At 63.3% G+C, this 57,671-nt stretch carries 47 protein-coding genes (1 of these 47 running past the window's edge); 24 read left to right on the forward strand and 23 right to left on the reverse strand.

Annotated elements, in window-relative coordinates; genetic code table 11:
• From mutS to OX459_RS04725, 9 genes are all read right to left on the reverse strand, one after another.
• Window positions 1-526: the 5' end (the start) of a DNA mismatch repair protein MutS gene (mutS, locus tag OX459_RS04685; protein ID WP_289904013.1), read on the reverse strand. Its footprint begins 2,168 nt before the window's first position; only the first 526 of its 2,694 coding nucleotides appear in the window; it begins with the start codon at window positions 524-526; its stop codon lies off the left edge, out of view.
• A gap of 516 nt (window positions 527-1,042) precedes the next feature.
• Window positions 1,043-1,330: a hypothetical protein gene (locus OX459_RS04690; RefSeq protein ID WP_289904014.1), complete on the reverse strand. Its 288-nt coding sequence runs from the start codon at window positions 1,328-1,330 to the stop codon at window positions 1,043-1,045.
• Between the two features lie 12 nt (window positions 1,331-1,342).
• On the reverse strand, window positions 1,343-1,645 hold the full coding sequence (locus OX459_RS04695; protein ID WP_289904015.1) for a hypothetical protein: 303 nt from the start codon (window positions 1,643-1,645) through the stop codon (window positions 1,343-1,345).
• Between the two features lie 1,043 nt (window positions 1,646-2,688).
• Complete coding sequence (locus OX459_RS04700) at window positions 2,689-2,829, reverse strand: hypothetical protein (RefSeq protein ID WP_289904017.1); 141 nt, start codon at window positions 2,827-2,829, stop codon at window positions 2,689-2,691.
• Between the two features lie 873 nt (window positions 2,830-3,702).
• Window positions 3,703-3,870 (reverse strand): hypothetical protein, encoded by a 168-nt coding sequence (locus OX459_RS04705; protein ID WP_289904018.1) that lies wholly within the window; start codon window positions 3,868-3,870, stop codon window positions 3,703-3,705.
• Window positions 3,861-4,316, reverse strand: coding sequence for a biotin/lipoyl-binding protein (locus OX459_RS04710; RefSeq protein ID WP_289904019.1), 456 nt, complete (start codon window positions 4,314-4,316; stop codon window positions 3,861-3,863). Before OX459_RS04710 ends, OX459_RS04705 begins: the two co-directional genes overlap by 10 nt.
• 874 nt (window positions 4,317-5,190) lie before the next feature.
• Window positions 5,191-5,358, reverse strand: a complete 168-nt coding sequence (locus OX459_RS04715) for a hypothetical protein (protein ID WP_289904021.1) — start codon at window positions 5,356-5,358, stop codon at window positions 5,191-5,193.
• A 7-nt stretch (window positions 5,359-5,365) separates the two neighbouring features.
• Window positions 5,366-5,935, reverse strand: a complete 570-nt coding sequence (locus tag OX459_RS04720) for a hypothetical protein (protein WP_289904022.1) — start codon at window positions 5,933-5,935, stop codon at window positions 5,366-5,368.
• Window positions 5,932-8,172 carry a serine/threonine-protein kinase gene (locus OX459_RS04725; RefSeq protein WP_289904023.1) on the reverse strand — a complete coding sequence of 747 codons (2,241 nt, stop codon included), beginning with the start codon at window positions 8,170-8,172 and terminating at the stop codon, window positions 5,932-5,934. The genes OX459_RS04720 and OX459_RS04725 overlap by 4 nt, the downstream gene beginning before the upstream one ends.
• A 297-nt stretch (window positions 8,173-8,469) precedes the next feature.
• On the opposite strand from OX459_RS04725, the gene tssF reads away from it, so the two are divergent.
• The 7 genes from tssF to OX459_RS04760 all read left to right on the forward strand — a co-directional run bounded on the left by tssF (window position 8,470) and on the right by OX459_RS04760 (window position 19,353).
• A complete protein-coding gene (gene tssF, locus OX459_RS04730; RefSeq protein WP_289904024.1) occupies window positions 8,470-10,302 on the forward strand; it encodes a type VI secretion system baseplate subunit TssF in 1,833 nt (610 codons plus the stop codon).
• Window positions 10,263-11,291 carry a type VI secretion system baseplate subunit TssG gene (gene tssG, locus OX459_RS04735; protein ID WP_289904027.1) on the forward strand — a complete coding sequence of 343 codons (1,029 nt, stop codon included), beginning with the start codon at window positions 10,263-10,265 and terminating at the stop codon, window positions 11,289-11,291. The genes tssF and tssG overlap by 40 nt, the downstream gene beginning before the upstream one ends.
• A 48-nt stretch (window positions 11,292-11,339) precedes the next feature.
• The gene (locus OX459_RS04740) at window positions 11,340-14,084 is read left to right on the forward strand and encodes a type VI secretion system Vgr family protein (RefSeq protein ID WP_289904029.1); all 2,745 of its coding nucleotides are present in this window, start codon (window positions 11,340-11,342) and stop codon (window positions 14,082-14,084) included.
• 22 nt (window positions 14,085-14,106) lie between these two features.
• Window positions 14,107-16,353 carry a hypothetical protein gene (locus tag OX459_RS04745; protein ID WP_289904031.1) on the forward strand — a complete coding sequence of 749 codons (2,247 nt, stop codon included), beginning with the start codon at window positions 14,107-14,109 and terminating at the stop codon, window positions 16,351-16,353.
• Between the two features lie 69 nt (window positions 16,354-16,422).
• On the forward strand, window positions 16,423-17,766 hold the full coding sequence (locus OX459_RS04750) for a hypothetical protein (RefSeq protein ID WP_289904032.1): 1,344 nt from the start codon (window positions 16,423-16,425) through the stop codon (window positions 17,764-17,766).
• Complete coding sequence (locus OX459_RS04755) at window positions 17,763-19,061, forward strand: hypothetical protein (protein WP_289904033.1); 1,299 nt, start codon at window positions 17,763-17,765, stop codon at window positions 19,059-19,061. The genes OX459_RS04750 and OX459_RS04755 overlap by 4 nt, the downstream gene beginning before the upstream one ends.
• 28 nt (window positions 19,062-19,089) lie before the next feature.
• Entirely contained in the window at window positions 19,090-19,353 is a 264-nt protein-coding gene (locus tag OX459_RS04760; protein WP_289904035.1) for a PAAR domain-containing protein, read from the forward strand.
• Here the strand turns inward: OX459_RS04760 and OX459_RS04765 are convergent.
• The 5 genes from OX459_RS04765 to OX459_RS04785 form a co-directional block, all read right to left on the reverse strand.
• On the reverse strand, window positions 19,350-20,672 hold the full coding sequence (locus tag OX459_RS04765; RefSeq protein WP_289904037.1) for an aspartate aminotransferase family protein: 1,323 nt from the start codon (window positions 20,670-20,672) through the stop codon (window positions 19,350-19,352). The genes OX459_RS04760 and OX459_RS04765 overlap by 4 nt on opposite strands.
• Before the next feature lie 80 nt (window positions 20,673-20,752).
• On the reverse strand, window positions 20,753-21,649 hold the full coding sequence (locus OX459_RS04770) for a MurR/RpiR family transcriptional regulator (protein WP_289904039.1): 897 nt from the start codon (window positions 21,647-21,649) through the stop codon (window positions 20,753-20,755).
• Window positions 21,650-21,693: 44 nt separating this feature from the next.
• Complete coding sequence (locus tag OX459_RS04775) at window positions 21,694-21,978, reverse strand: hypothetical protein (RefSeq protein ID WP_077407612.1); 285 nt, start codon at window positions 21,976-21,978, stop codon at window positions 21,694-21,696.
• A gap of 335 nt (window positions 21,979-22,313) precedes the next feature.
• Window positions 22,314-24,983, reverse strand: coding sequence for a TonB-dependent receptor (locus OX459_RS04780; protein ID WP_289904040.1), 2,670 nt, complete (start codon window positions 24,981-24,983; stop codon window positions 22,314-22,316).
• Between the two features lie 227 nt (window positions 24,984-25,210).
• A complete protein-coding gene (locus OX459_RS04785; protein ID WP_289904041.1) occupies window positions 25,211-27,790 on the reverse strand; it encodes an EAL domain-containing protein in 2,580 nt (859 codons plus the stop codon).
• Between OX459_RS04785 and OX459_RS04790 the strand changes: the two genes are divergently transcribed.
• Window positions 27,789-28,442, forward strand: a complete 654-nt coding sequence (locus OX459_RS04790; protein ID WP_289904042.1) for a hypothetical protein — start codon at window positions 27,789-27,791, stop codon at window positions 28,440-28,442. The genes OX459_RS04785 and OX459_RS04790 overlap by 2 nt on opposite strands.
• Window positions 28,443-28,551: 109 nt before the next feature.
• On the opposite strand, the gene cphA (OX459_RS04795) is transcribed toward OX459_RS04790, so the two are convergent.
• Both cphA (OX459_RS04795) and cphA (OX459_RS04800) read right to left on the reverse strand, forming a co-directional pair.
• A complete protein-coding gene (gene cphA / locus OX459_RS04795) occupies window positions 28,552-31,122 on the reverse strand; it encodes a cyanophycin synthetase (RefSeq protein WP_289904043.1) in 2,571 nt (856 codons plus the stop codon).
• Window positions 31,123-31,199: 77 nt separating this feature from the next.
• The gene (cphA, locus tag OX459_RS04800) at window positions 31,200-33,377 is read right to left on the reverse strand and encodes a cyanophycin synthetase (protein ID WP_289904044.1); all 2,178 of its coding nucleotides are present in this window, start codon (window positions 33,375-33,377) and stop codon (window positions 31,200-31,202) included.
• A 467-nt stretch (window positions 33,378-33,844) separates the two neighbouring features.
• Here cphA (OX459_RS04800) and OX459_RS04805 point away from each other — a divergent pair, with 467 nt between their 5' ends.
• Together OX459_RS04805 and OX459_RS04810 are read left to right on the forward strand one after the other, a co-directional pair.
• On the forward strand, window positions 33,845-36,115 hold the full coding sequence (locus OX459_RS04805) for an ABC transporter ATP-binding protein (RefSeq protein ID WP_289904045.1): 2,271 nt from the start codon (window positions 33,845-33,847) through the stop codon (window positions 36,113-36,115).
• Window positions 36,116-36,117: 2 nt separating this feature from the next.
• The gene (locus tag OX459_RS04810) at window positions 36,118-36,588 is read left to right on the forward strand and encodes a DUF1854 domain-containing protein (protein ID WP_099666965.1); all 471 of its coding nucleotides are present in this window, start codon (window positions 36,118-36,120) and stop codon (window positions 36,586-36,588) included.
• A 43-nt stretch (window positions 36,589-36,631) separates the two neighbouring features.
• On the opposite strand, the gene OX459_RS04815 is transcribed toward OX459_RS04810, so the two are convergent.
• Together OX459_RS04815 and OX459_RS04820 are read right to left on the reverse strand one after the other, a co-directional pair.
• Complete coding sequence (locus tag OX459_RS04815; protein ID WP_289904046.1) at window positions 36,632-37,237, reverse strand: hypothetical protein; 606 nt, start codon at window positions 37,235-37,237, stop codon at window positions 36,632-36,634.
• A gap of 56 nt (window positions 37,238-37,293) precedes the next feature.
• A complete protein-coding gene (locus OX459_RS04820) occupies window positions 37,294-38,808 on the reverse strand; it encodes an AMP nucleosidase (protein ID WP_077407596.1) in 1,515 nt (504 codons plus the stop codon).
• Window positions 38,809-38,931: 123 nt separating this feature from the next.
• Here OX459_RS04820 and OX459_RS04825 point away from each other — a divergent pair, with 123 nt between their 5' ends.
• From OX459_RS04825 to OX459_RS04840, 4 genes are all read left to right on the forward strand, one after another.
• Window positions 38,932-39,528, forward strand: a complete 597-nt coding sequence (locus OX459_RS04825; protein WP_034783384.1) for a TetR/AcrR family transcriptional regulator — start codon at window positions 38,932-38,934, stop codon at window positions 39,526-39,528.
• 14 nt (window positions 39,529-39,542) lie between these two features.
• Entirely contained in the window at window positions 39,543-40,346 is an 804-nt protein-coding gene (gene map, locus OX459_RS04830; RefSeq protein WP_289904049.1) for a type I methionyl aminopeptidase, read from the forward strand.
• A 2-nt stretch (window positions 40,347-40,348) separates the two neighbouring features.
• On the forward strand, window positions 40,349-40,873 hold the full coding sequence (locus OX459_RS04835) for a hypothetical protein (protein ID WP_289904050.1): 525 nt from the start codon (window positions 40,349-40,351) through the stop codon (window positions 40,871-40,873).
• A gap of 78 nt (window positions 40,874-40,951) precedes the next feature.
• Window positions 40,952-41,602, forward strand: a complete 651-nt coding sequence (locus OX459_RS04840) for a heme-binding beta-barrel domain-containing protein (protein ID WP_289904051.1) — start codon at window positions 40,952-40,954, stop codon at window positions 41,600-41,602.
• Here OX459_RS04840 and OX459_RS04845 read toward each other — a convergent pair.
• A complete protein-coding gene (locus OX459_RS04845; RefSeq protein ID WP_289904052.1) occupies window positions 41,599-44,061 on the reverse strand; it encodes a hypothetical protein in 2,463 nt (820 codons plus the stop codon). The two genes, OX459_RS04840 and OX459_RS04845, sit on opposite strands and share 4 nt — an antisense overlap.
• 79 nt (window positions 44,062-44,140) lie before the next feature.
• Entirely contained in the window at window positions 44,141-44,920 is a 780-nt protein-coding gene (locus OX459_RS04850) for a helix-turn-helix transcriptional regulator (RefSeq protein ID WP_289898580.1), read from the reverse strand.
• 107 nt (window positions 44,921-45,027) lie between these two features.
• On the opposite strand from OX459_RS04850, the gene OX459_RS04855 reads away from it, so the two are divergent.
• Both OX459_RS04855 and OX459_RS04860 read left to right on the forward strand, forming a co-directional pair.
• Entirely contained in the window at window positions 45,028-45,918 is an 891-nt protein-coding gene (locus OX459_RS04855) for a DMT family transporter (RefSeq protein WP_289904053.1), read from the forward strand.
• Window positions 45,919-45,956: 38 nt separating this feature from the next.
• Complete coding sequence (locus OX459_RS04860; RefSeq protein ID WP_180278714.1) at window positions 45,957-46,553, forward strand: class I SAM-dependent methyltransferase; 597 nt, start codon at window positions 45,957-45,959, stop codon at window positions 46,551-46,553.
• An 8-nt stretch (window positions 46,554-46,561) separates the two neighbouring features.
• On the opposite strand, the gene OX459_RS04865 is transcribed toward OX459_RS04860, so the two are convergent.
• Both OX459_RS04865 and OX459_RS04870 read right to left on the reverse strand, forming a co-directional pair.
• On the reverse strand, window positions 46,562-47,011 hold the full coding sequence (locus OX459_RS04865; protein ID WP_289904818.1) for a GAF domain-containing protein: 450 nt from the start codon (window positions 47,009-47,011) through the stop codon (window positions 46,562-46,564).
• A gap of 128 nt (window positions 47,012-47,139) precedes the next feature.
• Window positions 47,140-48,030 carry a LysR family transcriptional regulator gene (locus OX459_RS04870; RefSeq protein ID WP_289904054.1) on the reverse strand — a complete coding sequence of 297 codons (891 nt, stop codon included), beginning with the start codon at window positions 48,028-48,030 and terminating at the stop codon, window positions 47,140-47,142.
• A gap of 89 nt (window positions 48,031-48,119) precedes the next feature.
• Between OX459_RS04870 and OX459_RS04875 the strand changes: the two genes are divergently transcribed.
• From OX459_RS04875 to OX459_RS04910, 8 genes are all read left to right on the forward strand, one after another.
• Complete coding sequence (locus tag OX459_RS04875) at window positions 48,120-49,106, forward strand: aldo/keto reductase (RefSeq protein WP_289904055.1); 987 nt, start codon at window positions 48,120-48,122, stop codon at window positions 49,104-49,106.
• Window positions 49,107-49,236: 130 nt separating this feature from the next.
• On the forward strand, window positions 49,237-50,070 hold the full coding sequence (locus tag OX459_RS04880; RefSeq protein WP_034783398.1) for a CheR family methyltransferase: 834 nt from the start codon (window positions 49,237-49,239) through the stop codon (window positions 50,068-50,070).
• Window position 50,071: 1 nt separating this feature from the next.
• Window positions 50,072-50,680 (forward strand): chemotaxis protein CheB, encoded by a 609-nt coding sequence (locus OX459_RS04885; protein WP_099666975.1) that lies wholly within the window; start codon window positions 50,072-50,074, stop codon window positions 50,678-50,680.
• A 106-nt stretch (window positions 50,681-50,786) separates the two neighbouring features.
• On the forward strand, window positions 50,787-51,911 hold the full coding sequence (locus OX459_RS04890; RefSeq protein WP_099668411.1) for a hybrid sensor histidine kinase/response regulator: 1,125 nt from the start codon (window positions 50,787-50,789) through the stop codon (window positions 51,909-51,911).
• On the forward strand, window positions 51,908-55,312 hold the full coding sequence (locus OX459_RS04895; RefSeq protein WP_289904056.1) for a PAS domain S-box protein: 3,405 nt from the start codon (window positions 51,908-51,910) through the stop codon (window positions 55,310-55,312). The genes OX459_RS04890 and OX459_RS04895 overlap by 4 nt, the downstream gene beginning before the upstream one ends.
• 49 nt (window positions 55,313-55,361) lie before the next feature.
• Entirely contained in the window at window positions 55,362-55,760 is a 399-nt protein-coding gene (locus tag OX459_RS04900) for an MAPEG family protein (RefSeq protein ID WP_099666977.1), read from the forward strand.
• Between the two features lie 353 nt (window positions 55,761-56,113).
• The gene (locus tag OX459_RS04905) at window positions 56,114-56,485 is read left to right on the forward strand and encodes a KGG domain-containing protein (RefSeq protein WP_289904057.1); all 372 of its coding nucleotides are present in this window, start codon (window positions 56,114-56,116) and stop codon (window positions 56,483-56,485) included.
• 200 nt (window positions 56,486-56,685) lie between these two features.
• Window positions 56,686-56,949 carry a hypothetical protein gene (locus tag OX459_RS04910; RefSeq protein WP_077407571.1) on the forward strand — a complete coding sequence of 88 codons (264 nt, stop codon included), beginning with the start codon at window positions 56,686-56,688 and terminating at the stop codon, window positions 56,947-56,949.
• Window positions 56,950-57,090: 141 nt separating this feature from the next.
• Here the strand turns inward: OX459_RS04910 and OX459_RS04915 are convergent, their stop codons facing one another.
• Window positions 57,091-57,588: a pyridoxamine 5'-phosphate oxidase family protein gene (locus OX459_RS04915; RefSeq protein ID WP_099666979.1), complete on the reverse strand. Its 498-nt coding sequence runs from the start codon at window positions 57,586-57,588 to the stop codon at window positions 57,091-57,093.
• Window positions 57,589-57,671: the final 83 nt, after the last annotated feature.

Genomic DNA, 57,671 nt, shown 5'->3' on the forward strand with positions numbered 1-57,671 from the left:
AAAACTCCATCAGCTTCAAAGCACCGCTGGCCAGCGACAGCCAGGCCAGGCCAGTGGTGACCGTCTTGCGCTGCGTGATGCTGCACATGGCCAGCAGCGGGCGCTCGGCCTTCTCGGGCAGCAAGTCCGCATCCGTCAGGGTGCCGGGCGTGACGACGCGCATGACTTTGCGCTCGACGGGGCCCTTGCTGGTGGCCGGATCGCCGATCTGTTCGCAAATGGCCACCGACTCGCCCAGCTTGACCAGCTTGGCCAGGTAACCATCGAGCGAATGAAACGGCACGCCACACATCTTGATAGGGTTGCCGCTGGCCACGCCGCGCGCCGTCAAGGTAATGCCCAGCAGGCGCGAGGCTTTTTCCGCATCCTCGAAAAACAGCTCGTAGAAATCGCCCATGCGGTAGAACACCAACATCGTCGGGTGGTTTTCTTTAATGCCAAGATATTGTTGCATCATTGGCGTAAGCTTTTCAGCGGAATTCTTCTTTGCCGCGGCGGCGTTGATTTCTTTTGGGACGGTGGTCATGTGTTCTTTGTCGTTGGTCCGGCGGCGGGAAACGCATGCCTGCCGGGCTGTGGGTGGTGCTGTGTGCGTGCCAGGCCGCGCCAGGGGGGCGGAGCTTGGGTTCAAGGCCGTCATTTTACCGCTTTCGGCGGGCGGGGCGGCGTATTGCGTGCGGATGTGAAAAAGCCGCGCCGGTGGGGTGGCGCGGCTTGGAGTGTTAGGGGGCGGCACTGTCCGCGCAGCGCTTGTGCCAGGCCCCAGCTGTTACATGTCGATCGAACCGCCCACCGAGCTTTCCGGCAGCAGTCCGCCCGATACTTCTTCGATTTCGTTGACGTTTAATTCTTGCATGGTATTTACCTCAGTTTTCAAGATTAAGATGAACAAGTCGCACCTATAGGATGCATGGCCGGGTCTTTCTGTGCCCGTATGGACTACAGCTCGACGCTGCCGCCCACCGACGCTTCTGGCAGCAAGCCGCCCGATACTTCTTCGATTTCGTTGATGTTTAATTCTTGCATCGCTAACACCTCACAATTAAGGCTTGCGAAATTGCAAACCTAATCCATCGTAAAACAATTCTTGCCGCATGCCAAGAGTTAAGCGGCTGCCTGGGTTTCCTGCATCACATCCTGCACGATTCCCCTCTGCTGCAATGCCACCACCCGCTGCGCCAGCGTCCACCGAGGTAGTGAAGGCCGTCGGCATGGTGGCGATTTCCGCATCATAGCTGTCGCGCCGGCTTCTCAGCAGGGTAGAAACAACTTGCTGGGCGGCGCTGCTGCGCTCGCCCGACAGCACGAACAGCACCTCGCCCGCGCGCACGGCCTGTCCCTCCTAGACGCGCACCCCGGCGATGACGCCCGCCTGGCCCGGCATGACGCGGATCACGCCGCTGATCGGCATCAGCACGCCCTGCGACTGCGCCTTGCGCGTGGTGCTGAAGAAGATGAAGAACGCGACGATGGCCAGCGCGATGGCGAGGAACAGCCAGGTCAGGAATACATGGCTGACGGGCCGCGCCAGCAAAACCATATCGTACTGCTTGTTGCTCAGATGCTCGATGGCTTGCTTGCGGAACAGGGGCTGGACGGGCGGGGCGGGGTTGGTGGTGGCGGGAGCGCTGGGTTGGTCACGCAAGATGATGGATTTTTCAGGGAATGAAGGGGGACGCTAAGGACGGAGGCGTATTCGCAGGCTGGCTGTTTGTCCGTGAACTGATCAGTGGAGCCGCATCAACGCATCCTGTTGCGGCTCCGGATTGTCAGCGCGGAACATTGTTGATGTTTTGTGTCTTACCAGTCAGTATTGCCGCCAACGGAGCTTTCAGGCAACAGTCCACCCGCAACTTCGTCGATTTCGTTCGTGTTTAATTCTTGCATGCTCTGCTCCTTGGTAATGTCATAAGATTTACGTTTTTTGAAACAAAGACATCGATTTATGAAAAAGATTTCCATTTATCAAAAAACACACCACAGCTTGCTCGACTCCTATCGTTCAGGCGTGATGTGCCTCGTTGTCTTAACCCCAGCCAGTGTCACCACCCATTGAGCCTTCAGGCATATTTCCACCGGATACTACTTCGATTTCATGGATTTCTAATTCTTGCATTTTGTTTCCTTGTTGATGAAGTTGCTTTTCATATGGAATGATGCGTATGGCAAGTCGCGCGCATGCTGGATAATATCAACCCCAGCCCGACGACCCGCCAACTGAAGATTCTGGCATGTTCCCGCCGGATACTACTTCGATTTCGTTGACGTTTAATTCTTGCATGGAATTTACCTCGGTTTTCAAGATTAAGATGAACAAGTCGCACCCACAGGATGCATGGCCGGGTCTTTCTGTGCCCGAATGGATTACGTCTCGACGTTGCCGCCCACCGACGCTTCCGGCAGCAAGCCGCCCGATACTTCCTCGATTTCGTTGATGTTTAATTCTTGCATCGCTGTCACCTCACAATTAAGACTTGCGAAATTGCAAACCTAATCCATCGTAAAACAATTCTTGCCGCATGCCAAGCCTTAAGCGGCAGCCTGGGTTTCCTGCATCACATCCTGCACGATTCCCCTCCGCTGCAATACCACCACCCGCTGCGCCAGCGTCTACCGAGGTAGTGAAGGCCATCGGCATGGTGGCGATTTCCGCATGCGCGGCGGCCAAGTGCGCGCAGACCTGGAAGGTTACTGGCGCGACTGCTGCAATTGCGCGTCATAGCTGTCGCGCCGGCTTTTCAGCAGGGTCGAAACAACCTGCTGGGGCGCCCCCGCATTGGCACTGCTGCGCTCCCCCGACAGCATGAACTGCACCTCGTCCGCGCGCACGCCCTGTCACTCCTAGACGCGCACCCCGGCGATAACGCCCGCCTGGCCCGCGATGACGCGGATCACGCCGCTGGTTGGCAGCAGCACGCCCTGCGACTACGTCTTGCGAGTGGTGCTGAAGAGGATCTGTAAAACGAGGACTCTGTGGGGTTGCAATCAATGGAGTTAAATTTAGCCGCCTGTATCGCCGCCGACGGAGCTTTCAGGCATGTTTCCACCGGATACTTCTTCGATTTCATGGATTTCTAATTCTTGCATTTTGTTTCCTTGTTGATGAAGTTGCTTTTCATATGGAATGATGCGTATGGCAAGTCGCGCGCATGCTGGATAATATCAACCCCAGCCCGACGACCCGCCAACTGAAGATTCTGGCATGTTCCCGCCGGATACTACTTCGATTTCGTTGACGTTTAATTCTTGCATGGCATTTACCTCAGTTTTCAAGATTAAGACTAACAAGCTGCACCGATGAATATCGGCGCAACGTGGATGTATGTCGGTGGAATGGCGTAGCAAACCACTACAAGGCGGCTACTTAGCCCACGTCTAATGTGCCGCCCACCGAGCTTTCCGGCAGCAAGCCGCCGGCGACTTCCTCGATTTCGTTGACGCTTAATTCTTGCATGGTATTTACCTCAGTTTTCAAGATTAAGATGAACAAGTCGCACCTACAGGATGCATGGCCAGGTCTTTCTGTGCCCGTACGGTTTACGTATCGGTGTGGCCACCTATCGACGCTTCCGGCAGCAAGCCACCAGAGACTTCCTCGATTTCGTTGATGTTTAATTCTTGCATCGCTATCACCTCACAATTAAGACTTGCGAAATTGCAAACCTAATCCATCCTAAGACAATTCTTGCCGTATGCCAAGCTTTAAGCGGCGGCCTGGGTTTCCTGCATCACATCCTGCACGATTCCCCTCTGCTGCAATACCACCACCCGCTGCGCCATCGTCCAGCAAGGTAGGAAGGCCGTCGGCATGGTGGCGATTTCCGCATGCACGGCGGCCAAGTGCGCGCAGACCTGGAAGGTTACTGGCACGACTGCTGCAATTGCGCGTCATAGCTGTCGCGCCGGATTTTCTGCAGGGTGGAAATAACCTGCTGGGGCGCTCCCGCATTGGCACTGCTGCGCTCGCCCGACAGCACGAACAGCACCTCGCCCGCGCGCACCGCCTGTCCCTCCTTGACGCGCACCCCGGCAATGACGCCGGCCTGGCCCGGCATGATGCGGATCACGCCGCTCGTCGGCAGCAGCACGCCCTGCGACTGTGCCTTGCGTGTGGTGCTGAAGAAGATGAAGAAGGCGACGATGGCCAGCGCGATGGCGAGGAACAGCCAGGTCAGGAATACATGGCTGACGGGCCGCGCCAGCAGCACCGTACCGTACTGCTTGTTGCCCAGATGTTCGATGGCTTGCTGGCGAAACAGGGGCTGGACGGGCGGGGCGGGGTTGGTGGTGGCGGGAACGCTGGGTTGGTCACGCAAGATGATGGACTTTTCAGGGAATGAAGGGGGACGCTAAGGACGGGGGCGTATTCGCAGGCTGGCTGTTTGTCTGTGAACTGATCAGTGGGGCCGCATCAACGCATCCTGTTGCGGCTCCGGATTGTCAGCGCGGAACACTGTTGATGTTTTGTGTCTTACCAGTCAGTATTGCCGCCAACAGAGCTTTCAGGCAACAGTCCACCTGCAACTTCGTCGATTTCGTTCGTGTTTAATTCTTGCATGGTCTACTCATTAACAAGATAGCAAAATTTACGTTTTTGAAGCAAAAACATCGTAAAGCAATTGTTAAAAAAAGCATAGATTTATTGTGGCAGGCACAGGTGCAAGAGAGGCCTTCCAAGCGCCGGTGCCGTAGATCGCCGTGACTGCCAGATAAAAAACAAGAGCCACACCGGTACATGCCGGGGCGGCTCTGGGTGGGGCGTAGCTTGCAACAGCAAGGTGCTGCCTTGCTGGTGTTAATTTACCAGCTGGTGTTTCCGCCGACCGAGCTTTCAGGCATGTTTCCACCGGATACTACTTCGATTTCATGGATTTCTAATTCTTGCATATTGCTTCCTTGTTGATGAAGTTGCTTTTCATATGGAATGATGCGTATGGCAAGTCACGCGCATGCTGGATAATATCAGTCCCAGCCCGACGACCCGCCAACTGAAGATTCTGGCATGTTCCCGCCGGATACTACTTCGATTTCTTCAAAGTTTAATTCTTGCATGTCGGTTACTCCATTTTTATAGGTAGATTTGCGAAATTAAATTTATCGCAAGATGGTTTTCTTGCGATGCCAAGATGAGGCAGAAAGATCTCAGTCTTTCTTTGTCCCTACCTTTAAGATGTAATCTGGCTCGCTCGCTTAGCTCCAGTCGGAGCCGCCACCCACCGAGGCTTCAGGCATATTGCCACCGGATACTATCTCGATTTCTTCAAAGTTCAATTCTTGCATGTTATTCACCTTAATGTTGAAAGTTAATTCCTGAAGCTCAGGAGCATGGTGTACGCCGCTGGCGAGGTCGCCATACATGGCAGGATTAGTTCCAGTCATAGGTTCCGCCAACCGAACTTTCCGGGTCGAAGGAAAAGACGCGCAATTCAGGCTGCACGCCTTCGCCGCGCATAATTCGCACTGTCATGACGAAAGATAATTCCCATCGTCCCGTTGCATAGCCTACGTCGAGGTTATGTTTCCACTCCTGGAGGATGCGGCGCAGTGGCGGTCGGGCAGGGTCTCCCTGTTCTCCCAGCAATACCTTGGCCTCGAAGTCCAGTGGCAAGCTGTAGGTGGCCCCCACGGCTTGCAGGAATGGTGAGGGAGGGGAGTATACGGTCGGTACTTTCGGGCCGATTTGCGTCAGTTGCGGCACGCTGATGATGCAGCAATCGACGATCTGGAACGAGGTGAAGCCGCTTTTCTCGGAGCCGCAGCAAGTGACGTCCAGGTACACATGTTGACCTTGCTGGAAGTGCACGCCACCCATGTACGGGCCATGGCGCGGATCCGCCGTGCCGTCGCATGAGGTAAAGTTATAGTCGAGCTGGTTTGTGATCTGATCTACATCAAAGTGTACGGATAATTTCATCCAGGGGCTGACAGGCGTCATGTTTTACGATCTCTTTTTAAGTTGATAATAAACTGCTGGTAGCGAGCATCTCGCCTTAGGTTCAACAGATCGGGTGCTGTTTCGATCAGATTGATTGGGTAGCCGAGCTTGGCGGCCTCAAGTAGCGCCATCATGGCTGCATCACGGTTGCCGATCAGCTCATGGGTCAAGGCTGCCCGGAATTGAATGTCGGGCTGGCTTGCTGAGTTGGCGAGGGCTTTGCCGACCTTCTCCACGGCTTCTTTCTTTGCGCCTATATAGGCTGAATACAAGGCCATACGAGAGTTGACCGTGGCATCGTCGGGAATGCGCGCCAGGATTGGGGCAAGCAATTCGGTAGCGCGTTGGTAAGAGCGTTGCGAGGCTTCGGCCTGTGCGGGTATCCAACGTTGAGCATCGGCAAGATTCGCCCATAAGAGATAGGCGCCAGGATTACCTTTGCTGGAGGACACGGCCTTTTCAAAGGCCTGCACGGCGCCCAGATAGTCGGCCTTGGCGAACAGCGATGCGCCCAGATTGTTATACAGTTCCCAGTGCGGCTGGAATTGCAAGCCTTGCTGTAAGACGCGCAAGGCTTCGTCATTCCGGTCTTGGCGCAAGAGGACTGCACTCAGATAGGCGTAGCCATTGGTTGAGCGCGGATCAAGCGCTATGCTTTTGCGAAACGCCTGTTCCGCCCCCGCGTATTTTGCTTGCCTAAATAACATTGTTCCCTGCAGCGACGGGAACAACCGCTCTTTGGGGTACAGAGCGGCCGCATCGTCGAGTACTGTTTTGGCCGGGTCAAATTTTTTAAGATGAATCAACTGGCGTGCCTTGCCGACGAGTCCCAATAAGTTCTGCGGATCCAGGTTCAGGGCCTTGGCAGATGCTTCCAGCGCATCGTCCCGCTTGCCTTGAAATTCAAGCACCCAGGCATGGGCCACGTGGGCCAATGCCAATTGATTGTCCAGGGCAAGCGCCTGTTGTGCGCCAGCGTCCGCCCGCTGCAGCCAAGTATCATCGCGGCCATTGCCGATGTAACGCAGGCTAGAGGCCAGCGACAGGCCCGCCGAGGCGGCGGCGTTGGCAGGATTGTGTTTAAGTACTGTGCTGAAGTGGGCGATTGCTTGTTCCTGACTGGAGTCGCGATCAAACACCCGCAACGCCTCCATCCCCGCCGCCATACTGGCCATTTCCGAATACGGCGCGGGTGCCTTTTCCCCCGTGACGAACGATTTGACGGCAGGAATAATATTGGGCAACTGCCATCCCGCCAGTACGGCCAGCAGCGCCACGCCCGCGCCCCATTTCAGGGTGCGCTTGCGAGGCAGGGGCAGGCGGATGGAGACGCTGGCGGGTGGTTCTTCCTTCGCGGGTATCTCGTCGGCAAGGGGCGTGGCCAGGGTGAGCGGTTCCCCGCGCTGTGCCCCGATAGCCTCGCGCACATCGCGCATGGTGCGTGGCCGTTCGGCCGGGTCGTGCGCCGTCATTGCGCGCACGAGGGCATTGATGGCGGGCGGGACGGAGTCGGGCAGGTCGGGCCACGGTTCCGTCGCCTGCATGTGGGCGGCGGCCAGGGCCAGGCCGTTCAGGTGGGCGAAGTGGCGCTGGCCGGCCAGCATTTCGTACAGCATGGCGCCCAAGGCATACACGTCGCCGCGCGTGTCGGGCAGGCGGCCCATCAGGCGCTCGGGCGCCATGTAGGCGATGGTGCCCTGCAAGTCGCACAGGGTGGTCGTTTGCGTCGCTTGCGGGTCGATGTGGCGCGCCAGGCCGAAGTCGAGGATGCGCACCTTGCCGTCCGCCTCCAGCATCAGGTTCGACGGTTTCAGGTCGCCGTGGACGAGGTCCATGGCGTGCGCCTCGTCCATGGCGTCGGCGATCTGGTAGGCGATGTCGAGCGCCCCCTGCAAGTCGGCCTTGCCGCTGTGCATGAACTGCCCCAAGGTCTGGCCTTCGACCAGTTCCATGACGATGGATTGGCTCGTGCCCTGGCCCTCGATGGCGAAGATGCGCACGAAGGCCGCATGCCTGAGCGAGGCGGCCAGGCGCGCTTCATTGATGAGTTTTTCCGGATGCAGCACGTCGGCTTGCGGTTTCAGGCGCTTGAGCGCCACGCTACGGCACAGCTTGGCATCCCAGGCTTCGAACACATGGCCGAAACCGCCTTCGCCCAGCAAGCGGCGCACTTCATAGTGCCCGCTGATCGTGTCGTCTTGCGGCGGGGTCTGACGCAGGGAGTCGAGCAGTTCCATATACCTTGGCTTCAGAGTGCATCAACGTGGACATCCAGCATTGAAAAGGGTCAATGCGATGTTGGAATGCTCAAGATGATTGATTTTGAGTAACTTCCTGATTTAAAACGATTGTTTCGAATAAGTCAATTAATATTGACAAGGAGTGAACAAAAGCTGCTTTACCTGCGCCAGGAAGGCACTCCTTGCTGACGCATGCGCGCAATCTTGTTCAAACTCAATTTTCTTCCCTCCCGCTTCATCAATAATGCAGACGGGGCTATACCGGCATGTGCCGATCAGGCGATGGGGGCGGGCATGGACGAGTTGCTGCAATACTACGAGCGCGAACTGGGCACCTTGCATGCGCACAATCAGGCGTTTGCCCGACGCTATCCGGCCATCGCCGGCGCACTGGGCATCCTGGGTGGCGACATGGGCGACCCGCACCTGGCGCGCATGCTGCAGGCGTTTGCCATGTTCAACGCGCGCACGGCCAAGCGCCTGGCCGATGGCTTCGGCGCCTTCAGCGAAACCTTGCTGGAAGTGAACTTCCCCCATTATTTGCGCCCGTTTCCCGCCTGCGCCATTGCGCGCATCGATAACGATGCGGCGACGGTGACGGAGCTGGCCACCATTCCGCGCGGCACGGTCATGCATGCTGCCGAGCATCAGGGCGTCACCTGCAAGTTCACCACCACCTACGATGTTGCCGTGGCGCCGCTGCGCCTGCCCGACGTGCGCTTTCAATCCATCGTGGCGGCGCCGCCCGCGGTGCGCCTGACGCCGGATCTCGGGGCGGCGATCAGCATCACGCTCGAAGCGGCGGGCGCCACGTCCACGCTGGATGGGTTGGCGCTGCCGATGCTGCGCCTGTTCCTCGACGGCGAACCTGCGTTCTGCGCCACCCTGCGCGACAGCCTGTTCCTGCGTACCCGCTGCGCCTATGTGGAAGTCGATGGCGCGTGGCAGGCGCTGGACGCGGTGCCTGTGCATCCGGTCGGCTTTGCCGCCGAGGACGCATTGATACCGGCCAGGGCCGCCTCGCATCCCGCTTACCTTCTGCTGGGCGAATGGTTTGCCTTTCCGGATAAATTCAATTTCGTCGACCTCGACCTGGCCGCGCTGCGCCCATTGTTGCCGCCGGCCTGCCGGCGTTGCACCGTGCACTTGCTGCTGGCCGACGTGCAGGCCGACGCGGATATCGCGCGCATCTTGCGGCCCCTGTCCGCAAGGCATCTGGTGCCGGGGTGCACGCCCGTCGTCAACCTGTTCCGCCAGGCCGCCAATCCCATCCGCCTGACGCACGCGAGCGCCGATTATGTGCTGCTGCCCTCGGTCAGGCAGGCGCATTGCTACGACATCCACAGCGTCGACAGTGTGCAGGTTCTCGGTGAAACGGCGCAAGGCGCCGCGCTGGACACGTTTCACCCGTTTTATTCGATGCGCCATGGCGAGGCGGGCGGGCGCCAGGGGCGTTATTGGGTGACGCGGCGCGACGAGGATATGGCGCTGAGCCATCCCGGCTATGACATGCGCATCTCCTTCGTCGACGGCGCCATGCAGCCGCTGCACGACACGACGCAAACGGTGTCCATCATGCTCACCTGCAGCAACCGCGACTTGCCCAGCCGCCTGGTGTTCGGCAATGCCGCAGGCGACTTGCACCATGACGGCGCGGCCAGCGCCTTGCCGGTGCGCCTGCTGCGCAAGCCCGGCGCGCCCTGCCGCTTCCCTGCGGGTGCGGCGTCGCACTGGCGGCTGATCGCGCAATTGTCCCTGAATCATCAGTCGCTGAGCGAGCAGGGCTTGCCGCTCTTCAAGCAGATACTCGAGTTGTACAACTTGCCCGGTTCGGCCAGTGCCGCGCGCCAGATCGCGGGCATGACCGGACTGCGCCAGCGCGCCGCCAGCACCTGGCTGCACGACGAGGCGGGCGGCAGCCTGGTCTTCGGCATCGACGTCCTGCTGTCCGTCGACGAGGAAGCCTTTGTCGGCAGCGGCTTGCATGCGTTTGCCCAGGTCATCGAACGCTTTCTCGGGCTGTACGTGCACCTGGGTTCGTTTACCCGCCTGATCGTCTTGTCGCAGAAGAGTGGAAAGGAGTTGCTGTGCTGCCTGCCACGCAATGGAAGCCAGACGCTGGCGTAGTCGCGCGCCTGCTGGCCGATCCATCCGGCACCGGTTTCTTTCAGGCCGTGCGTTTGTTGTGTGCCTGGATGATGCAGCAAGGCATTTCACAGGAGCAAGTGTTTCGCGATTGCCTGCGCCTGCATGGCGGTGCCTCGCTGTCGTTTGCTCCAGGGGAAATCGAACAACTGTGGCTGGAGCCGCAGGCGGACGGCGAGACGCAGGTGCATGTGCAGGCGGCCATGCTGGGTTTTTTGGGCGTGCATGGCAGCTTGCCGCTGCATTACACGGAAACGCTGGTCCGCCATGAGCGGCAGACGGGCGACGGTGCTCCCCGCGACTGGCTCGATGCGCTGTCGCACCGGGCGCTGACCCTGTTTTACCAGGCCTGGGCCCGCTACCGCATCGAATGCCAGCAGGACGCCGACGGCGGCGAGTTCCTTCCCCTGCAGCTGGCGTTGGCGGGCGCCTGGCCTGCCGAGGTGGCCAGGCAGGAAGATGGCTTGCCTGCGCACGTGCTGGCCCATTACGCGGCCTTGCTGCGCCACCGGCCCGTGTCGGCCGACGCGATGCAGGCGGTGCTGGCCGAGTATTTCGGCGTGCCCATGCGCTTGCAGCGTTTTGTCGGCGCCTGGTTCCGGCGCGCAGCGCAGGAGCGCACCTTGCTGGCCGCCGCCCATGTCCGGCTGGGGCAGGGGGCCATGCTGGGTGAACGCTGCCGGCGCGCCGACTTGCGCGTGCGCCTGGTGCTGGGGCCGCTAAGCCGCCGCGCCTACGAGGATTTCTTGCCCGGCCGGCCAGGCGCGCTGGCCCTGCGCCAGATGCTGGCGCTGTTCGGCTTGCCTGGCGTGAGCTTCGAGATCCGCCTGGTCTTGCGGCGCGAAGACGTGCGTGGCTGCGTCCTGGGCAGGGGCGCCTGCCTGGCGGAGGATGCCTTTCTGGCCGGCAAGTTGTCGGCCCGTGACCGTGATGACATGCATTACGACCTGCGATTCGATGGCTCCGCCTGAGACCGCCGTGAATGATGGACCCCGCTGACTGTTGGAAGGAAGAAAACCATGGAAGACTTCGCGCAATGGCTGGCCGTGGACAAGGTCTTGACTGCAGGCAATCGCGCCTTGCGGCTGCGCCTCGCCTACCCGCAGGGCGTCAATGACGATGTCTTGCTGCCGCAGCGCATCAGCGGCAGCGAGGCCATCTGCGGCGGTCTGGAATACCGCATCCTGTGCGTGGCCACGGAGGCACAGCTGCCGCTGAAGCAGTTCATCGCCGTGCCGGCCGAGCTACAGATCGTGAACGACCAGGGACAGCTGCGCAAGGTGTGCGGCATCGTCGCCGAAGCGTGCGCGGGGCAGAGCGATGGCGGCCTGGCCACCTATCAGCTGGTGCTGCGCGACGGCCTGGCCTTGATGGAGAAACGCATCAATACGCGCGTGTTCCGCAACAAGCATGAATTGCAGATCGTGCAGCTTCTGTTTGATGAGTGGCGACAGGGCAATAGCTTGCTCGCGGCCAGCCTGGATCTCGCCATTGACGGGGCGCTGGCGGCGCGCAGCTTGCCCGCGCGCGAATTCACGATGCAGCACAATGAATCCGATGCCGCCTTTATCCGCCGCCTGCTCCGGCGCCGCGGCATCGCCTGGTGCTTCCAGGCGGGAGCGCCGGCCAGTTCGAACGCCGCCACCACGCCCGTGCATACCCTGTTGCTGTTCGGCGACGCCAGCCGTCTGGCGCACAACGTGGCTGGCACGGTGCGCTATCACCGCGATGACGCCACCGAGGAAAGGGATGCCGTGACGGCCTGGAGCGCCGTGCGCCGCTTGCAGCCGGGAAAGTCCGAGCGCTACAGCTGGGACGATGGTCACCCGCACAGCCCGCAGTTCATGGCAACGCGGTCGCAGGGCGGCGTGGATCAGGGCAGCAATGGCAATCGCCTCGCAGCCAGTCTCGACGACTATATCGTGGAGCCGCCGCTGGCCGCCGCCGGCAATGACGACTTGCGGCAACTGGGCCAGCTGGCGATGGCGCGTCACGATTTGGACAGCAAGTGTTTCCAGGGAGAAGGCTGTGTGCGCGACTTTTGCGCGGGCCAGTGGTTCAGCCTGGAAGGGCATGCGGACATCGACAGCCACCCGGTGGCCGAGCGCAGTTTCGTCATCACGGCCTTGAGCGTGGCGGCCAGCAATAACTTGCCGACAGGCCTGGATGCCCGTGTCGAGCGCCTGTTTGCGCAGAGCGGCTGGCAGTGTGACGCTGGCCAGCCGCAAGGGGCGGGTGCCGATGGCCGGGCGGTCTTGCGTTACCGCAACCGTTTTACTTGCGTGCGGCGCGGCATTGCCATCGTCCCTGCCTTTGACCCGCGCAGCGATTTTCCCGTCGTGCGCCTGCAAAGCGCGCTGGTCGTGGGGCCTGCCGGCGAAGAGGTGCATTGCGATGCGCTGGGGCGCGTCAAGGTGCGTTTTGGCGCCACGCGCGCGCCGGACCACGCGCATGCCAACGGCAGCGGCGCGTCCGATACGGAGCGCGATTCGGCCTGGGTGCGCGTGGCATCGAGCTGGACGGGCAATGGACCGGGCAACGGCAGGCAATGCGGCACCGTGACCTTGCCGCGCATCGGCGCGGAAGTGCTGATCGATTTTCTCGGCGGCGACCCGGACCGGCCCATCATCGTCGGCCAGCTGTACAACGCCGTGGGCGCGCCGCCGGGCTTGAGTGCGCGCGGCGCCTTGCCCGGCAACCGGTATCTTTCCGGCATGCGCAGCCGCGAAGTGCGGGGCGGGCGCGGCAATCAGCTGTGTTTTGACGACACACCGTCGCAGATCAGCGCACAGCTGGCCAGCGACCAGGCAGCCTCGCAACTGAACCTCGGCTACCTGACCGAGCCGCGCAGCGACGGCGCAGGGCGGCAGCGCGGCGACGGCTTTGAATTGCGCAGCGACGCCAGCGGCAGCGTGCGCACGGCCCGCTCGCTGCTGATTTCGGCCTGGAAACAGCTGGGCGCCAGCGGCAAGCAGCTCGACAGCAGCGAGCATGCCGCCGTGATGAAGGAATGCCTGGAATTGTTCACGTCCCTGGGCGAGTTTGCTGCCCAGCACCAGGCGCTGGCGCTGGACGCGGCCGGTAGCAAGGCGCTGGGGGCCGCCATTGCCGCCGACCAGCCCGCCGTCAGCATCGCGGCGCCCGAGGGCGTGGCGCTGAGCACGCCCAGGACCATCGCCGGCAATGCGGGCGCGAATATCGACCTGGTGGCGCAGCAGCATCTGCAGCTGAGCGCGGCCAAGCGCTGCAACGTCAACGCGGGAAAGGGCATTTCCCTGTTCGCGCACCAGGATGGCATCGTCCAGGTGGCCCACTTCGGCAAGTTCCTGCTGCAAAGCCAGCACGACTTGCTGCAGGCTGACGCCGCCAAGGACATCCGCCTGACGGCGGGCACGCGCCTGGTCGGCGTGGCGCAGGACGAGATCACCTTCATGACGGCGGGCGGCGCCTACCTGAAACTGTCCGGTGGCGCCGTGGAGCTGGGCGGGCCGGGCGCGCTGACGGTGAAGACCGACGGCCACCACTGGAACGGCCCGGCCAGCATGAAAGGCGAACTGCCCACCTTCGGCGAAGGCGACTTGGGTCGCGTGCCGCGCTTGCTGCGTCCCACCGACGGTTTGCCCGTCGAAGGCGTGGAAGTGCACATCGAGCGCGAAGGCGACAGCCCGTTGACGGGCGTCAGCGATGCCGATGGGCGCGGGCCGAAGGTGGCGACCGACCACCTGCAGCGGCTGAAGGGATTCTTCTTCCGCCGCCGTTCCTGAACCCCGACATCGGAGACACGCCATGCAGTTCGATCCCCACCCGTCGCTGTGCGACGATCCCAAAATCGATATCCTCGGCCAGTTTTCCTGCAACGCGAATTTCCAGAGCAGCGACCGGGACACGCTGCAACAGTTGCCGCTGCCCGGCATCATTATCTTCGTGCACGGCGTCAATTCCGATGGCGAGTGGTACGCGGCCGCGGAAGAAGGCCTGTGCAACGGCCTCAACGAGCGCCTCAAGCGCTCCTGCCATCACCTGCAGCACCGTGGCGTGGAAGGCGGCGAACTGAAGGCGGTCAATTATGGCGCCGAGATCACGGCGGAAGGCTTTCTCCATCCGGAGATGTCGGCCGATACCCTGATCCGCGATGCCGGCACGTTTTCTCCCGTGCTCCGCTTTCGCTGGGGCTACAAGGCTTCCGGCGAAGAACTGCAGAAATACGGCAAGGGCATCTACCTGAACGAACAGGATTACTGGGGCGGCGGCCCGTTTGCCAATGGCTGCAGCGCGCTGGCCGACCTGTGGAAGGAGGGGCTGAGCGAGGATTTGTTTTTGTGGAACAAGATCCAGCACATGAATCCCTTTTCGGAGCGGCAAGTGTACAGTTGCCCGCCGCGCCCGTATTTCGTGCTGGCCGCCTATCGCCTGGCCAGGCTGGTCGAAGCCATCCGCCAGCAGCAGGCCGACGTGCCGGTCACCATCGTGTGCCACAGCCAGGGCACGATGGTGGCGATGACAGCCGCCTTTCTCGGCGCCCGCCTGCCCATGGTGGATGGCGCTCCTTGCGTGGCCGATAACTATGTCATCTGCAATTCTCCGTACAGTTTGGCGAAACGCAATAGCGCCGAGAACTGGGTAGCCGGTAATCTGCGCGCTGCGGACGGCAGCACGGGCAGGGTGACGGTGCAGGGGCGCCTGGATACCTTGAAAAACTTCTTTGCCATCATCCGCCAGCGCGCCACCCTGGGCGAACTGCAGACAGACGAGGAAATCGACCGCTGCATGGCCAACCTGCAGCACGGCTTTTCCGCTGCCAAAGATCGTGAACAATACGGGATTGCCGGCGCCGCGCGCGGCGACAAGAAGTCATCATATGGCCGGGTGACCATCTATTGCAATCCGCACGACGTGGTGGTGTCGTCCGTGGCCATCGAGGGCATCGGCTGGCGCGGCCTGTCGGGCTCGCTGGCCAAGGACAGCAAGGACGGCGGCGAGCTGGCCGCCACCGACGCGGCAGGCGTGTGCGTGCAGCGCGTGTTTGCCCAGGGTTTCGAGGTGGGCAAGCAAGGCAGCTATCACTACTGGACCGATCACTGGCGCAAGCCTGCGCCGGGCGGCAACGATTTCTGGTTTCCGGCACAGAAATATGCGTCGTATTCCGTCAAGCAGGGCGTCGAGGCCAGCGAAGGCGCCTTTTCCACCATCCTGACGGTGGGATTGGCGCCCCTGTTCATCGTGATGACGGGCCTGGCTCGCAGCCCCTGCAATGCCTCTCCCCACAAGGATTGGAAAATCGAACTGAACGCGCCCGACTTATTGCAGCCCTTCACGCCGCAGTCCTTGCGCTTTGGCCAGACCAGCGAGGAATTCGACGAAGGCTATGATCCGCCCGGCGAATCGCGCCAGGCGGGCAAGCAGCGCGCTGCCGGCGACGATTATCTTGCCGATCATGCCATCCCGCCCGGCGGCCTGCAGGGGCAGGCGGGAAAAGACGAGGCCAAACGCGTGGACAGCGCGAAGGGCACGGCCGACGACGAGGCGCGCCTGCGATTCGAGCAGCGCGCGGTGATACGCGCCCAGGCTGTACGGGAAGGGAAAAGTCCTGCGGGCAAAAAAGTGCAGCAGGAAATGCCCAACGCCACGCCAGACGCCGACTACCAGCAATGGCGCAGCACGCGCATCGGGGAAATGATGTCCAGCCAGGCGGGCGCCTACGCCACCGACCATTCCTCCATCCTGACCAATGCCATGCACGCGGAGCGGGCGCTCGCGTATGACGTGGCGGTGGGCGTGTGCCGCATCAAGGCGGATCAGCTGCGCAAGTTGCGGGTGGCTGCGGATTGGAGGTTGTTGAGAGCGCTAAATATTGCTGAATCCGCTAAATTGTTCGAAGAGTATTTTAACGATGGAAAATTGCTTGGATTGACCATCACTCAATGGTCTCAACAGACTGGTGGTGACGGTAGTCTACCTATATTTATAGTTGACGTGAGAGAGAACCCTGCTCTTGATTCTCATCCTAATTCCGGTGAGCGAGCATTTTTATAAAGGGAAATTAAATTTTCATATAAATGTAAAAATATTAAATAACTGTTTGATCTTGTTGGAGATTATGTCATGGCTAGATCTATATTTTTATCTGTACTCGGTGCGTTTCTGATTGTTTTGGTTTTGTCAGCCTGCGCCCGTTTTCGTACATCGACAAGCATAGTGGCACTTGGTGTTCCTATTGATCGATCTTTAGCGCAACGACCTTTTATGGCTCAGGTAGTCGGGTTGCAATGGTTAAATCCATTGCACCGTAGAGACTATCCAACTGAGTGGCAGTTACTTTGGACCCTCGGACTGGTACAGCCGAATCCGAACGATGACATGGTAAAAGAAAAACCTGAAAAATATTCTAAGTTGCAAAGTATTGCCTCCATTGCCATAGGCAATGAAGGGTCTGAAACTTTTGATGGGTACCATGAAAAATATATTAATGAGTTAATGAACTTGTATCATGATGTGTATTACTCTGATCCAGAATATTTCTACAATGTTCATTCAACCAAGGACAAGTCACGCTGGCGAGAGTTGGCTGGTATTCATATCGAATATGCCCTGCCAGAAGGTAAACTCGATCCGGTGGAAACGATAGCATTTGTGCGCAAAAGAGTTGCAAGAACTTTCAGCATCGGCAACGTCCACTCTCCCACCCTCTGGAGCCGCTCCACCCCGCCCGACGTCCGTGTCACCATGGGCGGCCCCAACGCCGGCTTTACTTCACTTTCCGCCGCGCTCGACTACCTGCAAAGCCACCCGAAAGAAACCGTCTGGGCCATGAACTGGGATGCGCCCAGCCGGCCTCTGGACCGACAGATCAACGAGAATCTAGTGCTGCTGGTGCTGGCCGGTCCGGACTACAAGACGGAGCGGGCGCCGCTGGCGTGGCTTGGCTATCCAAGCACGAAACAGGCGGCGGATTTTGAAGCTAAAAAGGGCGAACCGCCGCGGCTGGTGCAGGCGTGGACGGCAGCCATCGAGGAGGCGGCGGCGAAGGCCAACAGGCAAGATACCGACATCGGCTATCTGATCCACGATGCGGGCAATACGCACCAGGATTCTTCCGAACGGCTGGGCGCGCTGGCGCAGACGCTTACCGTGCAATTGCCGGAATTCGACTTCCTCAAGCAAAGCTTCAATCTGACTGCCGTGCTGGGCGAAACGGGCGCGGGCACGGCCCTGACAAACGTGGCGCTGGGCATCGCCTATGCGCATCACTTCGGCAAGCCCGTGCTGGTGGCCGGCACCAGCGACCTGTTTGCCCCCGTGGCGCTGGTGGTGGCGCCGCCCGCCGTCGCGCGGCCGATCCGGCCTGACAAGCCATGGTTCCGCGCACGCAGTGGCAACCATGCCTACTTGCCATGGTGGGGCTTGCGCCACGATGCGCCCGAGTATTACCAGGGGTTTTCGCAATGAGGGCGCTGATCGGTGTTCTCATGTCGCTTTTGCTTGGCGCGTGCGCGACGCCGCCATTGCCGGAGGCGGCAGTGCCGCGCAGCGGCCCGTTGATGGCGCAGGTGGTGGGGCTGCAATGGTTGAATCCTTTGCAGCGTCGGGATTACCCCACGCAATGGCAATTATTGTGGACCTTGGGACTGGCGCAGCCGAATCCAGGCGACGATATGGTCAGGGAGAAACCCGAGAAATATACCCGGCTGCAAAGTATTGCCTCTGTCGCGGTTGGGAATGATGGTTCTGAAACGTTCGATGGTTACCATGAAAAATACGTCGCGAAGACTTTCAATTTAATCCATGACGTCTACTACTCCGACCCAGAGTATTTCTACAACGTCCATTCAACTAAAAATAAGTCGCGCTGGCGCGAACTGGCTGGTATCCACATTGAGTATGCATTACCCGAAGGCAAGCTTGACCCAGTGGAAGCAGCCGATTTCGTCCGGGAATATGTTGCCGATACTTTTAGCATTGGCAACATCCACTCTCCCACTCTCTGGACCCGCTCCACCCCGCCCGACGTCCGCGTCACCATGGGCGGCCCCAACGCCGGCTTTACTTCACTTTCCGCCGCGCTCGACTACCTGCAAAGCCACCCGAAAGAAACCGTCTGGGCCATGAACTGGGATGCGCCCAGCCGGCCTCTGGACCGACAGATCAACGAGAATCTAGTGCTGCTGGTGCTGGCCGGTCCGGACTACAAGACGGAGCGGGCGCCGCTGGCGTGGCTTGGCTATCCAAGCACGAAACAGGCGGCGGATTTTGACGTCAAAAAGGGCGAACCGCCGCGCCTGGTGCAGGCGTGGACGGCTGCCATCGAAGAGGCCGCCGCGAAGGCCAACCGGCAAGATACGGAGATTGGCTATCTGATCCATGATGCGGGCAATACACACCAGGACTCTTCAGCACGGCTGGGCGCGCTGGCGCAGACGCTCACTCTGCAATTGCCGGAATTCGACCTTCTCAAGCAAAGCTTCAATCTGACCGCCGTGCTGGGCGAGACGGGCGCGGGCACGGCCTTGACGAACGTGGCGCTGGGCATCGCCTACGCGCATCACTTTGGCAAGCCCGTGCTGGTGGCCGGCACCAGCGACCTGTCGGCGCCCGTGGCGCTGGTGGTGGCGCCGCCCGCCGTCGTGCGGCCGATCCGGCCCGACAAGCCGTGGTTCCGCGCGCGTGGCGGCAACCATGCATATTTGCCGTGGTGGGGCTTGCGCCATGATGCACCCGAGTATTACCAGGGGTTTTCGCAATGAGACGCTTGATACATCCGGGGAGAAGAGCATGCGTGGCGTGATCCGCTTGAACGACCCCACCAGCCATGGCGGCAAGGTGGTGGGCGCGGCGCCGAAGAGTACCGTGCTGGGCGTGGCCGTGGCGCGCAAGGGCGACCCTTGCGTTTGCCCGATCAAGGGCCACGTGCGCTGCGTGATCGCCGAGGGCGATCCGCAGGTGCTGATCGATGGCGTGCCCGTGGCCTTCGACGGTCACAAGACCAGCTGCGGCGCCAGCCTGATGTCTACCGTGGGCAACAGCGGGCGCGCTTAGGCCACGCTCGTGTCTATGGCCGTGCCCAGCTTGTCGACGATCTCGTCGACATGGCTGGCGTCGATGATGTAGGGCGGCGCCAGCAGGATGTGGTCGCCGTGCAGGCCGTCGATGGTGCCGCCCATGGGGTAGCACATCAGTCCGTTCTGCATGGCGTGCGCCTTGATGCGCGCATGCAGGCGGCGGGCCGGGTCGAACGGCTGCTTGGTGGCGCGGTCCTGCACCAGTTCCAGGCCCAGGAACAGGCCGCGGCCGCGGATGTCGCCCACGTGCGCATGGCTGCCGAAGCGCTGGTGCAGCCGCTCTTGCAGCAAGGCGCCCATGGCGCGCACATTGGCCAGCAGATCGCGTTCCTCGATCTGCCGCTGCACGGCCAGCGCGGCGGCGCAGGCCGTGGCGTGGCCGATATACGTGTGGCCGTGCTGGAAGAAACCCGTGCCGGCGCGGATGGTGTCGCGGATGTCCTGCGACACCATCACGGCGCCGATGGGCTGGTAGCCGGCGCCCAGGCCTTTGGCGACGCAGATGAGGTCGGCCGTGACGCCTTCCTGCTCGCAGGCGAACAGGCTGCCCGTGCGCCCCATGCCGCACATGACTTCGTCGAGGATCAGGAGGATGCCGTGGCGCTGGCAAATGGTGCGCATGCGCTGGAAGTAGCCGGCGACGGCGGGCAGGGCGCCAGCCGTGGCGCCGACGACGGGTTCGGCGATGAAGGCCATGACCTTGTCCGCACCCAGTGCGGCGATATGGTCTTCCAGCTCCTGGCCCAGGCGCGCCACGTAGTCGCCGTCCGTTTCATGGGCTGCCTGGTCGCGCCAGGCGTAGCAGGGCGACACGTGCGTCACGTCGATCAGCAGCGGTTCGAACTGCTGGCGGCGCCAGGCGTTGCCGCCCGTGGCCAGTGCGCCCAGGGTATTGCCGTGATAGCTCTGGCGGCGCGCGATGACGTGGCGGCGCTGCGGCTGGCCCCGTTCGACGAAATACTGGCGCGCCATTTTCAGCGCGCTTTCCACCGCTTCCGAACCGCCCGAGACGAAATACACGCTGTCGATGCCGGCTGGCGCGCGGGCGACGAGGAAATCGGCCAGCTGCTCCATCGGCTCGGTGGTAAAGAAGGAGCTGTGCGCATACGCCATGCTGGCAACCTGCTGCTGCACGGCGGCGATCACGGCCGCATCCGAATGGCCGAGGCAGGAGACGGCCGCGCCGCCGCAGGCGTCCAGGTAGCGCTTGCCGTTCGCATCGATCAGGTAAGGGCCGTCGCCGCCCGTGGCGACGGGATAGCCGGCGGTCAAGCTGCGGTGGAAGACATGGCTCATGGCATCGCTTTCTTATCGGCAAGGGGGAAGCCGATTATAGGATGCGTTGCGCCGCATTGCAACGTTTGATGTATTTGTTTTTAATTTGCATCGTTTGATGTTTTTGCGTAGGCGCCCAGCGCCCGCAATTGCTGTTCCGCCGCGCCGATGGCCGTGACGGCATCCGGCCCCGCGCGCGCCACCAGCAGTTCCACCAGGCTTTCCACGGCCGCGACGCCGGCCACGATGGAGGGGAAGAACGAGGGGCTGTCGACGGCGATGACGATGCTGGCGTCGGCCTGCAGGGCCAGCGGCGACATGGCGCTGTCGCTGATGGCGACCACCCGGCAGCCGGCCTGGCGCGCCGCCTGCACCACCAGCAGCGCTTCGCTCGAATACGGCGCGAAGCTGACGACGACGACGGCTTCGTCCGCCTGCAGGGCGCGCAAGTCCATTTCCAGGGTGCCGCCCTGGCCGCTCAGCAGCTGCACGCTGGGGCGCAGCAGCCGGTACAGGTAGTGCAGGGTGTAGGCGATCGGGTGGGCGGCGCGAAAGCCGGCCACGTGCACGCGGGGCGCCGCCTGCAGCAGATTGGCGGCAGCATCCAGGGCCGCGTGGTTGGCGCTTTCCGTGGCGGCCAGGTTGCGCTGCTGCACCGTGAACACTTCGGTGACCAGGTCGCGCTCTTTCCCCTCTTTGCCGGTCAGCGCGCCCGCCTTGGCCGCGTAGCCGCTTGGCCCCGCGCGCAGGCGTTCGACGAAGATGGCCTTGAGTTCCGGCCAGCCGGCAAAGCCCAGCTGCTGCGCCAGGCGCACGAGGGCGGCCGATTGCACCTGCGCGCGCGCGGCGATGCTGCGCATCGACGAGACGGCCACTTCGTCCGGATGGTCGGCCAGGTAGCGGGCGCCGGCCTGGAATTGCGGGCTCAGCTGCGCATGGCGCGCCTTGATCAGGTCCATCAGTGCCGCATAGGAATCGTGGGGTGTCGCTGCCTGCATCGCCGTGCCTCAGTTGATAGGTTGCGGCGATGGTACAGGATTCGTCAGCGCGCCGGTAGCGGCGCGCCTTGCACCCGGGCGGCCGTGCGTGGACGCAGGCGGGCAAACAGGTGCGGCCCGGCCGGTTTGCGGCGCGGTCCCGTCGTCAGCACGCGCAGGGCGGTGGGCAGCGGCACGTCGTGGCAGTGCAGGAACAGGGCGGCGGCGCCCGTGCCGGCCATTTCCTGCAAGGCCAGCGCATGCTCGACCAGCGCCGCCGTGCGCATGTCGAGCCGTACCGGGATGTCGGGTTGGAATAACTGTGTGTCGATGGGCCGTGCATTGCGCATGCTGTCCCCCGCCGGGTTCGCTAGTCAAGCTGCCAGCATAAAAGCGCCCCGGCGCCACCACTTTGCGCCAGATCAATTCCACTGTCGGATAGATTCCACAAGGCAAAAAAAACGCCAACCGTTGCCGGCTGGCGCTGAAAACCCTCGAAGGAAGAAAAAATATGTATTTCAACGACGTTTCGACGCCTGACAAAACCATCGCCGGCCGCAAAGCGCGCCGCGCAGCCAGTTTGGTCAGGCGTTACTGCCGGTGCTAAAAACGTCCATGGCTAGGCGCCGCGCCGAAGACAGTACGCACAGTACGGCGAGGCGCGGCAACAACGCCCTGGGCGTTTTTAGTAGCTCCAGCGCAAAGACAGGCCTACAACCTTGTCATAGCGCCGCACATCGCGCACATAGTCCGGCGTGTCGTGATAGTCGCGGTAGGTCGAGTCGAGCAGGTTGTTTGCGTCCAGCGTCACCGTGGTATTCGGGTTGAGCTTGTACGAGACCGACGCGTCCAGGGTCTTGGTGGGCGCCACGGTCAGGTGGATGCCCTTGCCGCGGTAGTTGTAGTCGTCGACGTACTTGTCGCGCCAACTGTAGGCCAGGCGCGCCGACCACGGTCCCTGTTCGTACAGGCCGACGATATTGGCCGACCATTTCGACATGCCCGTGAACGGATGCGCGCTGCCATTCAATTCTTCCAGCTCGCCCGTCATATAGGTGGCGTTCGCCTGCAGGCCCAGGCCGCTCATCCAGCCGGGCAGCTTGTCGTAGAACTGCTGGTAAGCCATTTCCACGCCTTGCAGATGGCCCTTCGAGGTGTTGCGCGGACGCGTGATGTCGTACTCGATGCCGTCATACGTTTCCTTGGCCGAACCGGACAGGATGTAATTCTTGAAATTGTGGCGGAACACGGTGGCCGTGACGGAACCCGTCTGCGCGAAATACCATTCCAGCGCCGCATCGAGGTTCTTGCCTTCCACGGGTTTCAGGTCGGGATTGCCGCCGCTGCCCGTCGGACGCACCATTTCCAGACTCTTGCCCAAGGTCACGCCGGGGTTGAAGTCGGCGAAGTTCGGGCGCTGCACCGCCTTGCCGGCCGTCAGGCGGGCGACCAGGTCCTGGCGCAGCATGGCTTTCAGGGTCAGGCTGGGCAGTACGTCTGTATCGGACGTTTTCACGCGCACGGGCGTGACGATGCCGTCTTGCGAAGAATTGCCTTGCAAGTCCTGCTTGGTCTGCACCACGCGCACGCCCACGGTGCCATCGACCGGCACTTGCGCCAGATCAAAGCCGATGCGCGCCTTGCCGTAGACGGCATTGGTTTTTTCCACATCCTTGAAGTGGGTCATCGGATCGTCCGGGCTGCGCTCGCTGCTGCCCGTAAACAGCTGGCGCAAGGTGTCCGTGTTGTTGAGCATGTAGTCGCGGCACGGCGTGAGCCAGCTTTGCAGGCCGAAGTTGCCCGTATTTTTGTGCGAGGTGCATGCCAGGCCGGGCAGGGAGTCCGCAGTCATGATCGACGTCAGCCCGCCTTGCACGTTCTTTTCGCGGATCGATTCGGCCTTGCGCTTGGCCAAGCGCACGCCGCCCGAGAATTCACGGAAGAAGCCCGTGCTGTCCATGTCGTAGGTGACGTCGCCGCGCCAGTCGGTCGAGCTGCCTTCGTCGTGGCTGTGGTTATCGTAGAAGCCCAGCAGGGTATAGTTCTTCGGATCCAGCATGTTGTAGCCGGGGTAGCTGATTTGCGCGCCGCCGTTGACGTTGGTGCTGCCGATCACGCTGGTCGGATGGGCGAGGAAGTCGAGGATGGGAAATTCGCGCTCGAAGTTGCTGACCGTGCGCGCCAGTTCCGTCGTGGCGCGCAGCTGCGGCGTGATGTCCCAGCGCGCGCCGATGGCGCCTTGCGAGCCGATCGAGCGGTCGCGCCGCGCCTGGGTCGAGCCGAGCGTGAATGGCGACCAGGGGCCGTCGATCTTGCCCACCGTGGCCGCCTGATTGGTGCCGGGGATCAGGGTGATGTCCGGGTTCTGGCCCCAGGGCAGCGAACCGACGAAGAACTGGCTGTCGAACGCGTGCTTGATCAGGGTCGACATGCCTTCCGCATACACTTCCACCTGCGAATTCGGGCGCCACTGGAAGGCGGCATTCGCCGCGTAGCGCTTGCGGTCGCCCACGGTGGGGATCATGCCGACGGAATCTGGCCCCGTGATGTTGCCCGCGTCGGGGCGCTTGACGGGTTCGGAGTTCCAGATCGTCTCGTCATAGTATTTGCTGCGCTGGTAGGACAGGCCGAGCAGGGCGCCGAATTCGCCGTAAGCGGTCTTCCAGCGGTTCGAGACCATGCCGCTGACGTTCGGGTCCGTCGAGCCGGACTTGTCGCGGTGCTCGGCGCGCACGTTGCCCGACGCCGTGAAGCCCTTGAAGTCGAACGGGCGGTTGGTGCGCACGTCGATCACGCCGGCCGTGCCGCCTTCGACCATGTCCGCGCCCTGCGATTTGTACACGTCCACGCGCTGCAGCATGGCCGTCGGGATGTCGGCCAGGTACAGGCTGCGGCCCACGGAGGTGAACATTTCACGCCCGTTGAGCAGGGTCACCACGCCGGGCAGGCCGCGGATGATGACGGAACCCGCTTCGCCGCCTTCGCGGCGGATTTGCACGCCTGTCACGCGGCCGAGGATTTCGGCCACGTTCTTGTCGGGGAATTTGCCGATTTCATCGGCGACGATGGAGTCGACCACCTGGTCGTTGTTTTTCTTGATCGTTTGCGCGCTTTGTGCGGCGCGGCGCACGCCGGTGACGGCGACGACGGCGATGCCGGCATTGTCGGCTGGCGCCGGTGTTGCCGTTTCCACCGTTTCTACCGTTTCTACCGCTTCCACGGCGGGCGCCTGTTGCGCCCAGACGGAAGCGCTGCTCAGCAGGCCGGCGCCGGCCAGGGTGGCCACCGTGGCCTTCAAGGTCAGCCGTGTGTTTTGCTTGGGCGTGCGGGTGCCCGTTGCCATCGATTGCTTCATCTTGTCTCCACCTGTATTTTAGTTATGTTGAGAACGCCGCGGCAGTCGCCGCCAGAGCTGGAACTTGCTCAGAAACATGGTAGGTGGGAATGACTTTGCCCCACAAATGACTTCTTTTGCGATGTCAATACCAATTCCGGTATCCCTGCTGCATTCATGCGCCCTGGCGGCGCGCCGCGCGTTGTCGAACCTGGCGCGGGCGCGTTGCGGACGCTCCACAGCAGGTGTCAGGCGGCGCAGGGCGCGGCGCTGTGCGCCAGCCAGGCCATGAAGTGCGCCTGCGGCATGGGGCGGGCAAAATAGTAGCCCTGTAATTCATCGCAGCCGGCGTGGCGCAGCACGTCCGCATCGGCCGCGCTTTCCACGCCCTCGGCGGTCACCGTCAAGCCCAGGGTATGGCCAAGGCCGATGATGGTTTTTGTCACCGCCAGGTTTTGCGGCGAGCCGTGGATGTCCTGCACGAAGCTCATGTCGATTTTCAGCTTGTCGAGCGGGAAGCGGCACAGGTAGTTCAGACTCGAATAGCCGGTGCCGAAATCGTCGATCGACAGCGCGAAACCCAGCGCCTTGATGGCGTGCAGGGTGGCGATGATGTCGTCCACGTTGTCCATCAGGATCGATTCCGTCAGTTCGAATTCGATCTGTCCCGGCGTGACGGGAAACTCGCGCAGCACTTCGCGCAAGGTGGCCACCAGGCCGCCGCTTTTCAGCTGGATGGCCGACAGGTTGATCGACACGGCGATGTCGCCCGCGCCCGCGCCCGCCTCGCGCCAGGCCAGCTGCTGGCGGCACGCCTCGCGGATGACCCACGCGCCGATGGCAACGATCAGGCCCGATTCCTCGGCGGCGGGAATGAAGCTGTCGGGCGCGATCAGGCCGTGCTGCGGGTGCAGCCAGCGGATCAGGCTTTCCACGCCATTCAGGCGGCTGCTTTTCGCATCGATGCGCGGCTGGTAGTACAGCACCAGTTCCTGCCGCTCGATGGCGTGGCGCAGATCGCTTTCCAGGTGCAGCTGCTGCAGCTGCTGTTCCTGCATCTGCGGCGTGAACATGCGCGCGTGATCGCGCCCGCCGCTCTTGGCCTGGTACATGGCCGCATCGGCGTGGCGCATCAGGGTATCCATGTCGCCGCCGTGGTCCGGGTAGATGGCCACGCCCACGCTGCACGAGACATACAGCTCGTTGCCTTCCACCTGGTGCGGCTCGCGCATGGCGGGGATCAGCCGCGTATCGAGCAGGGCGGCGATGGATGCGGCATCGCCGACGCCGTTGAGGATGACGACGAATTCATCGCCGCCCAGGCGGCTGACGGTATCGCCTTCGCGCACCAGCTGCAGCAGGCGCTTTGAGACCGATTGCAGCAGCGCGTCGCCCACGTGGTGGCCCAGCGCGTCGTTGACGTGCTTGAAGCGGTCCAGGTCGACGAACAGCACGCCCACCTTTTCGCCGCTGCGGCGCGCCTGCGCGATGGCGGCCGCCAGGCGCACTTTCGACACGTGGCGGTTCGCCAGTCCCGTCAGCGCATCGTGGTGGGCCATGTGCTCGATCTGCCGCTCGCTGGCCTTGCGTTCGCTGATGTCGAGCGAGCTGGCGATGAAATGCGTGGTGACGCCGTCGAGGTCGCGCACGGCGTTCATCACCAGCCAGGCGGGATAGCTTTCCAGCGACTTGCGCTGCACACGGATTTCGCCCTGCCAGTATCCGCGCCGCGCCAGGGTCTGGCGCAGGCTGTCGAGCTGCTCGGGCGGGTTCTCCGGCGCGAGCAGGAAGGCCGGGCGCTTGCCGATCAGCTCCACCATGTCGTACAGCGAATGGCGGCGGAAGGCCTGGTTGACGGTGATGATGCGCATGCCGGCGTCCATCACGATCAGGCTTTCGGCCGATGCCTCGAATACCTTGGCCCACAGTTCCAGGCGCGATTCCATCAGCTTCATCTTGTTGATCGGCGTGAAGGTCGACAGCACGGCGCGCTGGCCCTGGTAGTCGATCAGGCGCGCGGAAATCAAGGCCCAGGTAGGCGTGCCGCCGCCGCTCCAGCACACCTCGAATTCATCGACGGCGCCCAGGTCGCTCAAGCGCTGGAAGAAGCGCGAACGGGCTTGCGGATGCATGCCGCCCACCCACGGGTCCAGTTCCAGGCCGCCCTGCCACGCGTGCGCGGCCTGGTTCGCGTGCAGCACCTGGTGATGCGGAATCGAGGTGACCATCAGCGGGATGGGAATGGCGTCGACCAGCTGGCGCTGCGCATCGGCCGCGCTGGCGCGCGCCACCAGCTCCTGCTGCGCCATGCGCTGGAAGTCGAGCTGCTGCAGCATGGTATTGAAGGCGCGGACCAGGCGGCCCGTTTCATCCTCGCTGTCCCAGACGGCGCGCAGGCTATGGTCGCCCGTTTCGCGCACTTCCTGCGCCACGCGCGCCAGGCGGCGGATGGGCAGGGCGATCTGGCGTGCGACGAAAAACACCAGGCCCAGTATCATCACCAGCAGCAGCACGGCCGTGCCCAGGTGCAGCCACATGCGCGTGAAGAAGCCGTCCACGCGCAGCTGGATCAAACGGTGCAATTGGCCTTCCGCCGCGCGCCAGGCACGCTGCAGGGCCGCGGCGGCCACCGCATCGCGGCGCAGCAGTTCCTGCGTGCCTGCGGGGTTGACTTGCGCGCCGGCCAGCGCCTGGGTACTCGCGCGTAACTGCGCCACGGCCTGCCGCAGGGCCGCGCGCGAGCCGTCCAGGTGCTGGCGCAGCAGCGGCGTGCTGGCCGCGAACGCCTCCGTGTAGTCGCTGCCGATGCCGGCCATGGTGGCGTCCATGCGCCCCTCCAGTATCAGGAACTGGGTCTGCAGGCGCTGGCGCTGCGCACCTTCGGCCGTCGCCAGTTGCAGGGCCAGGGCGCGTGCTGTTGATCACTTCCAGCAGTTCGGGAAAGCGCAGGATCACCAGCGACATCGTGTAGTAGCTGTCCAGGTCCGGGTCCAGGATCAGGTTCGATTGGTTGCCCACGCGCGTGAGCAGTGCGCGCCCGGCCACGAAGGCGGGCGAGGGCGCGATGCTGTCGTCCGGCGCGGCGGAAATGCTGCCGGCCTGGCGCAGCAGGGCGGCAAATTGCGCATTCAGTTCGGCGCTGCGCATGCCGGCGCCGAAGCGGCTTTCGGCCTGCTCCACGGCTGCTGCCTGCGCGCCCGGCTGCGCCGTGCTGCGCGCCAGGGGCAGCAGCGCATCGCGGATCGTGGCAATGTAGTCATTGCCCGCCATCTCCTTGCGCGAGAAGTCGATGGCGATGTATTTTTCGTTGATGAGGATGCCGGAAATGAAGATCACGGCGGACAGGTCGAGCAAATAGATCAGCGCCAGTTTGCGCCCCACCGTCAATTTCCCGATCATGCGCGAGATTCTGCCCACCATGCGTGCCCCACCTTCTCGTCAGCCCATTTATGTTTTCTTATCAGCAATTTTCATGCCTGAATTTACAAGCTTGCAAGGGGACTTTTGCACCATGCAGGTGCGCGGCGGGAGACGGTGGAGATAAAAAAAGGCGGCCCGCAGGCCGCCCTTGTGTGCACTGTTACAGCGCTCAGGCTTCGGCGACGCGCTTGGCGATGTGCGCCAGCGCTTCTTCCACCTGGTCGATCAGAATCAGGCACAGGTCACCTTCGCCGAGGCGCGCCAGGGCCTTGTCGATGGCGACGAATTCGCCGTTGATTTCATCGATATGGCTGGTGCGCTTGGCGCCGTCCAGGCCCTGGCGCAGCAATGCCACCACTTCGCCGTCGGCGCGGCCGCGCTGGCACTGGTCCTGGTACAGCAGCACGTCGTCAAACGCGGCGCCGAGGATTTCCGTCTGCTGGCGGATGTCTTCGTCGCGGCGGTCGCCGGCGCCGCTGATGACCACCGAGCGGCGCTTGGCCGGCATGCTTTCCACGGCCTGCACCAGCGCCAGGATGGCGTCCGGATTGTGGCCGTAGTCGGCGATCAGGGTGGCTCCACGATAATCGAAGACGTTGAAGCGGCCCGGCGCATTGTCGGCTTCATTGGCGAAGGTTTTCAGGCCCAGCGCGATGGTTTTCCAGTCCAGGCCCACGGCCCAGGCGGCGGCCAGCGACGCCATGACGTTGTCGACCTGGAAGCCGATGGCGCCGTTGCGCGTGATCGGCACTTGCGACAGGGCGATTTCGTGGCGCTCGTTGCCTTGCGCCGCGACCAGCTTGCCGTCTTCCACGTACACCACGCGGTTGCCTTGCGCGCGGTGCGTGGCCATCACGGGATGCGTCTTGTCGGCGGCGAAGAAGGTCACCGTGCCGCTGCAATTCTTGGCCATGCGCGCCACGGCAGGGTCGGTGGCGTTCAGCACGGCCACGCCGCTGTCGGCCACGTTCTGCACGATCACGCGTTTCAGGACCGCCAGGTCTTCCACGGTGGTGATGTAGTTCAGGCCCAGGTGGTCGCCCGCGCCGATATTCGTCACCACGGCGACCTGGCAGCGGTCGAAGGCCAGGCCTTCGCGCAGCATGCCGCCGCGCGCCGTCTCGAACACGGCCGCGTCCACGTCCGGGTGCAGCAGCACGTTGCGCGCGCTGCGCGGGCCGCTGCAGTCGCCGCTGTCGATCTGGCGCCCCTCGATGTACACGCCATCCGTGTTCGTCATGCCCGTGCGCAGGCCGGAAGCCGTCAGCAGGTGGGCGATCAGGCGCACGGTGGTGGTCTTGCCGTTGGTGCCGGTGACGGCAACGACGGGGATGCGGCCATCGTCGCCTTCGGCGAACATGGCGGCGATGATGGCTTCGCCCACTGGGCGCGGCTTGCCGAACGACGGCGCCAGGTGCATGCGCAAGCCCGGCGCGGCGTTCACTTCCACGATGCCGGCGTTCTGCTCTTCCAGCGGTTTCAAAATGCTTTCGGAGACGACGTCGACGCCGCAGATGTCCAGGCCCACCATGTGCGCGGCCGCGACGGCGCGCGCCGCCACTTCCGGGTGCACGTCGACGGTGACGTCGGTGGCCGAGCCGCCCGTTGACAGGTTGGCGTTATTGCGCAAGATCACGCGCTGGCCCACGGGCGGCACGGATTCGGCCACGTAGCCCTGCTTGGCCAGGCTGGCCAGGGCGATGTCGTCGAAGCGGATTTTCGTCAGCGAGGTGGCGTGGCCGCTGCCGCGGCGCGGGTCCAGGTTGACCTGGTCGACCAGTTCGCGCACCGTGTGCTGGCCGTCGCCCACCACTTGCGGCGGGTCGCGGCGGGCCGCCGCCACCATCTTGTTGCCGATGACGAGCAAGCGGAAATCGTGGCCCGGCAGGTAGCGCTCGACGAGGATATCGTCGCGGAATTCCTGCGCCGCGAGGAAGCCGGCCGTCAGCTGTTCGCGCGTGGTGACGTTGACGGTCACGCCTTTGCCCTGGTTGCCATCCTTCGGCTTGACGACGACGGGCAGGCCGATCTCGCAGGCGGCGGCCCAGGCGTCGTCCGCGTCGATGGCGACACGGCCGTGCGGCACCGGCACGCCGGCAGAATCGAGCAGTTTTTTCGTCAGTTCCTTGTCTTGCGCGATGGCTTCCGCGATGGCGCTGGTGCCGTCCATTTCGGCGGCCTGGATCTTGCGCTGCTTGCTGCCCCAGCCGAACGTCACCAGGCTGCCTTCGGTCAGGCGGCGGAACGGGATGTTGCGGGCCACGGCGGCGTTGACGATGGCGCCCGTCGAGGGGCCCAGGCGCACGTCTTCATCGAGTTCCTGTAGCTGGTGCAGGGCGCCGGCCAGGTCGAACGGCGTATCGGCCAGGGCGGCCTGGCACAGCTGCTGCGCCAGTTCCAGGGCCAGGCGGCCGACGGCTTCTTCCGAATATTCGACGACGACCTGGAAGATGCCCGTTTCCAGGGTCGGCGTGGTGCGGCTGAAGGTGACGGGGCAGCCGGCTTGCGCCTGCAGGCCCAGCGCCGCCAGTTCCAGCACCTGCGCCATCGGCGCGGCGTTGTAGTTGCCCAGCGGTTGCAGCGGGCTCAGTTGCGGGAAGAGCGCGCGCAGGCGGGCTTCGAAGCCGGACAACTGGGCGATGTCGAGTTCCTGCGTGGTGCAGGAAACAATGGCTTCCACGGCGGTGTCGTGGCTCCAGAGGTTAGGGCCCCGCAAGGCCCGTACGCGAGATACTTCCATAATTAAACCGTAATCCTGTTGTGTTCTTGTGGGCCCGGCCATCGTGGCCGGGCTTGAGTGCTGCTTTGCCTGTGCTGTCAGTTCCCGATGCAGCCGGGGGCGGCGTCGAAGGTGCGCAGACCTGCGCAAATGAGGTCGACGGGCAGGTTCAGGGCCCAGGCGGCGGCCGCGACGGCCAGCACGCTGTCGACATTGCCGGCCGTGGCCGGTTTCAGCAAGTCCAGGCACAGCAAGACCGTTTCGATGCTGCCTTCGGCCAGCACGATGTGGTTGCCGCGCACGAACACGGCGCGCTGGCCGGCGGCCAGTTGCGCCGCGATGGCGGCCAGGCTGCCGTCCTGCGCATACAGGATCACGCTGCCGTCGCACAGCTCGGCCAGTTCCAGTACGTGCGCGTTGGCGGCGTTCAGCACGGCCACGCCCGTCGGCACCACCACGTCGACCTGGCTGCGCACGGCCTTGTACAGGCCCGCTTCGTCCAGCACGTCGAAATCCTTGACGCTATCGAGGCTACCCATGTCCGTGACGACGCCGATTTGGCACTTGTCGTAGGCCAGGCCTTCGGCCAGGATCATGCGCGGATTGCTTTCGAACAGGGCCGTCTGCACGGTGCGGTTGAGCAGCAGGCGCTGGCCCGCGTCCCAGTTCACGCAATCGCTGCTGACGACACGACGCTGGTCCAGGTACATGCCTTCGCTGCAGACGGCGCCCGTGTGCAGGCCCGACAGGTTGAGCAGCTTGCACAGCATGCGCACGATCAGGCTGGCGCCGCGCGTGCCCGTCACGCCGATCAGCGGAATGCGGCCCGTTTCCTCGGCGGCGAACAGGTGGTCGACGATGGCCGCGCCGACAGGGCGGGGCTGGCCCACGCCCGGCTTGATGTGCGCCAGCAGGCCGGGGCTGGCATTGACTTCGATGATGGCGCCGCGCTGTTCTTCCAGCGGACGCGTGATGTCCGTGGTGACCAGGTCGATGCCGGCGATATCCAGGCCCACCACGCGCGCGGCCAGCAGGGCCGCATGCACGACGGACGGGTGCACGTCGTCCGTGACGTCGATGGCCACGTTGCCGTTCGGCTGGATCAGCACTTTCTGGCCCGCCTGCGGCACGGACAGGGCGGTCATGCCCTGGCGCTGCAGTTCCAGCACGATTTCACCCGATTCGTGCGGCTTGACGGTACCCAATGGGAAATCCTCGCCTTCGCCGCGGCGCGGGTCGGTATTGATCTGCGTGTTCACCAGTTCCAGCACGGTGGAGACGCCGTCGCCGTCGACCCACAGCGATTCGCCCTTGGCAGCCGCGATCAGCTTGTTGCCGACGACGAGCAGGCGGTGTTCGTCGCCCGTGATGAAGCTTTCCACCAGCACGGCCGAGCTGTCGCCCTTGCGTGCGGCCAGGTCGTAGGCTGCCTTCACGTCCGCTTCCGTCATCAGGTTGAGCGACACGCCGCGGCCATGGTTGCCGTCGTACGGCTTGACGACGACGGGCACGCCGATGTCCTGTGCTTCTTCCCAGGCCGCTTCGGCGCTGCGCACCAGGCTGCCCTCGGGGACGCGCACGCCGCACGATTTGAGCAGGAATTTGGTCAGATCCTTGTCGCTGGCGATGCCTTCGGCAATCGCGCTGGTGCGGTCCGTTTCGGCCGTCCAGATGCGGCGCTGCGCGGCGCCGTGGCCCAGCTGCACCAGGTTGCCGTCGTTCAGGCGCAAGGAAGGGATGCGGCGCTCTGTGGCGGCATCGACGATGCTGGCCGTGCTCGGGCCCAGGCAGCGCGAATCGACCATGTCGCGCAGGGGCGCCAGGGCCGCTTCCAGGTCGTAGGCTTCATCGTTGATGGCGGCCATCAGCAGTTCGCGCGCGGCGGCCAGGGCGGCGCGGCCCACGTGCTCTTCGCGCGTGCGGAAGGCCATCTTGTAGACGCCGCGCTGGCTGGTCGAGCGCGTCTGGCCGAAGCCCGTGCGCATGCCTGCCAGGTTTTGCAGTTCCAGCACCACGTGCTCGAGGATGTGGGCCGACCACGTGCCTTCGCGCAGGCGCTCGAAAAAGCCGCCCCGTTCGCCCACGCCGCAGCGGTGCTCGATCATGCCGGGCAGCCACGCCACCAGGCGTTCGTACAGGCCGGGCAGGGTATTGGATGGATAGTCTTCCAGTTCGCCGATGTCGACCCAGGCTTCAATCACCGGGCGGTAAGTCCAGATGTTGGGGCCGCGCAAGTGGGTGACGCGGGCAAATTCGATGTTCTTCTTCTTGATCATGTAAGTGGTTTCTTGATAACAAGCCAGGCGTCTGGGCGCCAGATACTTTATGTTGGCTCTACAGAGTCTTTTCAGGCTCGTGCTTGGTTCTTTATCCCGGGTATGCGCAGTGTGCCACTTTTAGCGGCCTCTTGTCGCGTTTGCTTCTCGTATTCTGCTGGTGTTGTCATTCTAATTGTTACTAATTGTTGCCATACTTGTTATAAAGATACCGACTCTGGGCTAAGCTGGAGCATTTGCGCAACAGCGGGCTGTTGTATACTTGTCTCTGGTCGATGGCCGCGCATTTTTTTGCGCCGTTTTGCCATCATTCCTTACCGGCAGGCATCCATTCGATACAATACAGGAAATTGCCACTGGTGCATCCACCTCGCCATCGCGCAGTACACAAACATTGATCGGGCGTCTGCCCCATCCCCCAAATCCCGCCCTGAAGGGCTTGGCCTCGAGCCGGAGTATGCTTTACGATGACAACTGAACTGAGTGTTCCTGCAACAACTATTCCCCTTACCTCGCTGCCTGAACACTGGCTGGCGGAAGTCGAGAGCAACCTTTCTCCAGGGGAGAACGTTTTAAGTAGCGTTGAGGTTGACCTCGATGCGCGATTACGTTTCACAAAAGGCATAATTGTTGTCACCGAGAAGCGTTTACTGGCCCGTTCGCCGGGCGATACGGCCTGGAAAAGCTGGTCTTTCCGCCCTGGATTGCGCCTGACGCACCACGACCACGCCGGCGTCGGCCACCTGGAACTGTTCGACGACCACGGCCGCCTGGCTTCGTGGCGCTTCACTTTGGGCCAGAACCTGCACGCCATCCGCGTGCTGGAACAGTTCGTCGAGCGCCTCGACAGCCACCTGACGGGCCAGCCCGTGCTGGAAGCGGAGCAGGAAGTGTGTCCTAGCTGCAAGGCCCCGCTGGAGCCGGAGCAGGAAGAATGCCCGATCTGCGCCAAGGTGCTGCACACGCCGCCGTCCACCTGGACCCTGTTCCGCCTGTGGCGCTTCGCCCATCCTTACCGTGGCCAGCTGGCCCTGGGCTTCATGTTGATGCTGCTGAGTACGGCCGCGCACATGATTCCGCCCTACCTGACGGCGCCGCTGATGGACAATGTGCTGATTCCGTATCAGAACGGCAAGCATATCGACCCGTGGCTGGTGGTGTACTACATGAGCGGCCTGCTCGGTTCTGCCCTGCTGGCCTGGCTGCTGGGCTGGGGCAAGACGTATGTGCTGGCGCTGGTGTCCGAACGCATGGGCGCCGATTTGCGCTCGGCCACGTATGAACACCTGATGAAATTGTCGCTGGAATTTTTCGGCGGCAAGCGCACGGGCGATTTGATGGCGCGCATCGGCAGCGGCAGCGACCGCATCTGCGTCTTCCTGTCGCTGCATTTGCTCGATTTCGCTTCCGACGTGCTGATGATCATCATGACGGGCGTGATCCTGTGGTCGATGAATCCATGGCTGGCCATCATGACGCTCGCACCGCTGCCCTTCATCGCCTGGATGATCCACCTGGTGCGCGACCGTTTGCGCACGGGCTTTGAAAAGATCGACCGCGTATGGAGCGAAGTGACCAACGTGCTGGCCGATACGATACCCGGCATCCGCGTGGTCAAGGCGTTTGCGCAGGAAAAACGCGAAGCGGCCCGCTTCCGCGATGCCAACGCGCATAACCTGGCCGTCAACGACAAGTTGAACAAGGTCTGGTCGCTGTTCTCGCCCACCGTGTCCTTCCTGACGGAGATGGGCTTGCTGGTCATCTGGTGCTTCGGCATCTGGCAGCTGTCGCGCGGCGAAATCACCGTCGGCGTGCTGACTGCCTTCATCGCCTACAGCACGCGCTTCTATGGCCGCCTCGATTCCATGAGCCGCATCGTCTCCGTGACGCAGAAATCGGCTTCCGCCGCCAAGCGCATCTTCGACATCCTCGACCACGTGTCGAGCGTGCCGGAGCCGGCGCAACCGGTGAAACTGGACAAAATCGAAGGACGTATCGATTTGCGCGAAGTCGGTTTCCGTTACGGCAACCGCGCCGTTAACCGCGGCATCACCCTGAACATCAAGGCGGGCGAAATGATCGGCCTGGTGGGTCACAGCGGTTCGGGCAAGAGCACTCTGGTCAACCTGATCTGCCGTTTCTACGACGTCTCGGAAGGGGCGATCCTGCTCGACGGCGTCGATATCCGCTCGTTCGCCGTCTCCGACTACCGTCGCAATATCGGCCTGGTGCTGCAGGAGCCGTTCCTGTTCTTCGGCACCATCGCGGAAAATATCGCCTACGGCAAGCCGTACGCGACGCGCCAGGAGATCATTGCCGCCGCGCGCGCCGCGCATGCGCACGAATTCATCCTGCGCCTGCCGCAAGGCTACGATTCGATGGTGGGCGAGCGTGGCCAGGGCTTGTCCGGCGGCGAACGCCAGCGCATCTCGATCGCCCGCGCGCTGCTGATCGACCCGCGCATCCTGATCATGGATGAAGCGACATCGTCGGTGGACTCGGAAACGGAAAAAGAAATCCAGAAGGCGCTGGACAACCTGGTGCAGGGCCGCACCACGATCGCCATCGCGCACAGGCTGTCGACCCTGCACCGCGCCGACCGCCTGGTGGTGCTGGACCGCGGCCAGGTCGTCGAAGTGGGCAGCCACGATGAATTGATGGCGAAAGAGGGCGCCTATTTCCGCCTCTACGAAGCACAGGCGCGCAACAATGAACTCGCCCTGGATGACAAGGAATAAGCATGGCCAGTACAACTTTTACATTACACCGCGACACCTTCGGCAAGCTGGTGATGACGGACGCAGACGGCCAGGTCTTTGAAGGCGTGGCGCCCGTGCGCGCCTTTCCCATCCAGTCGCCCGACGAAGGCATTTCGCTGGTGCTGGGCAATGGCAAGGAAGTGGCGTGGATCGACCATGTCGACACCTTGCCGGAGCCGGCGCGCAGCCTGCTGCAGGAAGAGCTGGAAGGGCGCGAATTCATGCCCGAGATCGCGCGCGTGAAAAGCGTCTCCAGTTTCGCCACGCCGTGCACCTGGTACGTCGACACGGACCGGGGCGAGACGCAGTTCGTGCTGAAGGGCGAGGAAGACATCCGCCGCATCGGCGCCGCGTCGCTCTTGATCGCCGACAACCACGGCATTCATTTCCTGATCCGCGACATGTTCAATATTGACAAGACGACGCGCAAGATCCTCGACCGCTTCCTGTAAGCGATGCAACAATAAAAAACGGCGCCTTGAAGGCGCCGTTTTTTTATTTCTGTTTATGTGCATCGTATTCCCTGCGTATCGAGACCATCTGGTCTTTCATGCAGGACAACATGGTGTCGTGATCCTCATCCGCGAGTCTTTGCGAGAACTCGATGATGGTCTGGCTGCGCTGCTTCGGGTACTCGATGGAAATCTGCATCTTTTCCCCTTCGATCAGATTCATCAATTGCCTGGTGGCCGGTATGAGATCGGCCGTGCCGGCCATATGGCCAGGCTTGCCGGACGCCTTGATATCGCGCGCATGCAAGGCTTCGCCGTTATCCTTGTTGGCGATCCAGAATCCCGCAGGGCGGGGTAATGCTTGCTGCTTTCCCGCCGGTGTTGGCGTGGTTGGGTCGATCAACTGCCCTGCATCGATGTGGCCGCTGAATGTTGAGGCCGACACATAAAACTGGAATTCATACGTTTCAAGTTTCTTGTCGATGACCACGGCAGCCGTGGCGTCCACGCCGCAGATGTCGACGCCGTTCGCATCGCGTTGCACCAGCGGCTGCAGCAGCATGTAGATGGGAGTGACGGTGGTCTGTGCCAGCGACGGCAGCGGCAAACTCAATGCCAGGGCGAAAATGGAGCGTTGGAGTAGATGCATGTATTTTTCTTGAGATGAGTGGCGGACCGGATGATCCGCCGATAAATGCCCGGCATTTACTGGAACGCCACTTCCGCAAAGCTGCGCAATTTGCGGCTGTGCAGCCTGTCCACGCCCTGGCGGCGCAGCAGTTCCACGGCGCGGATGCCGATGCGCAGGTGCTGGTCGACGCGTTCGCGGTAGAAGTGGTTGGCCATGCCGGGCAGCTTGATTTCGCCGTGCAGCGGCTTGTCGCTCACGCACAGCAGGGTGCCGTACGGGACGCGGAAACGGAAGCCGTTGGCGGCGATCGTCGCGCTTTCCATGTCCAGCGCGATGGCGCGGCTCTGGCTGAAACGGCGCTCCGGCGTACGTTGCGGCAGCAGTTCCCAGTTGCGGTTATCCGTGCTGGCCACGGTCCCCGTGCGCATGATGTGCTTTAAATCATGCCCCGTCAGCTGGGTGATTTCCGCCACCGCCGTTTGCAGCGCCTGCTGGATTTCCGCCAGCGGCGGGATCGGCACCCACAGCGGCAAGTCTTCATCGAGCACATGGTCTTCGCGCACATACGCATGCGCCAGCACGTAGTCGCCCAGGCTTTGCGTGGTGCGCAGGCCGGCGCAATGGCCCAGCATCAGCCAGGCGTGCGGGCGCAGCACGGCGATATGGTCGGTGATGGTCTTCGCATTCGCCGGTCCCACGCCGATATTGACCATGGTGATGCCGCTGCCGTCCGCGCGCAGCAGGTGATAGGCGGGCATCTGCGGCAGGCGCGGCGGGGCGGCGCCCAGCGCATCCTCGCTTTCCACCGTCTGTCCCACGCGGCGCGTGACCACGTTGCCCGGTTCGACGAAGGCGATGTAGCCGTCGTCGTCCGAAGGCGCGGCGGCGTCGGGCGCGCGGTCCATCAGGGCGTGGCCCAGGCGGATGAATTCGTCGATGTAGAACTGGTAATTGGTAAACAGGACGAAGTTCTGGAAATGCTGCGGCGAGGTGCCGCTGTAGTGGCGCAGGCGCTGCAGCGAGTAATCCACGCGCGGCCCCGTGAACAGCGACAGCGGCTGCGCTTCGCCATGCGCCGGTTCGTGCGTGCCGTTGGCGATGCCGTCGTCCATGGCCGACAGGTCGGGCAGGTCGAACAGGTCGCGCATGGCCAGGCGGCGGCCCGCATCCATATTGCCTTCAATATGGTCATGCTCGGCGAACGAGAAATGCACGGGGATGGGCTGGGCGCTCACGCCCACTTCCAGGTGCACCTTCTGGCCGCTGTTATGGTTTTTCAGCAGCAGCGTGAACTGGTCGAGGTAATAGTCGCCGAACAGGTCGGGGCGCGTCAGGGTGGTCTCGAACACGCCGGGGCCGGCGACGAAGCCGTAGGCCAGCGGCGAGTCGGCGCGCGCCACGGTGTCCGTCTGGATGCGCACGAAGGGGTAGCAGGCGCGCACCCGTTCGTGCATGTCTTCGCCGGCGACAAAGCGCTGCAGCGCATCGCGCAAGTGTTCGATGCTGCTGCGGTAAATGGCTTGCACCTGTTCCAGCGCCAGGCGTGGATCGTCGAAGCGGGAGGAGGCGATGAAGGGGGGCGTAAGCAAGCGGATTCTCCTTGTAGCGGTTCGTGCATACCATTGTAAGGCAGCAAGGCAAGTCGCGTTGGACGCGTTTTTCAGCGAACGGGGCCGCTTGACGGATTCAAATAGAATCTGTATTCTATTTGAATGGTCAGACTAGCCAAATTCAACGAAAACAACTTCATCGACAGCGCGATTGCCGTCGCCGCCCAGTGCGGCGTGGGCGCCGTCTCGATGGCCGCCATCGCCGTCAAGGCCGGTGCGCCCATCGGCTCCGTGTATCACCGCTTCGATTCGCGCAACGCCATCTTGGCGCGCGCCTGGCTGCGCGTGAAAAGCGACTTCCGTGAGGAAGTGGCCAGCCGCTGGCTGGGCGGCGATACGTGGGCCGGCGTGCACGGCTTGCTGGACTGGTGCCGGCGCAAGCCCGTGTATGCGCGCTTCCTGCTGCAATGCGCGGACAGCCCCGATTTCAGCAGTGGCCTCAGCGAGGAATTGCTGGCCGCCGTCGAAGAGGAGCAGGCGGCACTCGATGCCTGCTTTGTCCGCTGCGCCGAAGCCATGCCCGCCACCACGGAGCTTGACCTGGATCACATGCTGCTCAAATTCGTGCTGATCGACGCCCCCGTGGCCGTCGTCAAGCCTTACCTGACCCAGGAGCGGCCGATCCCCGCCAGCGTCGACGCCATGCTGCGCGCCTCGCACGATGCCGTGCGCGGCTGGGCCGCCCACACCACACACTAACCAAGAAGAAAACCATGCGCTATTCCACCCAGCTTGAACACGGCAAGAAAATCCCCCTGCACGACGAAGAAGGCTTCATCGGCATGCGCGCGGCCGGCCGCATCGCCGCCGACACGCTCGACTACATCGCGCCCTTCGTGAAACCGGGCGTCTCGACGGCCAAGCTCGACGCCCTGTGCGAGGAATTCATGCGCGCCGCCGGCGCCATCCCCGGCACCATCGATTACCACGGCTACAAGCACGCCAGCTGCATCTCCGTCAATCACGTGGTCACTCACGGCATCCCTTCCGAGACCAAGATCCTGAAAGTGGGCGACATCCTCAACATCGACGTGACGCCAAAATTCAACGGTTGGTTCGGCGACACCAGCCGCACCTTCAAGGTGGGCGCCGTCTCCATCCTGGCCAACCGCCTCGTCAACACGGCGTATGAGGCCATGATGGCCGGCATCCATACCGTGCGTCCGGGCGCCACCCTGGGCGACGTGGGCGCCGCCATCGAGGCGGTGGCCAAGGCGCAGGGCTTTTCCTCCGTGCGCGACTTCTGCGGCCACGGCGTGGGCCAGGTCTTCCACGACACGCCGCAAGTGCTGCACTATGGTCGCGCCGGCACGGGCATCGTGCTCGAACCGGGCATGATCTTCACGATCGAACCGATGCTCAACGTGGGCAGCTACCAGGTCAAGGTCTTGCCCGACAAATGGACGACGGTGACGAAAGACCGTTCGCTGTCGGCGCAGTTCGAGCACTCGCTGGCCGTGACGGAAACGGGTTTCGAGATTTTCACCCTGACCGGCTCGACCGACCCGCTGGTGTAAGCATGGACGATGCGCGCCGGCGGCAGCTCACCGATATCGTTGCCGCGAAAGCGGGCGTGGATGTCGCTTGCGCGGCGCGCCACCTGGCGCTGCATGACGACGACGTGGCGGCCGCGCTGCGCGGCATCGACATCGAACGTTTTACGCTCACGCAGCGCCTGCTGAACAAGTACCGGCGCGATCCGGAAGACGCGCTGCAGCACGTGGCGCTGGCCGTGCTGCAGCATGAAGATATCCGCAGCGACAGCGTGCTGCGCCTGGAGCGCATCGCGGCCCTGACGCCGCCCGTCGCCGGCGTGGTGATGCTGGCCGAATGGCTGGCCTATGTGGATTGGGAGGGCTTCGACAGCGCCCTGTACGCGAATATCGACGCGGTGGCGGCGTTCATCGGCGGTGCACTGGACCTGCCCGAGGTGGCCGCCAACCTGCTGCAAGCGCGCGATGCAGACGTGTTTGAAACGAGGCGCCCGGCGCTGGCTGCCGCAGCCCTGCTGTTCATCGAGCGCCACACTACGCAGTTTCCCTGACGGCTGGCGCTTTGCCGCCGGCGGGCGCGCGTCTTACAATGGCGGCAAGCACTGTTGCCCCATTTTGAAGACTTCCGCATGAGCGATTTTCCCGAAGATATCTACACCGAGCCGTCCGCCGACGTGCACACCCTGAACAACCTCGGTCCCCTGACCGGCATGGCCGGCATCTGGACGGGCACGCGCGGCCTGGACGTCAAGCCGAAAGCGGATGGCCCGCGCAAGCAGGCATTCGTCGAGCGCATCGAGCTGCAGCCGATCGACCCCGTCACCAACGGCCCGCAACTGTTCTACGGCTTGCGCTACTACATCCACATCACCAAGCCGGATCAGGTCAAAACGTATCATGAGCAGGTGGGCTACTGGCTGTGGGAGCCGGCCACGGGCGCCGTGATCCAGACCCTGGCCATCCCGCGCGGCCAGATCGCCATGGCGTCCGGCACGACGACGGCGGACGCCACCAGTTTCGAACTGGTGGCCAAGCGCGACTCGACGGCCTACGGCATCTGCTCGAACCCCTTCCTCGAACACGCGTTCACCACCGTCGAATACCGCATCAAGGTCGATATCCACGCCGATGGCACGTGGGGCTACGACGAGGACACGGTCATGTTGATCCGCGGTAAGGACGAGCCGTTCCACCACACGGACCGCAACCTGCTGACCAAAGTCGGCGAACCGACGCCGAACCCGATGGCCCTGCAGGCGCTGGCGGCAACCGCCGCTTAAGGCTGTCCCTGGGCCACGGCCTTGATCGCGCGCTCCTCGCCCATGGCGGCGGCGATCTTCCAGCGCTGCATGGCGCTGGCGCGGTCCGGGCGTTTCAGGCCCGCGCCTTCCCAGTCCATCAGGCCCAGGTTGTAGATGTCGCCCGCGCTGCCCTTGTCGGCGGCCAGGGTGAACCATTTGCGCGCTTCCTTGTGGTTGACGGGAATCTGGTAGCCGCGCACGTGGTACAGGCCCAATAAGTGCATGGCTTGCGCATTGCCCTTGTTCGCGGCCTGTTTCAGCAGGTCGAGTCCGCGCGCCATGTTGCGCGGCTCTTGCCAGCCTTCGGCCAGCATCACGCCCTTCGCCGTCAGCGCATAGCTGTCGTTCTTTACCAGGCCCTTGCCGATCAGGGGCTTGGCGGCCACCTGGCGCGCTGCGCGCTGCTGCGCCGTTGGCGCGGTGATAGGGCCGGGCTTGCCTTCGCCCATCAGCAGCATCCAGCCATACAGGCCGTACGCGCCGGCGTCGCCCTTGCCGACTAGGCTTTCCAGCATGGCCAGCGCCTGCGCCTTGTCGCCATTTTCATACAGCTTGACGGCCTTGGCGCTGCTCGCGTCCTGCGGCACGGCGGCCGGCGCATGGGGCGCGACGGGCGCCGACGCCATGGCCGTTTGCTGTGGCGCGGAAACCGGGTGCACGCGCGTCGGCAAGCCATAGCTGGCGGCCAGCACGGCCAGGCTGGCGGGGGCGAGGATCAGCACTTGCGCCAGCTGGTTGCGGCGGCCCTTGCCGGCGATGCCCATGGCCCGTTCGGCCTGCCGTTCGCCGCCCAGCGCCTCGCTGAGTACCGTCTTGACCTTGCGGTTGAACAGCCAGTAACCGGCGCCCGTGACGAGCAGTCCGGCCACGGCAGCGGCACCGCGGCCGGCGAAGAACCAGGCGGCGATGGCGGCGGCCAGCGCGGCCAGCGCGCTTTTCCACCAGAATTGCTTGGCCAGCCGCGTGTAGACCTGGCGCAGGGCACCCAGCACGCAGGTGCGCACGTTCTGCGCATAGTCGGCGGAAACGACATCGACGTGCGCGTGGTCCGCGTCGCCGCTGAGGACGGACTCGATCACGTCCGCATTCAGTTCCGAGGCGGCCACGTCGCGCAGCGGCGTCAATAAGCCCTGGACGTGGGCCGAGAACAGGCCGTCGTCGGCGCTGCCGGCAAGCGCGTCGCTGAGCGCCTTGAGGTCGCCGCGCAGCAGCTTTTCCACGATGTCATCGAGCGTCAGCCAGCGCAAGTCCGTGCCATACGCCACCAGGTGATGTTTTTCCGCGTTGCACGATGCGTCGAGACGCACGATGCGCAGCTTGCCGCCATACAGGGCGTCGACTTCCTGCGGCTGGTCTTCATTGTAAATGCTCACTTTCGCCAGGGCCAGGCTGCTGGCGATGGCTGCCAGTGAGTGCACGCTCTCCTTGTCGCGGATGCGGCGCGCGTCGTCGGGCGCCTGCTTGGGCAGGCTGACGCTGTAGCCGGGCGCCACGTGCACGTCGACCCAGGCCGCCTTGCCCACCTTGCCGGAACCGTCGCAGGGGTTGCAGCGCAAGTCGCCCACGCCGCTGCACGTGCGGCAAGTAACCTTGCCGCTGGCGCGGCAGGTGCCGCAATTGATGTTGCCGGAACCGTGGCACGTGTTGCAGCTGACCTTGCCGAAGCTGCAATGGTAGCAAGAGCGGTATTCCGTGCGGTATTGCGTGCGCGTTTCGCTGTGGTAGCTGGTGTGCGAGCTGCCGTTGCTGTAGCTGGTAGTGGGCACTTGCACCGTGACGTAATCGGTGACTTGCTCGGACACCGTGCCGCTGCCGCTGCAATACGAGCACGACACCTTGCCGCTGCCGTAGCAGCCATAGGCGTCGCAGCTGACGGTGCGCCCGCCGTGGCAATTCCAGCACGTTTCCGTCGTCGCGCCATAACAGGTGTGGCAGCCGATGCGACCTTTGCCGGAACAGTTGCTGCAGGTATCGAGGTGCCAGTACTTGACGGCGTGCGGCAGGTAGACGCCCGCCTCGACGCCGTTGTAGGCCTGGCCCGCCTGGCGCAAGGCATTGTCGAGCTTTCCCGCCGCGCGGCGCAGCCGCTCCTTTTCCTGCGCGTGAGCGAGTGCTCCCACTTCGTGCGAGCCACAGCGGCAGTCATTGCCCGCCGGCGCGAAATAGCCATTGATGACGCGCTGCTCGAAGCGCGCCTCGAGCGCGTAATTGGCTTGCAGCGAAAAATCCTGCAGCACGTCTTCCTCGCCCAGCGGCGTGATGTCGTGCGGCTCGAAGCGCGTCTTGTCCTGCACCAGGGTGCGCAGCTTGCCCAGCACGGTGGGCATGTCTTCCTTGTCGAGCTTGATGGGCGCAGGCGCCGTCACGGCCGTTGCTGATGCCTGGGGCATGTCCTCGCTGCCTTGGGTATCGGTGGCCGTGTCGGTGCTGGGGTTCATGCGCGTCCTTTTGCTCTCTGGAAAGATGTTTGAATTTTAGCATCCCCATATGACAAGGCGGCTACCCCTGGCCCCTTTTTCAGCGCAGGCCGCGGCGGAACTGGTCCGGCGTGCCGCCGCCTTGACGGCGGAACATGGCGATGAAGGCCGAGGCCGTGCTGTAGCCCAGTTCCAGCGCGATCGCCTGCACGGTTGCTCCCTGTTCCAGCAGGGGCAGGGCGGCCAGGAAACGCTGGCGCTGGCGCCATTCGCCGAACGGCATGCCCAGTTCGCGCTGGCAGCGCCGGGCCAGCGTGCGCTCGGTCACATGCAATTGCGCGGCCCACTCGGCCAGTGAGCGGTTACTGCCGGGATCAAGCTGCAGGGCGGCCAGCAGCGCCGCGATGACGGGTTCGTCGCTGCCGGGCAAATAGTTGCGGCTGCACGGCGCCAGCTGCAACTGGTCGACCAGCACTTGCGCCAGGCGCTGGTCGGCTGCCGTGGCGGGCGTGGTGACGCCCCGTTCGGCAAAGTCGCCGAGTATGGCTTTCAGCAGGGGACTCAATACCAGCGCGCACGGCTGCGCCGGCAACTGCGCGCACAGGCTGGCGTCGATGTAGGCGGAGTGAAACACGACATCCTGCCTGATATAGCCGTCGTGCAAGGTTTCGGGCGGTATCCACACGGCGTACTGGGGCGGCGACAGGTAGCGCTGTCCCGCCACCATGATTTCCATCACGCCCGTGGAGCAATACGTGAGCTGGCCCCACGGATGGCTCTGGTAATCGAATTGCTGGTGCGCGTGATAGTCGTCGAGGCGAAAGTACACGGGATAGGGCAGGGCGTCGGAAACGGCGGGAAAGTGCTGGTTGCTGGCCATCGGATCTCCTGTTTTGTCCTGTTCTTTGCATCGTTTGTCCGATATGCATTATATCCATGGAATCGGACCATGCGAAAATGGTGCTCGTTGAATAGTGGAGTTCCTGCATGAAAGCCAAGCATTATCTGTTTCCCGTGATCGCCGTGCTGATCTGGGCCATCAATACCATCGTCAGCAAGATGGCCGTGGGCGTGATCGATCCGGCCGCCATCTCGTTCTACCGCTGGCTGCTGGCCGGCGTGCTGCTGGCGCTGGTGTTCGCGCGTCCAGTGTGGAAGCAGCGGGCCGTGGTGAAACCATATCTTGGGAAACTGTTTGTGCTGGGCATGTTGGGCATGGTCATGTACCAGTGCCTCGCGTACATCGCGGCGCAAACGACGACGGCCACCAACATGGGCATCCTCGCATCGCTGATGCCGCTGCTGGCCGTGGGCCTGTCCGTGCTGCTGCTGGGCGAGGCGCCCACCGTGGGCGGCGTGTTCGGCGGCTTCGTGTCGCTGCTGGGACTCGGCTACTTGCTCAGCCATGGCGACCCGGCCGCCCTGATCGCCCATGGCGCGGCCGTGGGCGACGCCCTGATGCTGCTGGCGTGCCTGTCGTATGCGGGCTATGGCGTGCTGCTCAAGCGCTGGAAGATTCCCCTGAATAACTGGCACTCCCTGCTGATCCAGGTGTGGTGCGCCGTGCCCGTGCTGTTCGTGTATTACCTGAGCCAGTCGGCGCCGCCCGTCACCGGCGCCGGCTTGCCGCTGGTGCTGTTTGCCGGCATCCCCGCATCCATCATCGCGCCGTTCTTGTGGATGCACGGCCTGGCCAAACTGGGCCCGAGCCGCGCCACGACCTTGATGAATCTGCTGCCCGTGTTCACGGTGATTATCGCCATGCTGTTCCTCGGTGAAACCTTGCACAGCTACGATGTGATCGGCGGCGGCGTGACCCTGCTGGGCGTGGTGATGGTGCAGTACCTGAAACGCCCATTGAAGCGCGCACAAGCGTAGTATTTTTGCTATGCTGATGCTTTGCACAAGGAGGCGGCATGCACAGCATCGATACCCTCGATACCCTGTTAAGTGAACTCGAAGCATTCGGTAACACCAATGACGCGGCGCATACGGAGCGTGCCAGCCGCATGCTCAACATCACGCGCGACACGGGCGAGTTGCTGGCCGTGCTGGTGCACGCGCGCGGTGCGCGGCGGGTGCTGGAAATCGGCACCTCGAACGGCTATTCCACCCTGTGGCTGGCGCGCGCGGTACAGCCGCTGGGCGGCAGCGTGGTGACGGTGGAAAAGGCGCAGGACAAGTTCGACATGGCGCATGCTAACTTTGTGCGCGCGCAACTGCAAGGCGTGATTGGTCAGTTGCTGGCGGACGCGGGTGACGTGCTGCGCGATGCGGCTGACGGTGCCTACGATTTCATCTTCCTCGATTCCGCGCGCCAGCAATATGAGTCCTGGTGGCCGCAGCTGGACCGCGTGCTGGCGGCGGGCGGCGTGCTGGTGGTCGACAACGCCAGTTCGCACTACGCGGACATGGCCGGTTTTATCGACGCCATCCGCGCCGACAGCCGCTACACGGCGTGCCTGGCGACGGTCGGCAAGGGCGAATTCATCGCCGTCAAGGCGGGCAACTAATTACTTAGTTACCCGGCGACGATAGTTTCTTCCAGCACGCGCACCAGCGATTCGACGCCTTGCGCGTCGACGTCGTCGAAGCGGCCTGGCAAGGGGCTGTCGAGGTCGAACACGCCGATGATTTGACCTTGCGCAAACACGGGCACCACCAGTTCCGAGCGGGAATTGACGTCGCAGGCTATGTGGCCAGGAAACGCGTGTACATCCTGCACGACGATGGACTTGCCTTCGACCACCGTGGTGCCGCACACGCCGCGGCCCTTCTTGATGCGGATGCAGGCCGGCTTGCCCTGGAACGGACCCAGCACCAGTTCCTCGCCTTTCAGGAAGTAAAAGCCGGCCCAGTTGAGGCCCGGCATCGTATTGAAGACCAGTGAACTGAAGTTGGCCGTATTGGCGATGAAATCGCTCTCGCCGGCCAGCAAGCCTTGCAGTTGCGAGCGCAGGTCCGCATACATGGCGTGCTTGGCTGCGGGGGTATCGGTGCCGTAGGCGGCGTCGCTGATGGTAAACGTCATGGTCGTGGTGGCGCTGAAAAATGGGGAAGGCGCCATGGTAGCGCGTCTGGCGCATCCGTGCGCGGCCTTCACTTTTTCAGATGTTCTTGCGCCAGCCGGCGCAGCAGGGGCAGGGCCGCATGGCCGTGGTCGTCCCGCCAGGCCAGGCCGATGCCGGCCGCCAATTCCTCACCCTCCACCAATGGCCGGTAGACCACGCCAGCCAGGCGCAACGCGCGGAACGAGTCGGCCAGCAGCGCCATGCCCTTGCCGGCCGCCACGTCGCCGAGCAGCACATGGTGGTCGGGCGCTTCGCGCAGGAAGACGGGCGCGAAGCCATTGCGGCGAAATACCTGCTGGCAATGGTCGAAGAAGGCGGGCTGGCGCGCCCGTTCGAACCAGTAGACGGATTCCTGGGCGATGTCAAACAGGGTGAGCTTGCGCTTTTTCGCCAGCCGGTGCCCGGCGGGCAGGGCCAGCATCATGGGCTGGCGCGCCAGCGGCTGCACGGCCAGCTCGAAGGTGGCGCTGGGCAAGGCCAGCAGGGCCGCATCGAGCTGGCCCTTGCGCACGCCGGCCACCAGGCGCGGCGAGGGAGCGGACGTCAGTTCCAGGCGGATACTGCCCAGTTGTCCTTCCAGCGCCGCCAGCAAGGGCCGGAACAGGCCGGCCGCCACGGAACTGGTCAAGCCCAGGCGCAGGCGCGCGGGCGCGCTGTCTTGCCGCAGCGACGTTTGCGCAATATCAAGTAAATCGAGGATGTGCAGCGCCTGCGGCAGCAAGGTATGCCCCGCCTGCGTCAAGGCCACGCCCTGCGTGTCGCGCTCGAACAATCGCGCGCCCAGCCGCTCTTCCAGCGTCTTGATGGCGCGCGACAGGGGCGGCTGGGTCATGTGCAATTGCTCCGCCGCCTGGCGGAAGTTCAGGCAGCGGGCGACGGCGCAAAACAGGCTCAAGGCATGGGTATCGAGGGCTCTCATACCAGAAAGGTATCACGAAATCGCGCATTCCCCCGCCGGCCGGCACGGCCTAGACTGGCTGCATCGAGTCAACACGTGAGGAGAGCAGCATGCAACAACGACGCATCGGCAATAGCGGCTTGACCAGCTCGGCACTGGGCCTGGGCTGCATGGGCATGTCGGAATTTTATGGCGCCACGGACGAGGCGCAATCGCTGGCCACCCTGGAAGCGGCCCTGGCGGCGGGCGTGACCCTGTTCGACACGGCCGACGCCTACGGCTTCGGCCACAACGAGCAATTGCTGGGGCGCTTTTTGGCCAGCCATCGCGGCCAAGCCCTGGTCGCCACCAAGTGCGGCCTGGCGCGCGAGGCGGGCAGTTATGCGCGCCGCGTCGACAATTCCCCCGCCTACATCCGCCAGGCGTGCGAAGCGTCGCTGGCGCGCCTGGGCGTGGACGCCATCGACCTGTTCTACCTGCATCGCCTGAACCTGGAGACGCCGCTGGAGGAATCGATGGGTGCGCTGGCGCAGCTGCGGCAAGAGGGCAAGATCCGCGCCGTGGGCCTGTGCGAAGTGAGCGCCGCCACCTTGCGGCGCGCGGCGGCGGTTTGCCCCGTGGCGGCCGTGCAGAGCGAATACTCGCTGTGGACGCGCGAACCGGAGCAGGGCGTGCTGGCCGCCTGCCGCGACGTGGGCGCCAGCTTCTTTGCCTACAGCCCGCTGGGGCGCGGTTTCCTGACGGGCGCCATCGCCGATGCGGCCAGTCTCGACGCGGGAGATTTCCGCCAGTTCAATCCCCGTTTTTCATCCGACAACCTGGCGCGCAACCAGGCCATCGTCGCGCAGGTCCGGGACCTCGCGCGCGCAAAAGGCTGCACGCCGGCCCAGCTGGCGCTGGCCTGGCTGCTGGCGCAAGGGGACGACCTCATTCCCATCCCCGGCACCAAGCGCATCGCGTATTTGCACGACAACCTGAGCGCGCTGGCCGTGCGGCTGGACGGCGTGGAACTGGCGGCGATGAATGCCGCCTTTCCTATGGGCATGGCGGCGGGCGCGCGTTACACGGAGGAAGGCATGAAGGGCGTGAATGCCTGAAAAAGATGGCGCAGTGTACGCCAGCGTACCTAACTGACACTTTCCTTGCGGGATAATCGCCGGCGATCTGCTAGCATTTGGCAGTGACTGCATGGTGTGTGTTGCACTGTGTTCAACGCTCAGGTATCCGATGAGGTGGATGTTGTTAGATGACGATATTTTCGATATAGAACTGAAATTGTTGCTTGAGGGAATCTTGTTGAGATATCAGCACGATTTCCGCGATTATTCGGTGGCGTCGCTGCGCCGGCGCATGCGTCAGGCCATGGAGCGCTTCGGCTGCGCCAGCCTGTCGCAATTGCAGGACCGCATCTTGCACGAGCCGGCCATGTTCGCGCAGATGCTGCAGTTTTTCACGGTGCAAGTGAGCGAGATGTTCCGCGATCCCGCGTATTTCCGCGCCTTGCGCGAAAAAGTCGTGCCCATCCTGCACACCTATCCTTCCATCAAGATCTGGGTGGCCGGCTGCAGCAGCGGCGAAGAGGTGTGGTCGCTGGCCATCTTGCTGGAAGAGGAAGGCTTGCTTGAACGTAGCATGATTTACGCGACCGACATCAACGTGGAAGCGCTGGCCGCCGCCGAAGCGGGCATCTATCCGATCGAGCGCATCGCCCAGTTCAGCGAGAATTACCAGTTGGCGGGCGGCAAGCGCTCGCTGTCCGACTATTACACGGCCGCCTACAAGGGCGCCATCTTTGAGCGGCGCTTGCGGCGCCAGTTCGTCTTCGCCGACCACAGCCTGGCGACGGACAGCGTGTTTTCGGAGGTGCACATGGTTTCCTGCCGTAACGTCATGATTTATTTCAATAAAGACTTGCAAGACCGCAGCCTGGGCCTGTTCCACGAAGCGCTGGTGAACCGGGGCTTCCTGGGCCTGGGCATGAAGGAAAGCCTGCATTTCAGCCGCCATGCGGCCAGCTTCAACGAGCTGAGCCCGGCTGAACGCATCTTCCAGCGTGCCTGACATGTTGCCGACCTGCGACGTCGCGCCGCCGCCCGCCGGCCTGCGCCTGATCGCCATCGGCGCCTCGGCCGGCGGCGTGGAAGCGCTGGGCATCGTGCTGCGCGCCTTGCCCGCCACCTGCCGCGCGGCCGTGGTCGTGGTGCTGCACCTGGCGCCGGGCCGTTCGAGCCAGTTGCCGCAGTTGTATGCGGAACGTTGCCAGCTGCCCTTGCGCGAAGCGCAGGACAAGGAACCCTTGCAGGGCGGCACCGTGTATTTCGCGCCGCCCGATTACCATTTGCAAGTCGAACCCGATGGCAGCTTTTCCCTGTCGCAGGAAGCGCCCGTGTATTTTTCGCGTCCATCCATCGATGTCTTGCTGGAAACAGCCGCGTACGCCTACCGGCGCGCCATGCTGGCCATCATCCTGACGGGCGCCTCGGCCGACGGCGCGGCGGGCCTGGCGCGCGTGCGGCAGCTGGGTGGTAGTGCCTGGGTGCAAGACCCGCAGTTGGCCAGTTGTGGCATCATGCCGGCCGCCGCGCTCAAGCGGGCCGGCGCCGACCGCGTGCTCGATTTGCCGCAGATGGCTGCCAGCCTGGCCTTGCTCGGCGATGGTGAACACAAGTGAATGGGAATGGTGTAGTGCGTGTAATATATGTGAGAATTGAAACAATGTTTATGTCCATATCGAAACACGATGGCATCTTGCCGTTGCGATGCCTGAAGATGATTCCGTGACCGCCCCTATCCATATCCTCGTCGTTGACGACATCGCGCAAAACCTGGTCGCCGCCGAAGCCGTGCTGGCGCGGCCCGGTATTGTCATCCTGAAGGCCGGCTCGGGCGCCGAGGCGCTGGAATTGCTGTTGACGCATGACGTGGCGCTGGCCCTGATCGACGTGCAAATGCCGCAGATGGATGGTTTCGAGCTGGCCGAGCTGATACGCGGCAGCGAACGCACGCGCAGCATTCCCTTGATTTTTCTCACGGCCGCGTCGCGCGAACCGAGCTACAGTTTCCGTGGCTACGAGGCGGGCGCCGTCGATTTCCTGTACAAGCCCATCGACGTGAAAGCCTTGCAAAGCAAGGTGGCCGTGCTGGTCCAGCTGTACCAGCAGAAACGCGAGTTGTCGGCCCAGCTCGACGAGCTCAAGCATGCGCTGCACCTGAATGAATTGTTCACGGCCGTGCTGGGCCACGACTTGCGCACGCCCCTGTCGGTGGTGATGAACGGCGCCATGCTGTTGCCGATGATGAGCGACCACCCGAAGGTGATTGTCACGGCGCAACGCATCGAAAGCAGCGCCAAGCGCATGGCGCGCATGGTCGACCAGTTGCTGGACCTGGCGCGCATCCGTTCCGGCACGATGGAGTTGCGCAGCAGCACGCACGACTACCTGGCGCTGGCGCGTGCCATCGTCGAGGAATTCGAGACGGCCGGCCAGGCGCCCCTTGTCGAACTCAGCAGTGTTGGCGAGCTGCACGGGCAATGCGACGCGGGCTTGCTGTCGCAAGTCATCTCGAATCTGCTATGCAACGCCCTCACGCATGGCGAGGCGGGCGCGCCGGTGCAGCTGGCCCTCGACGGACGCGACGCCGACAGCATTGAATTGCGCATCGCCAATCGCGGCGTCATTCCCGCCGCCTTGCTGCCGACCCTGTTCGAGCCGTTCCAGCAGGCGGGCGAAAAGCGCAGGACGGGGCAGGGCCTGGGGCTGGGCCTGTACACGGTGAACATGTTCGTCAAGGCCCATGGCGGCACGGTCGAGCTCAGTTCGACGGACGCGCAGGGCACGCTGGCGACGGTGCGCATCCCGCGCCAGTGCCAGGTGCGCGTGCAAGCGGGATTGGCCACATGAGCGCGCCAGCCTGGCCGCGCGGCGGCGGCAGCATGGGCGAGCTGGTGCGCCAGCGCGACTGGTCCGCCACCAGCCTGGGCGCCCTCGATGGCTGGCCCGCCAATTTGCGCACCAGCGTCGACATCGTCCTCAATTCGCCGATGGCGATGGTGCTGATGTGGGGCCCGCAGCATGTGATGATTTACAACGACGACTACATCCAGATCGCCGGGGCGCGCCATCCGGCGGCGCTGGGCGGCACGGTGCCGGCCGTCTGGCCCGAAATCTGGGATTGGAACGCGCGCATCCTCGACGCGGGATTGCGCGGCGAGACGCAGGTGCACCGCGAGTGCTGCCTGCCGCTGTTGCGCGGCGGACAGCACGCGGATGTCTGTTTCGACCTGTTTTACACGCCCGTGCATGGCGCCGGCGGCCAGGTCGATGGCGTGCTGTGCACGGCGCTGGAATTGACGGCGCGCATGGAGGAGGGGCGCCAGCTGAAGCTGGCCACGGCCGAACTGGGCGAACTCAACACCACCTTGCAAGCCGAGAGCGAGGCCGTGCGCGCGGCCAACCGTCGCCTGGGCGAGGAACGCGCGCTGCTGCGCGCCCTGTTCCAGCAGGCGCCCAGCTTCATGGCCATGCTGCGCGGGCCGCAGCACGTGTTCGAATTGGCGAACGAACATTATCTGCGGCTGGTGGGACGTCCCGAACTTGAGCTGCTGGGCAAGACAGTCGAAGTGGCCTTGCCCGAAGTCAAGGCGCAAGGTTTCATCGCGCTGCTCGACCAGGTCTACCGCACGGGCGAACCTTACGAAGGGCGCCAGGTCAAAGTGGATTTGCAGACGGCGGACGGGCAGACGGGCCAGCGCCACATCGATTTCGTCTACCAGCCCATCAAGGATGACGAGGGCGCGGTCACGGGCATCCTCGTCGAAGGCATCGACGTCACCGAGCGCATGGAAGGCGAGGAGCGGTTGCGTCTGGCCCAGCAGGCGGGCGGCATCGGCACCTTCGAATGGTTCCCGGAGACGGGCGCGATGCTGGTGTCGCCCACCTTCCGCCGCCTGTGGGGCATTGCCGACGAGACAGAAGTGACGGAGCGCCTGCTGGTGAGCCTGGTCGATGCGCGCGACCAGCAAAAGGTCGGACCCAGCAAGCTGGATCTGGCGCCCAATCCCCTCGAATACGTGGAGTACCGCATCCGCCGTCCCGCCGATGGCGCGCTGCGTTGGATCGCGCGCCAGGGCGAGGTAGTGGCCGGCCGCGTGCCGGGCCAGCGCCGCTACGTGGGCGTGTCGTTCGACGTGACGGAGCGGCGCCAGATCGAGGATGAACTCAACGCCAGCCAGGAGCGCATGGCGGCCATTTTCGGCCAGGCTTCCGTGGGCTTGTCCGAGCTGGGCCTCGATGGTCGTTTCCAGCGTGTCAACGGCGCCTTGTGCCGCATGCTGGGACGTTCCGCCGAAGAACTGCTGAGCCTGAATATGAACGACATCATGCATCCGGCGGACGTGCCTGGCAATGGCGTGCTGTTCCAGCGCCTGGTGGAAACGGGCGAATCGTTCTCGCTGGAAAAACGCTATCTGAAGCCCGATGGCTCGCAAGTGTGGGTGTCGAGCAATGTCAGTCGCCTGGTCGATGAGCAGGGTCATACGCGTTCCTTGATCGCCGTCAAGACGGACATCACGGACCGGCGCCGCGTGGAAAAAGCGCTGCATGAATTGAACGAAACGCTGGAACACCGGGTCGAACAGGAAGTGAACGAGCGCACCAAGGCCGAAGACGCCTTGCGCCAGGCGCAAAAGATGGAAGCCGTTGGCCAGTTGACGGGCGGCATCGCGCACGACTTTAATAATGTGCTGCAAATCATTTCCGGCAATTTGCATTTGCTGCAGCACCTGGCGGGTACGGATGGCCTCATGCGCCAGCGCCTGGACACGGCGATCGCCGCCGTCGAGCGAGGTGCCAAGCTGTCGTCGCACCTGCTGGCGTTTGCACGGCGCCAGCCCTTGCAACCGGTGGTGGCCGACTTGACGCGCGTGGTGCGCAATATGGATGCGTTGCTGCGGCGCGCCCTGGGCGAAGCGATCGACATCGTGCTGGTGGGCGGCGGCGGACTGTGGAATACCCTGGTCGACCGCAGCCAGATCGAGAACGTCATCCTCAACCTGGCCATCAATGCGCGCGACGCCATGGATGGCGTGGGCAAGCTGACCATCGAACTGGGCAACGTCGTGCTCGACGAACAGTATGTGCACAACCTGGTCGACGTGCCGGCGGGCCAGTACGTGATGCTGTCGGTGACCGATACGGGCCGCGGCATGAGCGGCCCCGTGCTGCAGCGCGCCTTCGAACCGTTCTTCACGACCAAGCCGGAAGGCGCGGGCACGGGCCTGGGCTTGTCGATGGCGTACGGCTTTGTCACGCAAAGCCGCGGCCATATCCGCATCTACAGTGAACCTGGCGTGGGCACGGGAGTCAAAATCTATTTGCCCCGTTCCCTGATGGCCGAAGCGGACGAGGAACTGGAGTTGAGCGGCGTCGTCACGGGCGGCACGGAAACGGTGCTGGTGGTGGAAGACGACGTGGGCGTGCGCACCACCGTGGTCGACATGCTGGGCGCGCTCGGCTACAAGGTGCTCAAGGCCGAGGATGGCGAAAGCGCGCTGGCCGTGCTGCACAGCGGTGCGCAGATTGACGTGCTGTTTACGGACGTGATCATGCCCGGTCCCGTCAGCAGCACGGAGATGGCGCGCCAGGCGCGCGAGCTGCAGCCCGATATCGCCGTCCTGTTTACCTCGGGCTATGCGCAGGATGTCATCGTGCACGAAGGCCGGCTCGATGCGGGGGTGGAATTGCTCAGCAAGCCATACCGGCGCGAAGAGCTGGCGCGCAAGCTGCGCCATGTGCTGGCCAACCGCCAGCAGCAAATGCGCGCGCGCCAGTTCGAACGGTCCGGCGCGCCCGTGGCCGGCACGCTGGCAACTGGCAGCACGGCGGCCAGCGTGCTGGGAGGCGGCACGCCGGGGCTGGACTTGACGGGCCATGCTTTGGTGCCGCAGGGGGACATGCCGACTTCGATGAAGATACTCGTGGTGGAAGACAATCTCGATTCCCAGCTGATGGTGTGCGAGCTGGTGGGCATGCTGGGCCACACGGTCAGCGGCGTGTCCGATGGCGAGGCGGCGTGGGAGTTGCTCAACGAGCAAGACTTCGATATCCTGTTTACGGATGTCAGCCTGCCCGGCATGTCCGGCATCGCGCTGGCACGCATGGTGCTGCGCGATAAACCGGACATGCGCATCATCTTTTCCACCGGCTATGGCAAGGAATCGATGGATGAGCTGGGCTTTTCCGCCAGCGTCTTGCGCAAGCCCTATGATTTGATGGAGTTGCAAGCGGCACTCGACCAACCCTGACGGGCATGCGCCGGCACGGCCAGCCTGTCCCACCCTGCAGAGGTAAGGCATGACTCCTGAACTGACGATGCTGGCTTGTACCCTCGTGCTGGCGCTGGTGCAAATCCTGTTGCCCGCGCTGTTTCGCACGCGCGAGACGGGCACGGCGTATAACGTGAGCGCACGCGATGGGGAAGGCCCGCCCGTGGGCAAGATCACGGGCCGCTTGCAGCGGGCCCAGGCTAACCTGTTCGAAACCCTGCCCCTGTTCGCCGCCGCCGTGCTGATCGCCCACGTGACGGCGCAGGAAAGCGCGCTGACCCTGTATGGCGCCGCCCTGTACCTGGCCGCGCGCGTGCTGTACTTGCCCCTGTATGCGTTTGGCGTGCCCGTCGTGCGCACGCTCGTGTGGTGCGTGTCGATTGCCGGCTTGCTGATGCTGTTCTGGGCCATCCTCTTCGCTTCCTGAAGTCCTCGCCGCTGGCGTTCCGCGGCCGCGCGCCCGAAGCGATGCGCGGCAAGTTCCGACGCCGCCGTTCTCCGGCCACCCCGGCGGCCGGCGGCGTGCGCTGCCTTGCGCACGACGCGTGCGGCGCCCGCTAAGCTACCTACTACCCGCTAACTGCTGAGTGTCTGGTACTTTTGGTGGAAAACTGAAAGTAACTACGCCACCACGGGCGGGACTCATCCTACATGCGCTCTTGGCATCCTCCTATTTCTTGCACCCCATGCGCGCACTAAGATGACGGTTCCCTTGCCATGCGAGGGGAAAGAATTGCATGGTTTGCACTGTTTCTGATTCCATCGATCAAGGAGATCATCATGGCCACATCGAGCGACAATAAACAGCAAGGTAGTAAAACCAGTAGCAGCAGTAGCGGCGGCGGCAGCAAGCAAAGCGATACCAGCAAACGGGGTTTCGCTTCCATGGACCCCGCCCAGCAGCGCGAAATCGCCAGCGAAGGCGGACGTGCCGCGCATGAAAAGGGCACGGCGCATGAATTCACGTCGGAAGAGGCACGCCGCGCAGGCAGCCAAAGCCACAAGAACGATGCCAGCCGGCAAAGCGCCTCCAGCTCCAGCGGCACGCGCGACAATGCCGGCATGAACCAGGAGGGCAACCGCGACAGTGGCAACAAGCAAAGCGGCGGCGCGGGGTCGGGTTCGGGTTCTGCGGGGTCGCGCAACAAGTAGCAGCAAGTGGTAATGAGCGGTAGCGGTGACCATGGCCAGCGGCAGGCACGCCGTTGGCCATGGCCGCATCTGTCCGGTCGCCGCAAAATTTTGATGCAATGCAGCAGGCATGGACTATGATGAAATAGCTGCGCTGGCAAGGTGCAATCGCCTGGCAATCGCCGCGCAGTCAACTCGCATTGATGATCAGGGAGAAGATAATGGGCAACGCGAATACGCCGCAACCGGGCAATAGCCAGGGCGGCACGCCATCCACGGCGGGCAGCAAGCAAAGCACGGCCGACTCGGCCGAAAACTTTGTACTGGTCGATAGCGAGCAAGGCCTCGATATCGGCGACGATCTGTTTTCCATCGGCGAAGTGCGGCGCGCCGACCGCTTGCCGCATCACCAGTCCGGCTCCGCAGGGCAAAGCCGGCAGAGCGCCGACGATGCGCCCGACACCACGGGCAGTACGGGCGTCTGAGGTCTGAGCTTCCCTTCCTGACTGTCTGATAATTTCCGCAAGGCCAGCCGCCGGTCGTGTTCGCGCACGGCGGCTGGCCGTTTCCCCTTGCGCGTGGACAACGTCGCCTGCTTGCCGGCGCTGGTAAGACTGGCGACCCGGCTACAGGTCGACCCGTCCGTGTTCGCCCAGATCCTTTGGCGGTTCGCCCGTGATGGCGGCCTTGGCCATTTCATAAAATTGCATCATCTTGCTGGCGCTGCTATCCCAGTATTCGGCTGACTGTATCGTTACCTTGATCAGCGACAGCTTCGGATCGTCGAGTCCGCCCGGAAACCAGGCTTTTAGCAGCGGGTTCCACAATTCTTCCGCCTTGGCGCGGTCCTTCAGCAACTGCGCGTGACCGCAGACGGACACATACAGGCTGTCGCCCGTATCGACAAAGCTGACGTTGACTTGCGGATTGTTCAGCAAGTCGCGCGTGTAGGCGGCTTCGTCCGAGACAAAGAACCAGATGTGCCCTTCGCTGTCCACCTGCTGCTGCGTCAGTGGCCGGCTGGTGAGGGTGCGCATGTCATCGCTGGTGGTCAGCATGCCGAATTTGACGTCCTTGATCCTGGCCGCGATGCTGGCCAGTTGTTCGCTGGAATATGCTTGCATGGGTGCTCCCTTGATGGTTGTCCTGAACAACAGCATAGGCGGGCGTGGCAGGCGGCTCTGTACGGCAGCTTACGTAGTGGCGA

This window comes from Janthinobacterium sp. SUN026 (assembly GCF_030397625.1).
GTDB classification, from domain to species: domain Bacteria; phylum Pseudomonadota; class Gammaproteobacteria; order Burkholderiales; family Burkholderiaceae_D; genus Janthinobacterium; species Janthinobacterium kumbetense.

What these genes read in the sequence shown, in the direction of transcription:
- OX459_RS04900 (WP_099666977.1), top strand. Translation starts at nt 55,362, where the DNA reads ATGACTCCTGAACTGACGATGCTGGCTTGTACCCTCGTGCTGGCGCTG.
- OX459_RS04810 (WP_099666965.1), top strand. Translation starts at nt 36,118, where the DNA reads ATGGCCAGTACAACTTTTACATTACACCGCGACACCTTCGGCAAGCTG.
- OX459_RS04765 (WP_289904037.1), bottom strand. Translation starts at nt 20,672, where the DNA reads ATGAGCCATGTCTTCCACCGCAGCTTGACCGCCGGCTATCCCGTCGCC.
- OX459_RS04860 (WP_180278714.1), top strand. Translation starts at nt 45,957, where the DNA reads ATGCACAGCATCGATACCCTCGATACCCTGTTAAGTGAACTCGAAGCA.
- OX459_RS04715 (WP_289904021.1), bottom strand. Translation starts at nt 5,358, where the DNA reads ATGTATGGCGACCTCGCCAGCGGCGTACACCATGCTCCTGAGCTTCAG.
- OX459_RS04725 (WP_289904023.1), bottom strand. Translation starts at nt 8,172, where the DNA reads ATGGAACTGCTCGACTCCCTGCGTCAGACCCCGCCGCAAGACGACACG.
- OX459_RS04750 (WP_289904032.1), top strand. Translation starts at nt 16,423, where the DNA reads ATGGCTAGATCTATATTTTTATCTGTACTCGGTGCGTTTCTGATTGTT.
- OX459_RS04775 (WP_077407612.1), bottom strand. Translation starts at nt 21,978, where the DNA reads ATGCGCAATGCACGGCCCATCGACACACAGTTATTCCAACCCGACATC.
- OX459_RS04910 (WP_077407571.1), top strand. Translation starts at nt 56,686, where the DNA reads ATGGGCAACGCGAATACGCCGCAACCGGGCAATAGCCAGGGCGGCACG.
- OX459_RS04905 (WP_289904057.1), top strand. Translation starts at nt 56,114, where the DNA reads ATGGCCACATCGAGCGACAATAAACAGCAAGGTAGTAAAACCAGTAGC.
- OX459_RS04885 (WP_099666975.1), top strand. Translation starts at nt 50,072, where the DNA reads ATGTTGCCGACCTGCGACGTCGCGCCGCCGCCCGCCGGCCTGCGCCTG.
- OX459_RS04840 (WP_289904051.1), top strand. Translation starts at nt 40,952, where the DNA reads ATGAGCGATTTTCCCGAAGATATCTACACCGAGCCGTCCGCCGACGTG.
- OX459_RS04805 (WP_289904045.1), top strand. Translation starts at nt 33,845, where the DNA reads ATGACAACTGAACTGAGTGTTCCTGCAACAACTATTCCCCTTACCTCG.
- OX459_RS04755 (WP_289904033.1), top strand. Translation starts at nt 17,763, where the DNA reads ATGAGGGCGCTGATCGGTGTTCTCATGTCGCTTTTGCTTGGCGCGTGC.
- OX459_RS04875 (WP_289904055.1), top strand. Translation starts at nt 48,120, where the DNA reads ATGCAACAACGACGCATCGGCAATAGCGGCTTGACCAGCTCGGCACTG.
- map (WP_289904049.1), top strand. Translation starts at nt 39,543, where the DNA reads ATGCGCTATTCCACCCAGCTTGAACACGGCAAGAAAATCCCCCTGCAC.
- OX459_RS04815 (WP_289904046.1), bottom strand. Translation starts at nt 37,237, where the DNA reads ATGCATCTACTCCAACGCTCCATTTTCGCCCTGGCATTGAGTTTGCCG.
- OX459_RS04745 (WP_289904031.1), top strand. Translation starts at nt 14,107, where the DNA reads ATGCAGTTCGATCCCCACCCGTCGCTGTGCGACGATCCCAAAATCGAT.
- OX459_RS04760 (WP_289904035.1), top strand. Translation starts at nt 19,090, where the DNA reads ATGCGTGGCGTGATCCGCTTGAACGACCCCACCAGCCATGGCGGCAAG.
- OX459_RS04825 (WP_034783384.1), top strand. Translation starts at nt 38,932, where the DNA reads ATGGTCAGACTAGCCAAATTCAACGAAAACAACTTCATCGACAGCGCG.
- OX459_RS04785 (WP_289904041.1), bottom strand. Translation starts at nt 27,790, where the DNA reads ATGGACGCCACCATGGCCGGCATCGGCAGCGACTACACGGAGGCGTTC.
- OX459_RS04720 (WP_289904022.1), bottom strand. Translation starts at nt 5,935, where the DNA reads ATGACGCCTGTCAGCCCCTGGATGAAATTATCCGTACACTTTGATGTA.
- OX459_RS04870 (WP_289904054.1), bottom strand. Translation starts at nt 48,030, where the DNA reads ATGAGAGCCCTCGATACCCATGCCTTGAGCCTGTTTTGCGCCGTCGCC.
- OX459_RS04880 (WP_034783398.1), top strand. Translation starts at nt 49,237, where the DNA reads ATGAGGTGGATGTTGTTAGATGACGATATTTTCGATATAGAACTGAAA.
- OX459_RS04780 (WP_289904040.1), bottom strand. Translation starts at nt 24,983, where the DNA reads ATGAAGCAATCGATGGCAACGGGCACCCGCACGCCCAAGCAAAACACA.
- OX459_RS04740 (WP_289904029.1), top strand. Translation starts at nt 11,340, where the DNA reads ATGGAAGACTTCGCGCAATGGCTGGCCGTGGACAAGGTCTTGACTGCA.
- tssF (WP_289904024.1), top strand. Translation starts at nt 8,470, where the DNA reads ATGGACGAGTTGCTGCAATACTACGAGCGCGAACTGGGCACCTTGCAT.
- OX459_RS04850 (WP_289898580.1), bottom strand. Translation starts at nt 44,920, where the DNA reads ATGGCCAGCAACCAGCACTTTCCCGCCGTTTCCGACGCCCTGCCCTAT.
- OX459_RS04855 (WP_289904053.1), top strand. Translation starts at nt 45,028, where the DNA reads ATGAAAGCCAAGCATTATCTGTTTCCCGTGATCGCCGTGCTGATCTGG.
- cphA (WP_289904043.1), bottom strand. Translation starts at nt 31,122, where the DNA reads ATGGAAGTATCTCGCGTACGGGCCTTGCGGGGCCCTAACCTCTGGAGC.
- OX459_RS04835 (WP_289904050.1), top strand. Translation starts at nt 40,349, where the DNA reads ATGGACGATGCGCGCCGGCGGCAGCTCACCGATATCGTTGCCGCGAAA.
- OX459_RS04770 (WP_289904039.1), bottom strand. Translation starts at nt 21,649, where the DNA reads ATGCAGGCAGCGACACCCCACGATTCCTATGCGGCACTGATGGACCTG.
- OX459_RS04895 (WP_289904056.1), top strand. Translation starts at nt 51,908, where the DNA reads ATGAGCGCGCCAGCCTGGCCGCGCGGCGGCGGCAGCATGGGCGAGCTG.
- cphA (WP_289904044.1), bottom strand. Translation starts at nt 33,377, where the DNA reads ATGATCAAGAAGAAGAACATCGAATTTGCCCGCGTCACCCACTTGCGC.
- OX459_RS04865 (WP_289904818.1), bottom strand. Translation starts at nt 47,011, where the DNA reads ATGTATGCGGACCTGCGCTCGCAACTGCAAGGCTTGCTGGCCGGCGAG.
- OX459_RS04845 (WP_289904052.1), bottom strand. Translation starts at nt 44,061, where the DNA reads ATGAACCCCAGCACCGACACGGCCACCGATACCCAAGGCAGCGAGGAC.
- OX459_RS04915 (WP_099666979.1), bottom strand. Translation starts at nt 57,588, where the DNA reads ATGCAAGCATATTCCAGCGAACAACTGGCCAGCATCGCGGCCAGGATC.
- OX459_RS04790 (WP_289904042.1), top strand. Translation starts at nt 27,789, where the DNA reads ATGCGCCCCTCCAGTATCAGGAACTGGGTCTGCAGGCGCTGGCGCTGC.